The 57,671-nt window shown below is 53.8% G+C and carries 54 protein-coding genes (2 of these 54 cut by a window edge); 13 read left to right on the top strand and 41 right to left on the bottom strand.

The window, feature by feature from the left end:
• The 13 genes from tatD to udp form a co-directional block, all read right to left on the bottom strand.
• On the bottom strand, nt 1-411 hold the 5' portion of the coding sequence (gene tatD, locus BMI79_RS18645) for a 3'-5' ssDNA/RNA exonuclease TatD (protein ID WP_076943595.1). It extends 372 nt beyond the left edge of the window; 411 of the gene's 783 nt are visible here — the first part of the coding sequence; the start codon lies at nt 409-411; its stop codon lies beyond the left edge, outside the window.
• Between the two features lie 53 nt (nt 412-464).
• Nucleotides 465-1,235, bottom strand: coding sequence for a Sec-independent protein translocase subunit TatC (gene tatC / locus BMI79_RS18640; RefSeq protein ID WP_076943594.1), 771 nt, complete (start codon nt 1,233-1,235; stop codon nt 465-467).
• Between the two features lie 3 nt (nt 1,236-1,238).
• Nucleotides 1,239-1,766 (bottom strand): Sec-independent protein translocase protein TatB, encoded by a 528-nt coding sequence (tatB, locus tag BMI79_RS18635; RefSeq protein WP_076943593.1) that lies wholly within the window; start codon nt 1,764-1,766, stop codon nt 1,239-1,241.
• Between the two features lie 3 nt (nt 1,767-1,769).
• A complete protein-coding gene (tatA, locus tag BMI79_RS18630; RefSeq protein WP_076943592.1) occupies nt 1,770-2,033 on the bottom strand; it encodes a Sec-independent protein translocase subunit TatA in 264 nt (87 codons plus the stop codon).
• A gap of 103 nt (nt 2,034-2,136) precedes the next feature.
• Nucleotides 2,137-3,768, bottom strand: a complete 1,632-nt coding sequence (ubiB, locus tag BMI79_RS18625; RefSeq protein ID WP_076943591.1) for a ubiquinone biosynthesis regulatory protein kinase UbiB — start codon at nt 3,766-3,768, stop codon at nt 2,137-2,139.
• Nucleotides 3,765-4,373 carry a ubiquinone biosynthesis protein UbiJ gene (gene ubiJ, locus BMI79_RS18620; RefSeq protein ID WP_076943615.1) on the bottom strand — a complete coding sequence of 203 codons (609 nt, stop codon included), beginning with the start codon at nt 4,371-4,373 and terminating at the stop codon, nt 3,765-3,767. The genes ubiB and ubiJ overlap by 4 nt, the downstream gene beginning before the upstream one ends.
• A gap of 13 nt (nt 4,374-4,386) precedes the next feature.
• Nucleotides 4,387-5,142, bottom strand: coding sequence for a bifunctional demethylmenaquinone methyltransferase/2-methoxy-6-polyprenyl-1,4-benzoquinol methylase UbiE (gene ubiE / locus BMI79_RS18615; RefSeq protein ID WP_076943590.1), 756 nt, complete (start codon nt 5,140-5,142; stop codon nt 4,387-4,389).
• 79 nt (nt 5,143-5,221) lie between these two features.
• Nucleotides 5,222-6,757, bottom strand: coding sequence for a DNA recombination protein RmuC (gene rmuC / locus BMI79_RS18610; protein WP_076943589.1), 1,536 nt, complete (start codon nt 6,755-6,757; stop codon nt 5,222-5,224).
• 92 nt (nt 6,758-6,849) lie between these two features.
• Nucleotides 6,850-8,163 (bottom strand): OprD family outer membrane porin, encoded by a 1,314-nt coding sequence (locus tag BMI79_RS18605; RefSeq protein WP_076943588.1) that lies wholly within the window; start codon nt 8,161-8,163, stop codon nt 6,850-6,852.
• Between the two features lie 89 nt (nt 8,164-8,252).
• Nucleotides 8,253-9,035 (bottom strand): histidine phosphatase family protein, encoded by a 783-nt coding sequence (locus BMI79_RS18600; RefSeq protein ID WP_167370526.1) that lies wholly within the window; start codon nt 9,033-9,035, stop codon nt 8,253-8,255.
• A 663-nt stretch (nt 9,036-9,698) separates the two neighbouring features.
• Nucleotides 9,699-10,229: a DedA family protein gene (locus BMI79_RS18590; RefSeq protein ID WP_076943587.1), complete on the bottom strand. Its 531-nt coding sequence runs from the start codon at nt 10,227-10,229 to the stop codon at nt 9,699-9,701.
• Between the two features lie 86 nt (nt 10,230-10,315).
• Entirely contained in the window at nt 10,316-11,101 is a 786-nt protein-coding gene (locus BMI79_RS18585) for a tyrosine-protein phosphatase (RefSeq protein ID WP_076943586.1), read from the bottom strand.
• 149 nt (nt 11,102-11,250) lie between these two features.
• A complete protein-coding gene (gene udp / locus BMI79_RS18580) occupies nt 11,251-12,012 on the bottom strand; it encodes a uridine phosphorylase (protein WP_076943585.1) in 762 nt (253 codons plus the stop codon).
• Between the two features lie 432 nt (nt 12,013-12,444).
• Between udp and BMI79_RS18575 the strand changes: the two genes are divergently transcribed.
• Entirely contained in the window at nt 12,445-13,281 is an 837-nt protein-coding gene (locus tag BMI79_RS18575) for a dienelactone hydrolase family protein (protein WP_076943584.1), read from the top strand.
• A gap of 399 nt (nt 13,282-13,680) precedes the next feature.
• Here the strand turns inward: BMI79_RS18575 and metE are convergent, their stop codons facing one another.
• Entirely contained in the window at nt 13,681-15,957 is a 2,277-nt protein-coding gene (gene metE, locus BMI79_RS18565) for a 5-methyltetrahydropteroyltriglutamate--homocysteine S-methyltransferase (RefSeq protein WP_076943582.1), read from the bottom strand.
• Between the two features lie 105 nt (nt 15,958-16,062).
• On the opposite strand from metE, the gene metR reads away from it, so the two are divergent.
• Entirely contained in the window at nt 16,063-17,013 is a 951-nt protein-coding gene (gene metR / locus BMI79_RS18560; RefSeq protein WP_076943581.1) for an HTH-type transcriptional regulator MetR, read from the top strand.
• Between the two features lie 4 nt (nt 17,014-17,017).
• On the opposite strand, the gene BMI79_RS18555 is transcribed toward metR, so the two are convergent.
• The 6 genes from BMI79_RS18555 to BMI79_RS18530 form a co-directional block, all read right to left on the bottom strand.
• Nucleotides 17,018-17,878 carry a carboxylate/amino acid/amine transporter gene (locus BMI79_RS18555; RefSeq protein ID WP_076943580.1) on the bottom strand — a complete coding sequence of 287 codons (861 nt, stop codon included), beginning with the start codon at nt 17,876-17,878 and terminating at the stop codon, nt 17,018-17,020.
• A 149-nt stretch (nt 17,879-18,027) separates the two neighbouring features.
• Nucleotides 18,028-18,714 (bottom strand): hypothetical protein, encoded by a 687-nt coding sequence (locus BMI79_RS18550; RefSeq protein ID WP_076943579.1) that lies wholly within the window; start codon nt 18,712-18,714, stop codon nt 18,028-18,030.
• A 524-nt stretch (nt 18,715-19,238) separates the two neighbouring features.
• On the bottom strand, nt 19,239-21,806 hold the full coding sequence (locus tag BMI79_RS18545; RefSeq protein ID WP_083704486.1) for a fimbria/pilus outer membrane usher protein: 2,568 nt from the start codon (nt 21,804-21,806) through the stop codon (nt 19,239-19,241).
• A 51-nt stretch (nt 21,807-21,857) separates the two neighbouring features.
• Complete coding sequence (locus BMI79_RS18540; protein WP_076943577.1) at nt 21,858-22,601, bottom strand: fimbrial biogenesis chaperone; 744 nt, start codon at nt 22,599-22,601, stop codon at nt 21,858-21,860.
• Between the two features lie 44 nt (nt 22,602-22,645).
• Nucleotides 22,646-23,185: a fimbrial protein gene (locus BMI79_RS18535; RefSeq protein ID WP_076943576.1), complete on the bottom strand. Its 540-nt coding sequence runs from the start codon at nt 23,183-23,185 to the stop codon at nt 22,646-22,648.
• A gap of 421 nt (nt 23,186-23,606) precedes the next feature.
• Nucleotides 23,607-24,131: a hypothetical protein gene (locus BMI79_RS18530; protein WP_125828850.1), complete on the bottom strand. Its 525-nt coding sequence runs from the start codon at nt 24,129-24,131 to the stop codon at nt 23,607-23,609.
• Between the two features lie 759 nt (nt 24,132-24,890).
• On the opposite strand from BMI79_RS18530, the gene BMI79_RS18525 reads away from it, so the two are divergent.
• Together BMI79_RS18525 and BMI79_RS18520 are read left to right on the top strand one after the other, a co-directional pair.
• Complete coding sequence (locus BMI79_RS18525; protein WP_158069130.1) at nt 24,891-25,610, top strand: winged helix-turn-helix domain-containing protein; 720 nt, start codon at nt 24,891-24,893, stop codon at nt 25,608-25,610.
• Entirely contained in the window at nt 25,603-26,085 is a 483-nt protein-coding gene (locus BMI79_RS18520) for a hypothetical protein (RefSeq protein ID WP_076943573.1), read from the top strand. Before BMI79_RS18525 ends, BMI79_RS18520 begins: the two co-directional genes overlap by 8 nt.
• Nucleotides 26,086-26,346: 261 nt before the next feature.
• On the opposite strand, the gene BMI79_RS18515 is transcribed toward BMI79_RS18520, so the two are convergent.
• The 13 genes from BMI79_RS18515 to BMI79_RS18450 form a co-directional block, all read right to left on the bottom strand.
• Entirely contained in the window at nt 26,347-27,369 is a 1,023-nt protein-coding gene (locus BMI79_RS18515; protein WP_083704485.1) for a fimbrial protein, read from the bottom strand.
• A 45-nt stretch (nt 27,370-27,414) separates the two neighbouring features.
• Entirely contained in the window at nt 27,415-28,209 is a 795-nt protein-coding gene (locus BMI79_RS18510; RefSeq protein ID WP_083704484.1) for a fimbrial biogenesis chaperone, read from the bottom strand.
• 544 nt (nt 28,210-28,753) lie between these two features.
• On the bottom strand, nt 28,754-29,491 hold the full coding sequence (ugpQ, locus tag BMI79_RS18500) for a glycerophosphodiester phosphodiesterase (RefSeq protein ID WP_076943571.1): 738 nt from the start codon (nt 29,489-29,491) through the stop codon (nt 28,754-28,756).
• Nucleotides 29,491-30,564: a sn-glycerol-3-phosphate import ATP-binding protein UgpC gene (locus BMI79_RS18495; RefSeq protein WP_076943570.1), complete on the bottom strand. Its 1,074-nt coding sequence runs from the start codon at nt 30,562-30,564 to the stop codon at nt 29,491-29,493. Before BMI79_RS18495 ends, ugpQ begins: the two co-directional genes overlap by 1 nt.
• Nucleotides 30,565-31,410, bottom strand: a complete 846-nt coding sequence (ugpE, locus tag BMI79_RS18490; protein ID WP_076943569.1) for a sn-glycerol-3-phosphate ABC transporter permease UgpE — start codon at nt 31,408-31,410, stop codon at nt 30,565-30,567. It lies immediately after the preceding gene.
• Nucleotides 31,407-32,294: a sn-glycerol-3-phosphate ABC transporter permease UgpA gene (gene ugpA, locus BMI79_RS18485; RefSeq protein WP_076943568.1), complete on the bottom strand. Its 888-nt coding sequence runs from the start codon at nt 32,292-32,294 to the stop codon at nt 31,407-31,409. Before ugpA ends, ugpE begins: the two co-directional genes overlap by 4 nt.
• 114 nt (nt 32,295-32,408) lie before the next feature.
• A complete protein-coding gene (ugpB, locus tag BMI79_RS18480) occupies nt 32,409-33,722 on the bottom strand; it encodes a sn-glycerol-3-phosphate ABC transporter substrate-binding protein UgpB (RefSeq protein ID WP_076943567.1) in 1,314 nt (437 codons plus the stop codon).
• Between the two features lie 260 nt (nt 33,723-33,982).
• Nucleotides 33,983-35,170, bottom strand: coding sequence for an aminotransferase-like domain-containing protein (locus BMI79_RS18475; RefSeq protein WP_076943566.1), 1,188 nt, complete (start codon nt 35,168-35,170; stop codon nt 33,983-33,985).
• Between the two features lie 216 nt (nt 35,171-35,386).
• On the bottom strand, nt 35,387-36,088 hold the full coding sequence (livF, locus tag BMI79_RS18470) for a high-affinity branched-chain amino acid ABC transporter ATP-binding protein LivF (protein WP_076943565.1): 702 nt from the start codon (nt 36,086-36,088) through the stop codon (nt 35,387-35,389).
• Between the two features lie 4 nt (nt 36,089-36,092).
• On the bottom strand, nt 36,093-36,860 hold the full coding sequence (gene livG, locus BMI79_RS18465; RefSeq protein WP_076943564.1) for a high-affinity branched-chain amino acid ABC transporter ATP-binding protein LivG: 768 nt from the start codon (nt 36,858-36,860) through the stop codon (nt 36,093-36,095).
• Nucleotides 36,857-38,140: a high-affinity branched-chain amino acid ABC transporter permease LivM gene (locus BMI79_RS18460; protein ID WP_076943563.1), complete on the bottom strand. Its 1,284-nt coding sequence runs from the start codon at nt 38,138-38,140 to the stop codon at nt 36,857-36,859. Before BMI79_RS18460 ends, livG begins: the two co-directional genes overlap by 4 nt.
• Nucleotides 38,137-39,063, bottom strand: coding sequence for a high-affinity branched-chain amino acid ABC transporter permease LivH (livH, locus tag BMI79_RS18455; protein ID WP_076943562.1), 927 nt, complete (start codon nt 39,061-39,063; stop codon nt 38,137-38,139). The genes BMI79_RS18460 and livH overlap by 4 nt, the downstream gene beginning before the upstream one ends.
• A gap of 238 nt (nt 39,064-39,301) precedes the next feature.
• Nucleotides 39,302-40,417: a branched-chain amino acid ABC transporter substrate-binding protein gene (locus tag BMI79_RS18450; protein ID WP_076943561.1), complete on the bottom strand. Its 1,116-nt coding sequence runs from the start codon at nt 40,415-40,417 to the stop codon at nt 39,302-39,304.
• A 472-nt stretch (nt 40,418-40,889) separates the two neighbouring features.
• Here BMI79_RS18450 and panM point away from each other — a divergent pair, with 472 nt between their 5' ends.
• Genes panM through BMI79_RS18435 form a run of 3 tightly spaced genes read left to right on the top strand, consistent with a single transcriptional unit; the run spans nt 40,890 to nt 44,534 of the window.
• Nucleotides 40,890-41,282, top strand: coding sequence for an aspartate 1-decarboxylase autocleavage activator PanM (gene panM, locus BMI79_RS18445; protein ID WP_076943560.1), 393 nt, complete (start codon nt 40,890-40,892; stop codon nt 41,280-41,282).
• Nucleotides 41,279-42,487, top strand: a complete 1,209-nt coding sequence (locus tag BMI79_RS18440) for a DUF3142 domain-containing protein (protein WP_076943559.1) — start codon at nt 41,279-41,281, stop codon at nt 42,485-42,487. The genes panM and BMI79_RS18440 overlap by 4 nt, the downstream gene beginning before the upstream one ends.
• Complete coding sequence (locus BMI79_RS18435; RefSeq protein ID WP_076943558.1) at nt 42,474-44,534, top strand: hypothetical protein; 2,061 nt, start codon at nt 42,474-42,476, stop codon at nt 44,532-44,534. Before BMI79_RS18440 ends, BMI79_RS18435 begins: the two co-directional genes overlap by 14 nt.
• A gap of 65 nt (nt 44,535-44,599) precedes the next feature.
• Here BMI79_RS18435 and rpoH read toward each other — a convergent pair whose 3' ends face one another.
• The 4 genes from rpoH to ftsY all read right to left on the bottom strand — a co-directional run bounded on the left by rpoH (nt 44,600) and on the right by ftsY (nt 48,740).
• Nucleotides 44,600-45,457: an RNA polymerase sigma factor RpoH gene (rpoH, locus tag BMI79_RS18430; RefSeq protein WP_076943557.1), complete on the bottom strand. Its 858-nt coding sequence runs from the start codon at nt 45,455-45,457 to the stop codon at nt 44,600-44,602.
• A gap of 304 nt (nt 45,458-45,761) precedes the next feature.
• Complete coding sequence (gene ftsX, locus BMI79_RS18425) at nt 45,762-46,715, bottom strand: permease-like cell division protein FtsX (protein WP_076943556.1); 954 nt, start codon at nt 46,713-46,715, stop codon at nt 45,762-45,764.
• The gene (ftsE, locus tag BMI79_RS18420; protein ID WP_076943555.1) at nt 46,705-47,376 is read right to left on the bottom strand and encodes a cell division ATP-binding protein FtsE; all 672 of its coding nucleotides are present in this window, start codon (nt 47,374-47,376) and stop codon (nt 46,705-46,707) included. The genes ftsX and ftsE overlap by 11 nt, the downstream gene beginning before the upstream one ends.
• 5 nt (nt 47,377-47,381) lie before the next feature.
• Complete coding sequence (ftsY, locus tag BMI79_RS18415) at nt 47,382-48,740, bottom strand: signal recognition particle-docking protein FtsY (RefSeq protein WP_076943554.1); 1,359 nt, start codon at nt 48,738-48,740, stop codon at nt 47,382-47,384.
• 251 nt (nt 48,741-48,991) lie between these two features.
• Between ftsY and rsmD the strand changes: the two genes are divergently transcribed.
• From rsmD to BMI79_RS18400, 3 genes are all read left to right on the top strand, one after another.
• Complete coding sequence (gene rsmD, locus BMI79_RS18410) at nt 48,992-49,615, top strand: 16S rRNA (guanine(966)-N(2))-methyltransferase (RefSeq protein ID WP_076943553.1); 624 nt, start codon at nt 48,992-48,994, stop codon at nt 49,613-49,615.
• Nucleotides 49,605-49,877, top strand: coding sequence for a DUF1145 family protein (locus tag BMI79_RS18405; RefSeq protein WP_076943552.1), 273 nt, complete (start codon nt 49,605-49,607; stop codon nt 49,875-49,877). The genes rsmD and BMI79_RS18405 overlap by 11 nt, the downstream gene beginning before the upstream one ends.
• Before the next feature lie 125 nt (nt 49,878-50,002).
• Nucleotides 50,003-50,629: a lysoplasmalogenase gene (locus BMI79_RS18400; protein WP_076943551.1), complete on the top strand. Its 627-nt coding sequence runs from the start codon at nt 50,003-50,005 to the stop codon at nt 50,627-50,629.
• Nucleotides 50,630-50,669: 40 nt separating this feature from the next.
• Here the strand turns inward: BMI79_RS18400 and BMI79_RS18395 are convergent, their stop codons facing one another.
• Both BMI79_RS18395 and BMI79_RS18390 read right to left on the bottom strand, forming a co-directional pair.
• Nucleotides 50,670-51,029, bottom strand: coding sequence for an AprI/Inh family metalloprotease inhibitor (locus tag BMI79_RS18395; RefSeq protein ID WP_076943550.1), 360 nt, complete (start codon nt 51,027-51,029; stop codon nt 50,670-50,672).
• A 48-nt stretch (nt 51,030-51,077) separates the two neighbouring features.
• A complete protein-coding gene (locus BMI79_RS18390) occupies nt 51,078-52,646 on the bottom strand; it encodes a serralysin family metalloprotease (RefSeq protein WP_076943549.1) in 1,569 nt (522 codons plus the stop codon).
• 569 nt (nt 52,647-53,215) lie between these two features.
• On the opposite strand from BMI79_RS18390, the gene BMI79_RS18385 reads away from it, so the two are divergent.
• Nucleotides 53,216-55,528, top strand: a complete 2,313-nt coding sequence (locus BMI79_RS18385) for a zinc/cadmium/mercury/lead-transporting ATPase (protein ID WP_076943548.1) — start codon at nt 53,216-53,218, stop codon at nt 55,526-55,528.
• A 43-nt stretch (nt 55,529-55,571) separates the two neighbouring features.
• On the opposite strand, the gene tusA is transcribed toward BMI79_RS18385, so the two are convergent.
• Complete coding sequence (gene tusA, locus BMI79_RS18380) at nt 55,572-55,823, bottom strand: sulfurtransferase TusA (RefSeq protein WP_076943611.1); 252 nt, start codon at nt 55,821-55,823, stop codon at nt 55,572-55,574.
• A gap of 231 nt (nt 55,824-56,054) precedes the next feature.
• Between tusA and BMI79_RS18375 the strand changes: the two genes are divergently transcribed.
• A complete protein-coding gene (locus tag BMI79_RS18375; protein ID WP_076943547.1) occupies nt 56,055-56,720 on the top strand; it encodes a 7-cyano-7-deazaguanine/7-aminomethyl-7-deazaguanine transporter in 666 nt (221 codons plus the stop codon).
• 136 nt (nt 56,721-56,856) lie between these two features.
• Nucleotides 56,857-57,414 (top strand): DcrB family lipoprotein, encoded by a 558-nt coding sequence (locus BMI79_RS18370; protein ID WP_076943546.1) that lies wholly within the window; start codon nt 56,857-56,859, stop codon nt 57,412-57,414.
• 38 nt (nt 57,415-57,452) lie between these two features.
• Here the strand turns inward: BMI79_RS18370 and glpC are convergent, their stop codons facing one another.
• On the bottom strand, nt 57,453-57,671 hold the end of the coding sequence (gene glpC, locus BMI79_RS18365) for an anaerobic glycerol-3-phosphate dehydrogenase subunit GlpC (RefSeq protein WP_076943545.1). Its footprint extends 981 nt past the window's final position; only the last 219 of its 1,200 coding nucleotides appear in the window; its start codon lies beyond the right edge, outside the window; it ends in the stop codon at nt 57,453-57,455.

Genomic DNA, 57,671 nt, shown 5'->3' with positions numbered 1-57,671 from the left:
GGCAAAACGTGCGTGTGCTTCGCGGCAATGCAGGAACACCGGCATATTCAGTTCTGCCGCCAGCGCCAGTTGCGCGCTGAATGCCACCTCCTGCTCCGCCGGGGTAGAAAAGTTGCGGTTAAAATCCAAGCCACATTCGCCGATCGCCACCACCTCTGGCTGCAAGGCCAGTTGGCGGATCTGCTGCGCTACCTCAGCATTCCAACTGCTGGCATGATGCGGATGGACACCGGCCGTGGACCAGCAATAACCGTGCTGCTGCCGCGCCAACAAGCGGGCGGCGACGCTTTCCTGCACGCTGGTGCCGGTAATCAGCATGCCCGTAACGCCAGCCATTCGGGCGCGTTCAACCACCTGTGTAACGTCTTTGGCGAATTGTGAACTGGTAAGGTTAACGCCGATATCAAACATGGTTTTTCCAAAGCAAAAACCGCCCATCAGGGCGGTTCAGAGACTCACGGCAATCAGGGCGCGGGTGGCTCTTCTTCACCTTCATCTTCTTCTGTGGGTTTACGCCGTTTCCCAACGTAGAAGCGGGCGCAGAATACCCCCACCTCAAACAGCAGATACATCGGGATCGCCAGCAGGGTTTGCGAAAATACGTCCGGTGGCGTCAACAACATACCGACCACGAAAGCCCCAACCAGCACATACGGGCGCTTCTTACGCAGATCTTCCGGCGTTGTCACACCGCTCCAGCACAGCAGAACGATAGCCACCGGCACCTCGAACGCCACGCCGAACGCCATAAACAGCGCCATGACGAAATTGAGGTAGTTGTTGATATCGGTGGCAATCAACACGCCTGCTGGCGCAGTTTTAGCAAAGAAGCCAAAAGCCAGCGGGAACACCACAAAATAGGCAAACGCCATGCCGAGATAAAACAGCAGGCTGCTGGACACCAGCAACGGCATCATCAGGCGGCGCTCGTGTTTATACAGCGCAGGAGCGATAAACGCCCAAACCTGATAAAGAATAATTGGCGCGGCAACGATAACCGACACCATCATCGTCAGCTTGATCGGGGTAAAGAAAGGCGAAGCCACATCGGTGGCAATCATGCTCGCCCCGGCGGGCAGTTGTTTGATCAGCGGTGCGGACACCAACTGGTAAATGTCGTTGGCGAAAAATACCAACACGATAAAGATCACCAGCACGCTGATAATCGAATTCAACAGCCGCTTACGCAGTTCGATCAAATGACTGATAAGCGGTTGGGTATCTTCAACGGCCATGTTTTAACGTTCGCCACTAGGTTGTTGAGAAGCAGGGATTTTATCCGCCACAGGCTCTTGAATGGCCTGCGGTGCAGGGGCTGGCGTCACAGGTGCCGTTGCTTCCTCGGCGGGTGCAGACAGGGGCTGTGCCGGATGCGGCACAGCGGCACCCTCAGCCAAGGAGGCACCATCGTGAATCGCTTCGGGATCGGTCGCCACCGGGTTATGGATGGTGTGCGCTGGCTCACGCGGATCGCTATGGTAAGAACGCTTCAGCGATTCTGCCGCTTCTTTCAATTCATCCATCGATGCTTTGAGTTCCGGCGTCAGATTCTGCAAACCGGCACTCTCCACCTTCTTCAGGCTTTCCTGCAATTCCTGCAGTTTCAGCTCCTGCGAAAGCTCATTTTGCACTGAAGCTGCCAGAGAGCGCAGCGCCCGGATCCAGCCAGCAACTGTTCTGACCGCGACCGGCAAGCGTTCCGGCCCGAGTACCACCAGGCCGATCACCAATACCAGCAGCAGTTCACCAAACCCAATGTCAAACACGGTTTATACCTGCTCTTTGTTCTTCGACTCTTCGGTTTTCACTTCCGGCTGCTTATCGGTGATAGGCTTGGCCGTAAAGTCAGCGTCTTCAAGGTTACTTTTCTCAGCCGTGTTAGCCGGTGGCGTACTGTCATCACCGATGGCTTTTTTGAAGCCTTTGATTGATGCACCGAGATCGGATCCCAGCGTACGAAGTTTTTTGGTACCAAACAGCAGCACCACGATCACTGCGATGATCAACAATTGCGTAATACTAATACCGCCCATTCCAATCGCCTCTATATTAAAGGGTTATTCCATGTTGCCGCATTATACCCTTTCCATCTTCCAATAGGATATGCCGCAACCTGTAACCGGGTTTTGAATTCATTCAGATGGTGCGCTTCCAACCTACGCACCAGGCTACCACACCGGCAACCATCAACCATGCAGGAAGCACATCAACGCCTCCCAGCAGCAAAATCGTACCGCTGACCAGCAGTGTAGCGCCAACGCCAAACAAATACCGTGATTGACCTTGGCGAATACGCTGTGCCTGCATCTGATTGGTCAATTGATCCACACTCAACTGCAGCCGTTTATGTTGCTGCAGGCTATCGTAAAACAATTCGGGCAATTCAGGCAGTTTCTCGGCCCAGAACGGCGCTTTTTCTTTCAGCGCCCGGATCACGGCCGGGATCCCCACCTGATCGCGCAGCCAGCTTTCGAGGAACGGCTTCGCCGTGGTCCAGAGATCCAGCTGCGGATAAAGCTGACGGCCCAAGCCTTCAACATATAACAGGGTTTTCTGCAATAACACCAGTTGCGGCTGCACTTCCATATTAAAGCGGCGCGCCGTGTTGAACAGGTTGAGCAGCACATGACCAAACGAGATCTCCGCCAGCGGCTTTTCGAAAATCGGCTCACAGACGGTACGGATGGCAAACTCAAAATCTTCTACGTTGGTATCTCGCGGCACCCAGCCGGAGTCGACGTGCAGTTCCGCTACTTTGCGGTAGTCACGGTTAAAGAAAGCGATAAAGTTCTCTGCCAGATAGCGCTTATCATCCTTGTTCAGCGAGCCAACAATGCCGCAGTCAATACCGATATAACAGGGATCCTGCGGGTGCTCGTAGCTGACAAAAATATTGCCGGGGTGCATATCGGCATGGAAGAAGCTGTCACGGAACACCTGGGTAAAGAACACCTGCACTCCGCGCTCTGCCAGCAGCTTCATATTGGTGCCCTGCTTTTCCAAGGCTTCAATATCCGACACTGGAATGCCGTAAATCCGCTCCATCACCAGCACGCTTTCGCGGCAGTAATCGGAATAGACCTCGGGCACGTAAAGCATCGGGCTACCGTCGAAATTACGGCGTAGCTGGATCGCGTTAGCCGCCTCACGTAGCAGATTCAGCTCGTCCAGCAGGGTTTTCTCGTACTCGCGCACCACTTCACGCGGGCGCAGGCGGCGGCCATCCGGCAGCAGTTTCGGCACCCAGCCCGCCAGGCGGTACATCAAGCGCACATCTGCCTTGATAATCGGCCCAATGTCCGGGCGGATCACTTTCAGCACCACTTCCTGCCCGGAGCTTTTCAGCCGTGCGGTATGCACTTGGGCAATAGAGGCGGAAGCCAGTGCCTGCTGCTCGAAATCATCAAACCAGGTTTCCAGCGGGCCGCCCATTGCCAATTCAATATGCTGGCGGGCCAACGCACCGTCAAACGGTGCCACGCGATCCTGCAACAGCGTCAGTTGATCGGCAATATGCGGGGGAAATAAGTCACGGCGGGTCGACATCATCTGGCCGAACTTGATCCACACCGGCCCCAGTTCCTGCAACGCCAAACGCAAGCGTTCACCCAAGGGCTTGTCTTTATGGCGATTCGGCATCCAGAACAGCAGGCGGCGGCCAAAACGCAATGGCCATGTCAGGCGCATTTTAGGGATCAGTTCATCCAGCCCATAGCTGAGAAAAACGCTGATGATCAAATACAGGCGGCATAGTTCGCTAGGGGTCATCGTTTACCCTCCAACTTGTCCATACGGGCAATCAGTGCGTCAGCACTACGGGCAGCGGCGTCAACCTCTTCGTTAAACCACACCACTTCAAGCGGCCCAGGAGCCACACGCCACTCTTCCGTCAAGGTTTCTGCCACATAGTGCTGCTGGCGTTGTAAACCCGACTTAAACAGAGCGGCACCTTTACCCACAATCTGGCTGATCCCCTGCGCGGCGATATCACCGATATAGGGTGCCAACCATTCAGCCGGATCCCATTCCGCCAGATCGAGCAGCGCCACCAGTTGTTGCACCACCTGAATATCGCCTTCGACGATCAGCTCACCGCTGCGCATCAGCGGCGCAAGCTGCTGGCGATCGCGCAATTTCAGCAGCACCGATGCACGGGTTTGCACGGTGCAGTCCGCGTTGTCTTCAGATTGGCCAAGCACATCAACCCGTTGCTCGCTGAATACCAGCACCAGCGGCGCGCTGAGTTCCTGCAATTCGATGCGCAGCACTTTCCCCACCAGCCGCTGGCGCGCGGCCTTCATGCTGCGATCGCGGAAGAGCAGGCTATTGAGCGAAGTTTCCACTACGCCGGTCAGTAACGGGGTTAACAGCATCGGCATGTCCATATCAGAACTTGAAGCCCCGGTGCAGAGCAACAATACCCCCGGTCAGGTTGAAATAGCTGACGTTTTCAAAACCGGCAGCGTCCATCATTCCTTTCAGCGTATCCTGATCCGGGTGCATACGGATCGATTCCGCCAGATAGCGGTAGCTGTCCGGATCTTTCACTACCAGCTCACCGATTTTTGGCAACACGTGGAAAGAGTAAGCATCGTAAGCTTTGCTCAGCGGCTCCAGCAGCGGTTTGGAGAATTCCAGCACCAGCAGGCGGCCGCCCGGCTTCAGCACGCGGAACATTGAGCGCAGCGCTTTGTCTTTATCGGTAACGTTGCGCAGGCCAAATGAGATGGTGATGCAATCGAAATAGTTGTCTGGGAACGGCAGGGCTTCGGCATTGGCTTGCACATAATTGATGTTGCCGACGATGCCGAGATCGCGCAGCTTCTCGCGCCCCATTTTCAGCATGGAGTCGTTGATATCCGCCAGGATCACTTGCCCCTGATCCCCCACCATACGGGAGAACTTGGCCGCCAGATCGCCGGTGCCACCCGCCAGATCCAGCACGCGCTGCCCACGGCGCACGCCGCTGCAATCAATGGTAAAACGCTTCCAGATGCGGTGGATACCAAACGACATCAGGTCGTTCATCACGTCATACTTCGCGGCCACCGAGTGGAAAACATTGGCCACCATGGCCTGTTTTTCTTCTCTTGCCACGGTGCGAAAACCAAAATCGGTGGTTTCCTGTGCTTGATCTGCCATTGTCCTGCCTGCTATTCAGTCAATTTTGTGTGGTGGAGTGTACCAGAAACCCACGAAATACCCCACCTTACAGCGGCTTTCACCCCTGCGACGCGGAGTATGGTTCTTCGGTATTATCATCGTCGGCAACTTCGGGTAACGCGCTGCCCTCATCATCGGTATCGTCGTCATACTGGTCACTGGCCTGCTGCGCCAGCAGCGGCTGGATCGGCCGTTTGACCTCCACCCCCAGCGCGCGAAAGCCTTCGATCCTGCTGATAAGGTTACCACGCCCTTCGCTCAGTTTGCTCATCGCCTGGCGATAACTGCCCTGCGCTTTATCCAGGCTTTGCCCCAGCGCAGACATATCGTCAACAAACAGGCGCATCTTGTCATACAGCCGGGCTGCGCGATCGGCAATGCGCTGAGCATTCTGGCTCTGGTGCTCGTAACGCCATAGATTGCTGATGGTACGCAACGCGACCAGCAGCGTGGTGGGGCTCACCAGCATAATGTTGTGTTTCAAGGCTTCGCTAATCAGTTCCGGCTCGCGATCTATCGCCAGCAGGAACGCGGGCTCCACCGGGATAAACATCAGGACATAATCCAGCGAACGCAGGCCAGGCAGTTGTTGGTAGTCTTTACGGCCCAACAGGCGGATATGGCCACGCAGCGACGCAATATGCTCACTCAGCGCCGCTTCGCGCGCCAGTTCGTCTTCACCATTGAAGTAGCGCTCGTAAGCCACCAGCGACATTTTGGCATCAATCACCACGTCTTTGCCCTGGGGTAAACGCACGATCACGTCAGGCTGCATACGGCTTTGATGATCCAGCCGCACGTTAACCTGCGTTTCATATTCGTGCCCTTCGCGCAGCCCGGAAGCCTCCAGCACCCGGCTCAGCACCACTTCGCCCCAGTTGCCCTGGGTTTTATTGTCGCCTTTCAGTGCCTTGGTGAGGTTAAGCGCTTCACGCGCCATTTGCGCATTCAGTTGCTGCAGATTACGAATTTCGTGCGTCAACGTATGGCGTTCGCGGGCCTCCTGGCCAAAGCTGTCCTGCACCTGGCGGCGGAAACCGTCCAACTGCTCGCGCAGCGGCAACAGCAGGCGATCGAGACTTTGCCTGTTTTGCTCATCCACCTTGCGGCCACTGTGTTCAAAAATGCGATTTGCCAGGTTTTCGAATTGGCTGGTCAGCCGTTGTTCGCTGTTGATCAGCAGCCGCTGTTTCTCTTCGGCGGCCATGCGGGTTTCTTCCAGGCGAATGGTCACTTCACGCAGTTCTGCTTCCTGGGCGCTGTTCACTTCACGCTGGGCACGCAGTTCCTGATTCAACTGCTCACATTCATTGCGCCAGTGATTGAGCTGCTGCATACGTTCCTGCCCCGCGGCCACCTGGCTATGCAGTTGGCGCAGTTCCAGCTCGTTGTGCCGCAGTTGTTGTTCCTGGCGTTGCAACGCCTCCTGGCGGGTGGCGATTTCCTGCTGTGCCTGCTGCAAAGATTGTTCCAGCAAGCGCAACTCGGTCTCATGCTGAGCATGGTGCCGTTGCAGCCATAAGCAGGCGATCAGCCAGCCCAGTAGCATACCGAACGCCACACCGCCAATACCGTAAACTAAACTGGACTCCACCCTGCCCCCTAAAACCTATGTCATTGCGTTGCCTGCCACGTTAAAGGGAGCCTGTATGGATGTCCAGCGTGTTTTTATTTGAAAAAGCGGGGTTAAAACAGTTTGAAACGATACTCGGCGATAAACTCCGCCCCCAGCGAATGCGACGTGAGGTAATCTCCCTGAGATAATATCGGCGTTTTATTCACGTTCTTATAGGACCAGCCGGGGCCGACCATCGCAAATACCGTCAGATTCTTCAGCTTCGGATGAGATGGCGCCCAGCGGCCAAAAATATTCACCTCACCGGTACGCACCGTTGCACTCTGGTAGCCAAACTGGCTGTAAATGCCAGTCAATCCTGCGGTAAATTCAGGCGTAATATAATATTCGGCAATGGATGCCAGCATGGTTTCGCCATCGCGCATATAGTCTTCACCGGCATAAGCCATGGAGGTGAAGGTACCACGTGAGTTTTTCGCCATATGACGCGGGTACAAGCCAAGCTCACCGCCGCCCTTCGGGGCCCGCGTGTGAGCAATACCGAGTTTGAGGCTCCACAGCTTCTCCTGCCATTTGGCATCAAAAGCATAGTGGTTGGCATTACGATCGAAATTACGCCTGCTCAACGCCATGTCTTTGTAATCATCCAATGCCTGAGTGGTATAAATCTGGCTGCCCAAGCTGAGGTTGTTATTGGGTTTCAGCGCCACGCGCAGGATCTGGCGGCGCAGGTAATTCTGCGACTCACCATAAGCCAGTTGACCATTGAACTGGCTATTTTCATAACCCAATTCCCCGCTGGCAAGATGGTTGATCTCACGGCCATCGTTAGTTTGCAGGCGCAGGCTGTCTGGCGAGTTACGCTCCATGGAGCGATCGACGTAGGCCCCACGCAGTGATAAGCCGTCCCTCGCCACGCCCCCAGACCAACCCAGATATGTGGTGGGTGAAAGGCGGGTTGAATTGGAGATCACGCCATAATTACGCAGCGTCTGCCAGCCGAACTGAGCATTCAGTGCCGCATCACCAACCTCTCCCTTCAGTTTGAGATAGCGCTGGCCGAATTTGCTGAAACCGGTTGCATTATCTTTGCTGTTGCCAGGTCCATTGTTGTACAGCACTCCGCGCGAGTTGAAATAATCACTGGCCCCCAGTTTTACCGCGCTGTAGTAATCGACATTCACCCCGAGAGTGTCGGCCAGATAACCGGACTGATACCCCAACGCCACCCCTTGCCCCCAAGCGTTATGCACCGTGGTTGGGTTGGCAGCATCCTCTTTCAGGTATTTCCAATAATTCTTCAGCGATAATTCAGCCTTGCTGTCCGTAAAGAAAGGTGAGGAAAATACGCTGTCATCGGCGGCATGAGCCACTGCAGAAAATAAAGAAACGGTAATCAAACCCCATGAAGCATAATTTTTCATTATTGTTATCCCCTGGAATTGGCATAGGAAAACCTGCCAGGGGATTTAATATTATCACCCTGACATTTATTTTTAATATCTCTGAGGTATTAACGGCCTTTATTTAACGCCTCTTTTCCTTTGGCGACATAACTCATATCCCCCAAATCGGTTACCGTATATTTACCATCTTTATAAGTAATCTTGACTACCGCAGCATTAGCCAATGGCTTGTTCTTATTCGGGTTATCGGTCATATCTGAAACCATCATCAGCATCGATAACCCGGAAGAAACCGCCAACACGTTCTTGTCTCCGGCCTTTAATGCATCCTGCACAATGGAGTGTAATGCACGCTGCATGCGGGTTTTTACCTGTAGCGCGTTTTCTGCTTCCTTTTTCTCATCGCTTTGGCTGATGGCGTTGACCATCGTGATAAGATCGATCTTACCTTCCCCCGCCTGTTGGAACATCACCGCCCCAGAGGCCATGCCCATTTTCTTGGCGGCAGCATTCGCCATGTCTGGGTTCGGTAAGCCTTCAAACCCGCCAAAGAACATTTCGCGTAAATCCGGCAACTCCGTCACTTTAACGTCTGACTTGCCCATTTCCTTGAGGATCACCTGCATGGTTTCGCGCTGACGGCCAGCATCGCTGGTGTAATAGCGTTCGAACGGAATATCCTTTAAGCCTGCACCAAGATAGCGGGCGGTTTCGAGCCCCGATGCCGTCAGCGGAGAATCCGCCCAACCCTGAACGCGATCATAAGTATTGAGTATGGTTTTACCATGGCGCGCGAAGTAAATAGTCACGCTATCGTCCGCAGCCGCAAACGCATTAGATATGGTGGCAAAAGAAAGAGAAAGCAGAGAAGCCAATAACCATGTTTTTATTTTCATCTGAGACTCCATAAGATTTATATACTCTAAATAATTCGAGTTACAGCAAGACGGCAAGCTCATGCAACTTGAAGTATGCGAGCATAGGTTAATTTAATTAATCATTAGCGGAGTCATGCTAATAATCGGGGCAAAAAAAAACCCAAACCCCTGACATTTACGTCAAGAAGGTTTGGGTTTTGCCTGTTTATTAACAGTAACAATCCACTTGATGGAAAATTAACATCTCAGAAAAATAAGGGAAGTAAAAAAAGCAAATCAACGACAAATTCGTGATCGCATTCTCACTCTATCTGCAAGAGTTAATAAATAACGTAATGCGAACTCACAATATACCCAAAATAATTCGAATTGCTTGTAGGCGGCAACTGAATGACAAATCGGTCTTTGACCGATTTGAACAGCGCTTGCGCTGGCCCGCAGGGTGAGCCTCGAAGAGGCTCATCATCCCTAGGAGCTTACTCAAGTAAGTGACTAGGGTGAGTGACGAATCTGCGCAAGCAGATTTGAACGCTGCTTGCAGCGGCCCCGAAGGGGCGAGGCCCAATATGGGCCGAGTAACGCAGCCAACACCCAAGCAACTTGAAGTATGAAGGGTATAGATGCCGAAATATTGTCATTCCCCTGCAACAGCAGGGGATCACTCACTTAACGCGCCTACCCCATCCACTGGCTAAGCCATTTTATGCCGTAGACGCCCGGCGCGAGGATACCGAATGCCCAAATCATCGCCGAAGTAATATTGGCAATCTGGAATGACGTTTGCGGCATCCCGCAGATCCCCCCCACCAGCGGCACCACCGCGCGCAATGGGCCGAAGAAACGGCCAAAAAAGATGCCCAACACACCCCAACGTTCAAAAAACGCATGGCCACGCACCAGCAGTTGTGGATTACGTGACAGTGGCCACATATGGGCAACGCGATCCTGATAGTGATAGCCCACCCAGTAGGAGAGCCAGTCACCAAAGAATGCCCCCGCGGCGGCGGCGGCCCAAATCGGCCAGAAGGCAATGCCGCTCTCACCGATCAAAGCCCCCAACGCCAGCAGAATGACCGTGGCAGGCAATAAGAGCGAGATGAAAGCCAGTGATTCACCGAAGGCCAGAAAGAAGATAATCGGAATGGCCCAGCCTTCGTGCTGTCGCACAACGTCGCTGACCCAATAGACAATATCATTGAGGCTCAATAGCAGGCTCCTGTAGAGAAAAAATACAGCCCAAGGATACGCAATGCCAGCCCGTCTTGGTTAAACCCTGGCTAAACATACCGTTATTACTGTTCCAGATAGAATGCTTGCAGTTGTTCACGCTGGTGTTGCCCCAGCCCATATTCACTTTCCAACCAACGATCGGCAGAACCATACTGCTCGCGAATGCAGCCCAGCGCCGTCATCAGAAACTCTTCGCGCGCACTCAGTACCTGAGCAAACTGCGCCAACGCGGCCGTATTCAAACGCCGAGAGAGTTGCTCCAGCATATGTTCACGGAAAGCCGCCAGCGTGGTTTCAGTCAACAAATAATCCTCAACCACCGTCGCCTCATCCGCCCCCAGCGCCAGCAGCACCAACGCTGAGCCTACCCCGGTACGATCTTTGCCCACCGCACAGTGCTGCACAATCGCCCCTGGCTGCGGCGTGATCAGTAATTGTGTCAATTGGCGATACGCCGCATTGTTAAACGGCAGGCGACGGTACAGTTCCAACATAAACGCTTGGGCATTAAATCCGGCCAGCGTTTCGCTGGTGAGTTTTTCCAGGTTGGCATTCACTTCATTGCTGAGCGGGTTCGCCGGGAAGTTGTGGTAATCCGCCCCCAGCCACAGCACGTCCGGCTTAGCCTGCACTTCATCGGCATCACGGTAATCAAGCACCGAACGTACCGGTACGCCAGCCAGAAAGGCGCAGTCGCTTTCGGTCAGGCGTTCCAGTGAGCCGGAACGGAACAGCAACCCACGTTTGATACGGCGGCCATCGGCCACGCGGTTGCCGCCGAGATCGCGGAAGTTGATGCCGCCGTCAAGCGGGGCCAGTGAAGGATGAAGCGGGGTCTGAGCGATCATAGGCATCCTTATAGCGATTATCTTGGGAAAATATCATCACAGGTACCAGCCCAAAAAAACAGCCGGGTTCGAGACGCAAGTGAACCCTACCGTAACAGATTACTGCGGGATGGAAAAACGGGCCGTACAACGGCCCGAAAAGGCAAGGATTACAGCAGATGACGGGCGGCCTCGACCACAATCTGTACGGCCTGGCTTTCGATTTTTTTCATGGTTTCCGCGTCAGGGATCTCCTGCTGGGTGCGGTTGACGATCACTCCCGCCACCATCCCGGCACGCAGGCCCTGGCTGGCACACATGGTCAGCAGGGTGGCGGACTCCATTTCATAGTTCATCACGCCCATGGCCTGCCACTCCGCCATCGAACCTTGGAAACGGCTGACCACCCGGCCGGAATAGGTGTCGTAACGCTCCTGGCCTGGGTAGAAGGTGTCGGAAGAGGCGGTAACGCCAATATGGGTCGTAGCACCGCTGGCCTTGGCAGCGGCTACCAGCGCCGTGGTGCAGTCAAAGTCGGCCACCGCCGGGAACTCCAGCGGTGCAAAGTGCAGGCTGGCACCGTCGAGGCGCACTGCCGCCGTGGTCACCAGCACATCGCCCACGTTGATATGGGCCTGAATGGCACCGGTGGTGCCGATACGTAAGAAAGTGCGAATACCAAGCTGCGCCAGTTCTTCAACCGCGATCGACGTCGATGGGCCACCGATACCGGTAGAACAGACGATGATCGCTTTGCCATCCAACTCTGCACGCCATGAAGTAAATTCGCGATGTGTTGCCAGGTGCACCGGGTTTTCCATCAGCTTGGCAATTTTCTCTACGCGCTGTGGATCACCAGGGACGATGGCAAGCGTAGCCCCTTGTAAATCGTTTTTAGTGAGGCCGAGGTGGAAAACGTCAGATTGAGACATAGAAGACTCCTCTTGGATCCTGTTGATTGGGAGGAACAAAAAAATACTCTACTGAAAATCTCCGGCTATTTTTGTGAATTAATTCACTATTAAATAAGAAACGAAAATTAAATTACAATTTTTTAGTGATAAAAATCACATATTAATCATGACACATTGAGCGATCGGCTCAGTTTAGCGAATGAACCCTCAGTTGGCATTGCAACCGATCACCGATAAAACACCTCAACACGTCTAGCATCTTGATGACCAAAACACAGGCGAAAACCCGACATAGCATGATAAAGAAACAGTGAAAATGTGATAACGCCGGATAATTTGCCGTTTTTTATCGCCTTGACTGAAAATGCTCCACAAGGTGCCAATAAGCGGTAATCTTTCCTATAGTTAACCCTTCCCGAGCTTTTCTCTATTGATTGCATGGAGACCGCAATGAAAACCGAACAAGAGATGATACTAAAGCAGGCTCAGGGGGGATTTGCCCCGGCGGTTACACCGCCAGCCGCATCGACGATGCAAACCGACCATCAGGGCATCCATACCGGGGAAACCACCATTCCTTCACAAGGCGACGATCTCCCGGCGTATATCGCCAAACCCGCCGATCATCCCGGGCCACTTCCGGTGATTTTGGTGGTGCAGGAGATTTTCGGCGTGCATGAACATATTCAGGATCTGTGCCGCCGCTTGGCGAAGCAGGGCTATCTGGCGATTGCCCCGGAACTCTATTTCCGCCAAGGGGATGCCAGGGATTACAGCGAAATCAGCGATCTTCTGCAAAATCTGGTCAGCAAAGTGCCAGACAAGCAAGTGCTGGCCGATCTGGATCATGCCGCCCACTGGGCAACGCGACACGGCGGCGATGCCAACAAACTGGCGATCACCGGTTTCTGCTGGGGCGGGCGCATCACCTGGCTGTATGCCGCACATAATCCGCAGTTGAAAGCCGCCGTAGCTTGGTATGGCAAACTGGTAGGGGAGAAAACCCTGAACTCACCGAAGCACCCGGTAGATATCGCAACGCATCTTTCCGCACCGGTGCTCGGCCTGTATGGCGGCCAGGATGGCAGTATTCCGCTGGAAACGGTAGAGAGCATGCGGCAGGCGATCCGCGCAGCCAACGCCGATGCCGAGATCGTGGTTTACCCCGAGGCAGGGCATGCGTTCCATGCCGATTACCGCCCAAGCTATCACTCCGAAGCCTCTGCCGACGGCTGGCAGCGCATGCTCAGTTGGTTTATCCAGCACGGCGTGGTGGGGGTGAAATAATTGTCAGGGGCACCTTCGCCCCTGATTTACTTTGTGGTGCTACCTCACATGCGCTTGATATGACACCTGCACTCAGTAACGCTATTGCACTTTGAGCACCGGCTGTTGCACGATTAATGTCCCACTTTTATACACCAGCAGCACACCCGGCGGACTATCACGGATACCTAACACCGTTACCTGGCATTCATATAGGTAGGGGCCGCTTTGAAATTGAAACGTGTGATTGCCACCACTGCCATTGAATTTTACCTCGCCATTTTTCAGCACCAATTGCCGTTTTTGTAACGCAACCTTGGGGAACGCGCCTTCCGGGGAGTTTTCGCGCGTATTGCCGTTCTAAACAGCAAAAGGGCACCGAAGCGCCCTTGGAAAAACTCTCTAGTACATCATTGAGGATTAGGCTTGCGGTTCACGCAGCCGCTGGGCCGCCAGCACCATGTTGGCCAGCGACTGCCGGGTTTCCGGCCAGCCACGGGTTTTCAGGCCGCAGTCCGGGTTAACCCACAGGCGCTCTGCCGGGATGTTCTGCGCCGCTTTGCGCAGCAGCGCCTCGATCCACTCCACGCTCGGCACGTTCGGTGAATGGATGTCGTACACCCCCGGCCCGATTTCGTTCGGATATTCGAACTCTTTGAAAGCTTCCAGCAGATCCATATCGGAACGTGAGGTTTCGATAGTGATCACATCCGCATCCAACGCCGCGATCGAATCCATGATGTCGTTGAACTCGCAGTAACACATGTGGGTGTGGATCTGGGTATCATCCTGCGCCACGGCGGCGTTCAGTTTAAAGGCATCCACCGCCCAGTTCAGGTAGGCAGCCCAATCCGAGCGGCGCAGCGGCAAGCCTTCACGTAATGCCGGTTCGTCGATCTGGATGATGCCGATGCCGGCTTGCTGCAAATCCGCCACTTCGTCACGCAGCGCCAGCGCGATCTGCTTGGCAATCACTTCGCGCGTTACGTCTTCACGTGGGAACGACCAGCAAAGAATCGTCACCGGGCCGGTCAACATGCCTTTTACCGGTTTGCTGGTCAGCGACTGGGCAAACTTGGCCCACTCAACGGTAATCGCCTGCGGGCGGCTGATATCACCGATAATTACCGGCGGTTTCACACAGCGCGAACCGTAGCTCTGCACCCAGCCGTTTTGCGTGAATACAAAGCCGTCGAGGTTTTCGCCGAAGTATTCCACCATGTCGTTACGCTCGGCTTCGCCGTGCACCAGCACGTCCAACCCTAACCGTTCCTGTTCAGCGATCGCCTGCTTGATGTGCTCACCGATGCTGGTGCGGTAATTTTTACCGTCCAGGCGGCCCTGTTTGAAATCGAGACGCAGGCCGCGGATCTCGGTGGTTTGCGGGAAGGAACCAATGGTGGTGGTGGGCCAGGCGGGCAGGTTGAAGCGGTCGCGCTGGGCCTGAGCACGCTGTTGATAAGGGCTCTGGCGCTCGCTGTCTTTGGCGCTGATGGCGGCAAGGCGCTGTTCCACCTGCGCATTATGCACACGGCTGGACTGGCGGCGAGCGCGGATCGGCGCGCTGTAGGTATCCAGTTCGGCCTGCTTGCTGGCTCCTGGTGCATTCAAGGCCGCACTCAGCAACGCCAGTTCCGCACATTTTTGCAAAGCAAAGGCAAACCAGCTTTTCACCTCTTCATCCAGGCGAGTTTCCACACTCAGATCGATCGGGCTGTGCAGCAGCGAACAAGAGCTGGCAATCCACAGTGGGCGGCTGTTCACCAGCGGTTGCAGGCGGGTGAACCAACTGCTCAGATCGGCACGCCACACGTTGCGGCCGTTGATCACCCCCAGCGAAAGCAGCCACTCTTTTGGCAGCGCGTTGTTCAGTACGGCAATATCATCCTGGCCTGCCACCAGATCCACATGCAGCCCCTGCACCGGTAAAGCACGAATGGTGTCGAGGTTGTGGCCCACACTGTCAAAATAGGTGGTCAGCAGCAGCTTAACCTGGCCTTGCAGCGCCGCGTAAGCCGGTTTAAAAGCATCCAGCCAGGCCTGCGGCAATTCCAGCACCAACGCGGGTTCATCGATCTGCACCCACTCAATACCGCGCTTAGCCAGTTCCGCCAGCACTTGCTGATACACCGGCAGAATATCGTTCAGCAGTGACAGGCGATCGAACGCTTCGCCTTTCACTTTGCCCAGCCACAGATAGGTTACCGGCCCCAGCAGCACCGGTTTTACCTGGTGGCCCAGCGCCAGCGCTTCGTCAACTTCATCCAGCAGTTGGGTCCAGCCCAGTGTGAACTGCTGGCCTTGAGTAAACTCAGGCACCATGTAGTGATAGTTGGTGTTAAACCATTTGGTCATTTCTGCCGCTGCCGCCGGCTCACCGGTCGGTGCACGGCCACGGCCGATACGGAACAGCGTATCCAAGTCGATGGAACCATCTTTATTCTGGTGACGTGCCGGGACGTTGCCCAGCAGCAGGCTGGTGGTCAGCACGTGATCGTACCAGGCGAAATCGCCAACCGGCACCAAATCCACCCCGGCTTGCTGTTGTTGTTGCCAGTGGCGAGCCCGCAGCTCGCGGCCAACCGCCAGCAGTTCTTCCTGCGTTGAATTGCCTGCCCAGTAACTTTCCTGCGCTTTTTTCAGTTCGCGACGCAGACCAACGCGTGGAAAACCCAGTGTGTGATTCAGAACTGTCATCGTCGTATTCCCCATTTAGCCATCCAGATGTTTACACATCCATAATCCGCAGGTACTGTATCAACCACAAGCGCAATTTGTTCACTGTCACTGTGAAGGACTCTCATGATCGAACTGAAACACCTAAGGACGTTGCAGGCATTGCGCAATACCGGCTCGCTGGCCGCCGCTGCCGCGCAACTTCATCAGACACAATCGGCCCTTTCGCATCAGTTCAGCGATCTGGAACAGCGTTTGGGCTTTAAGCTGTTCGTTCGTAAAAGCCAGCCACTGCGCTTTAGCGCACAGGGCGAGATCCTGCTGCAGTTGGCTGAGCGGGTGTTGCCACAGGTCCAGCAGGCGCTGCAAGCCTGCCACGAACCGCATCAGGCCACGCTGCGTATTGCCATTGAGTGCCACAGTTGCATTCAGTGGCTCACCCCGGCACTGGACAGCTTCCATCAGAGCTGGCCGCAGGTGGTGATGGATTTCAAATCAGGCGTCACCTTTGATCCACAGCCCGCTCTACAACAGGGTGAACTGGATGTGGTGCTAACCTCAGATATCCTGCCGCGCAGCGGGCTGCACTATTCACCGATGTTCGATTTTGAGGTGCGGCTGGTGCTGGCCCCCGATCATCCTCAGGCCAACAAACCGCGCATTGAACCAGAAGATTTGTGCGATGAAACGCTGATGATTTACCCGGTACAGCGCCAGCGGCTGGATATCTGGCGGCATTTTCTGCAACCGGCAGGCGTCAGCCCAACGTTGAAAAGTGTCGATAACACGCTGCTGTTGATTCAGATGGTGTCGGCACGCATGGGGATTGCCGCGTTGCCGCACTGGGTGGTGGAAAGTTTTGAACGCCAGGGCCTGGTGGTGACCAAAACCCTGGGCGACGGCCTGTGGAGCCGGTTATATGCCGCCGTGCGTGACGGCGAACAGCGCCAGGCGGTGATTGAAGCCTTTATCCGCTCCGCTCGTCAGCACGCCTGCGAACATCTGCCGTTCGTGCGCGATGCCGCCCGCCCCGGTGCGGGCTTTATCAACGTCAAACCGCTGGCTCCCCAGCTTTAAGCCATCACTGGGTGGCCTGCGGAGCCACCCAGCGGCGATGCACCCACAGCGAAGCCACAATCACCGCGCCGCCGATGATAAAGCTGGTCCAGTGCGGCTGCTGCTGCCAGATCGCCAGATTAACCAGCAGCCCGGCGGGCACATGCATGTTGTTCATAATGCCGAGCGTGCCGGCATCCACCTGCGTTGCGCCGTAGTTCCACATAAAGTAACCCAACCCAGAAGCCACCACGCCCAGCCACACCAGGATCCCCCATTGCAGGTGGGTCGTTGGCAGTTGGTTCGGGTTGCCCCACAGGTACCAGGCGATTACCGCCACCGCCAGCGCTCCCAGGTAGAACCAGGAAAATGCGGTGTGCTGCGGCAACGGGTGCACTTCCATCAGCCGCTTGTACCCCACCATGCCGATAGCAAAACTGATATTCGCCGCCTGCACCAACAACAGCCCAAACCAGAAATGCTCGCTCAACTGATGGTAACGGATGATTGCCGCTCCCAGCACCGCCAGCAGCGCGCTGAACAGATACCCCCAGCGCAGACGGCGGCCGCTGATCAGATCATAAATCAGCGTGATATACAGCGGCGTCAGCACGGTGAACAGCAGGAATTCCTGCACCGTCAGGTACAAAAAAGCGCGGAAGCTAAGCAGGTACATAATGCCGAGCTGGCACGCCCCCACCAGCATATATAGCAGGATCACTTTCAGTGGGATATTGCGCCAGCGCAGGAACGGCAGGAACACCAATGCCGCCAACCCGACGCGCATTAGCACCGAAAACCAGCTATCGACGTGGCCTGCCAGATATTCGCCGATCAGGCTGAAAGAAAAAGCCCACAAAATGGTGGTAATAATCAGAAGCCACACGTTAAATTCACCTAAAAGATCTGAAAAGGCGATTGTAACGGAACGTAGGAAGCTAGGTGACAGAAAAATGGTTTACCAGTGAACAACGAATGCCCAGACAGAACCTTGAACGCTGTTATCCCCCTACACGCCCTGTTTCTCCCTCGTTTTCATTCAGACAGTTCACCAATAATTTTCGAAATATAGAGGTAATACTGTTTGACACTTTTAAAACCTATTTTGGCGATTGTATTGTATCTTCTTGAATAAAATGTTTTATATTTACTGCCAATTCTGCGCGAGCTCTGTATCAACCGATGTTCGCCGATCTCAGAGAAATATCCCTGAAGTTCATTATAGGATACATTAGGTACACGATAATCCAGTAATAAACCACTGACCCTCTCACTTAATACCACTCGGCTATCATGATTCAAAGAGCAAAGCACTCGCTTCATTGACAAAATGGATTCACTCTTAAGAACAATACCGCCGAATATAGACTTCGCCATTGCAGAGATAAAAAAACGATCTTCAATAGAAGTATATATCAGCACTTTTAAATTACGATGCCGGTTATGTGAAAAATAGGCACTCATCGCACTAAAGAAAAATAATGGTGAATTCTTATCACCGGAAAAATCGACAATAATCAATGAGGATACCTTAAGATCGCACTCCTGCATGGTGAAATCCAATGCCTCAATGATACAGTCAAAGCATAGAATATTACTCACAGGATGAATTTCGCTTACCGTATCGACAATCGCACCCCTTGAAAATACATTTTTGTCAAAAATAACGATATTATTAGGACACCATGTTTTAAAAGCAGAAAGCTCCATCTCAATATTCAACCCAATCCCCTTTGATAATTCTCACCTATAGCCTCCGTTTTAAAAAAAGGCAAACACTGCAGCCCCAAAAAAATTTAACCAACACGCCCCCTCCCCACGTGCATTTAAAATAGACTTGATGTTATAACTTTCATACTTCAAGTTGCTTGGGTGTTGGCTGCGTTACTCGGCCCATATTGGGCCTCGCCCCTTCGGGGCCGCTGCAAGCAGCGTTCAAATCTGCTTGCGCAGATTTGTCACTCACCCCAGTCACTTAATTGAGTAAGCTCCTGGGGATCCATTCAATTGCTACCTACACGCAACTCGAATTATTTTTGGCATGCCCAATAAGAGACTTCTGCACCATCAGGAGATAGCCTCTGGATTGTCATGATCAATGCCAAGTTAATTTATTTACTGACGCTGATATTCAGTTGTAAGGTGATTTGTTTGGCACTTTCTCGATAGCATAGGCTGGTCAGCGCCTGCGCCATTCCGCCAATAAAACCTCTGCCAGCGTAAGAACAAAGTCATCAGCCTCGTTGTTAACCTAGGCGTTTGCAGATGGCCGTCAAGTGCACCATATTGGTTTTTTCCTTCGCAACCCCTTCTGGCAAAACATAATCCGCCAGACATTGACGATCGGCACTTTGCCCCCATTGGATACGTACACGCCCATGCGACTCGGTAGCACGCAGGAATACCCGACTTCCTTGGCCAACAAATGTTGTGCTATTACCCTGTTGGTCGAAAACTTCGGCCCCTAAAGGAAGGTGATTCCCCGTCTCATCACGCACAACCAATAACAACGGGTAGCCTTTCACCGTCGGGTAATCAAGCATAACGACCGCCCCGTACTGGGGAGCCGTTTTCTGCTCTGTGACTTTCAGTTCCACCTGGTCTGCAATATTTTTGGAATCAAGTGCGACCGTATTTTCTCTGTAAGGTGTTAAACCAGCAGCAATTGCATAGCCATGGGTGTCAATGTAAACACCTTTATTGTTAAGTAACGCAGCACCACTGGCACCACGTGCTGAAATGACGGCTTTGGTTTCACCCTGTACCTGGCTCAGCGTAACACCACCAGGATGTATCACCATGCTCCCACTGGTACCCAACCCATATTGCGAGTATCCGCTACCGTTGCTGACGCTGCCTGTCAGTATTGCCTTATCCGTACGGTATTGTGTGTTTCCACCATAGCTATTAACATTGCCGTTATAATATCGGCTGGCGTAGGCCGCGTAACTGACCTGATTTTCTTCACCTAATGAACCAGAAATGCCGCTTTGCGCACTCCATCCTCCCTGAGTGCTGCGCGTCAGCGACGTATTCAAATGAGGGGAACTTGCGCTACGCCCCAGAGGTAGCGAGAAATTCAGCATGTACTGCGTTTCACTTGCGCCGTATGCAGAGCGACTACGTCCTGCAGATAGGTTAAAACCGCCCCAACCAAAGGCGTTGGAGTACCCCAACTGATACGTCATATCCCTGCCCTGATCGGCGTTCCAGTAGTTCTGAATCGATCCGCTCAAGTAAAAGCTACCAAAATCTTCCCCTAAGTTCTGGCTGACGTTCGCCTGTACGCGGCTGCGCTGGCGAGAAGGCGCGGGCATACCATTATCCGCTCTGCCTGCACTCTGTGCATAGTCGCTAAAGCTGTAGTAGTTCTTGCTTGAGAAACGATAACTCGCCACCGTAAAGTTGGTTTGGGTCGTTTCCAGCAGCTTACTGTAGGTGAAACGATAACTCTGCCCGCGCGCCTGTTGAGAACCTTCGGTTGTCAACGCAGGGATAACGGCATGGGATTGCGTTGCATCTACGGCAAAGGCACCCAACGTGGTACTCAATGCCAGACCGGCCTGCATAGCCTGATAGTCTTGAGATACAATAGCTCCGCTGTACGCCGTCAGCAGGTTAGATATCCCACGCTGATAAGTTCCTTGAAAGAATTCTGGTGTCTTATTCAAGCGATCGTCACGATATTTCCCTAGCACGACATTGAAACGCGCGACGCTTGGCCGTAATAACTGCGGCACTGTGGCAAACGGCACAACAAAAGTACGCTTACGTCCATCAGCCTCGGTGACAGTCACTTCCATATCACCGGCGTAACCACTGCCATACAGCTTGTCGATCATGAACGGTCCCGGTGATACGCTGGTTTCATAAAGAACATTGCCACCTTGGCGTATGGTGACCTTCGCATTGCTCTCTGCAGTGCCACGTATTGTTGGCGCAAAACCTCGTTGGGAGTCAGGTAACATGCGCTCATCGGAAGCCAATTGGATCCCACTGTAAGACACACTGTCGAACAAATCGGGGGCGGTATAATACTGTCCAAGCGTCAACTGAGCTCTCAGCACAGCGCTATCACGCTGCAAGTAACTGCTGATCGCTGTATATTTCCGCTGATCGCCCATAGAACCGATGGTATGGTTGTAATACCCATTATGGCGCAAGCGCCAATTTGCCAGATTAAAGCCAGTATTAATCCCTAAATAATATTGTGTGTGGATATTCCCCTGAGTTAATGCACGCCAAGCATTAGCGTTATAATCGATAAATGCCGCAGTCACACCGGAATCTGCTTTCTCTGGGGGAATATAATTATTATCAAACTGCTGCATATAGGCTTGTGGAATGCTGACATTCAGCTTCAGCTTAGACTGCTCAAAATCAATGCTACTGTCAGGAATCAATTTCTTAATATCCACACACTCTTTCCCTTGCGGATCATAGTGCTCTCTATTAGGCAACTTATCAAAATCAATGCCTAATCGCTCAATGCCAGCCATTTGGAAACAATAGTGTGTTTCATTATGTTCATCTTTACCAATGGTGATTTGCTGTATTCCGATAGATTTTGTATTGATATAAATATCTAACCGATAGTTACCGGAATTAACAGGATTACCGCGTTCAAAAGCAGACAAGTCTAACGGAACACCGTTACTATTAACCAAAAAATCCGTATTGAAACGTGTAGAAAGATCATCATCAGCAATAGCAGAAACAGTTGTCACTGCATAGGTTAAGCATGATGAGCAAAGCGTAAGCCAAACGATAAGAGGCGATATTCTTGTAAAAGAAATTTTATTACCACGATCCATCGAAGTCTCTCTTACCTGACCACACATACCTGATATACCTATCTTCAATTATCAATGAACAGTTGTTTTGTTTTCAGCGCCAACGCCATAGTCACTCATAGGACGATAAATAAGCTGAGCACCTTTAGAATAACTCTGCATACCTTTAATGCTGAATTCCTCACTTGATAAAGGAGCAATCATTCCATTACCTAGATCGTAATGTTGTCCACTAGTCTGTAAATTCAATTTGCTGTAGGTCACGTAATACGGCGTCGGATTTTGCCCTCGTAGTACATACCCACCTTTCGCCGTGGGGACAATATGCCATTTCACTAGGTTTGGCGCACTCGCCGCATCACCCGCTAATCCGGCTGGACGATAGAATAATTTTAAACGAGACCGTACGGCAATCTGCAACGAACTTTTATCCTGATCGGCACTCACTGGCGGAATTTCCAATGCGTTAAACCAAAACAGGGTTTCACGATCCTGTGGTAATTTTTCACCGGTGAACATCAGACGTACACTTTGCCCATTCTTAGGGTCTATACGGACGATCGGTGGTGTAATGACAAAAGCAACATCACTATCATAAGGCTGAGTTTCCGGGTTACCGCGATCTATCCAAATTTGCATTAATGAGGGCGTATTTCCCTTGTTGACCATTTTTATTGTTATTTCGCTTGCTTTAGCAGGATAAACAATTCGGGTGCCATCAATCGATACGGCAGCATTGGCCATACTGGGAAAAAACAAATAGGTAGCAACACTCAGTAGCAGTGTGCTACAAAGAAAAAAAAGAGACTTCATCATTTAACCTTTATGAAAACCCCGGGAATGACCCCGGGGTACAGGGATTACAGATACTGCATGCTGTACTGGATGCTGGTTTTCAGCACACCTGCAGTAGGTTTAGCATTTTTACTAAAATAGTTGGCATAGAAATCAATAGTCGTGTTACCGCTCACGATATTACCTTTATTGCTTGCAGATTCACCGTAGTTAGCCAGGTTAATTGGTGTAGTACCATCGGCCTTGTAAATACGAATTTGTGCGTCAGTACCACCCGCAAAGCTATTATTCAGGTTACCGTTGGTGCTATCAACATTACCGCCGGTAGCAAACAATACAGAAGCGCTCACCGCACCAACATCGCAACCTGTAGCACTCAGGGTGAATTTAACGGCAGATGAACTAGCCGCAGTATTCGCCCCAGTGAAATCTGTTGAAGTAATCGATGGCAGGAGTACTGACATATTTTGGCTATTGGTATCCAAAGTACAGGTTGTATCGTTAACCACACCTTCAAAAGTAATAGTGCCATCAACCGCTGAAGCATTTGTTGCCAAGCCTAAAGCCATTACTGTCATAACGCTAACATAGAAACTATTTTTCATACTAAAACTCCAAATTTTTTATTTACCAAGTCATAAACTGCGTCTACCGAATACAAAAAACCACCCCATGCTAAAATGAGGCTTACAAAATTTATGAAGTTTTATGTTGTATATCGGAAACAATGTGATACGAGCAGAGTTAACATTCAACAATAAACGTCGTTACCTTATTTATTGCTTTTCTACTGCGCTCATTTGATACGCCACTACCCTAAGCTCGCTGCATAATATACCCTCAAAAAAGCTATATTCATAGATTATTCTTAAAGAATATTCCTATCAAAAGCGCATAAAACCAAAGAATATTCCTAAAGAATGGATAAAAAACAAAGAAAAATCCTAAAACATAAAACAAGTGTTAATATATGCACTTTTATTTAACAACCACAGAGAAACTTAAGATTGACATAATCAAAAATGATTATCTGCACAACATGCCGCTTACTTTAGAAATATACAGATAATATTGCTTCACATTTTTAAATCCTAACTTATCTATTGTGTTATAACGCCTGCTATAGAAAGTTTTATACTTACTTGCCGTTTTTAGTGAGCTTAATACCAACCGATGCTCGGCGAGCTCAGCAAAGTAACCTTGTAACTCCTTATCGGTCAACAAGGGGAAACTATATTCACCAACTAACTTGCGCACCGCATCACTCAATACAACTTGGCTAGGCTGGCTGAAGGTATTCAGCATTTTTGGCATGGAGAGCAGCGATTCTGACTTCAAGAGTATTCCACCGGAGATAAAGCTCGCCATTGCTGAAATAAAGAAACAATCCTCCACTGAGGTATATAGCAATACCTTTAACTGAGAGTCAGGATTCTCAGCAAACCATCCCCTAAAATGATTAAAGAAGAATAATGGAGCTTCTATGTCGCCAGAAAAATCGATCACCAATAGAGTAGGCTGCTGTAACAAAGCCTCATCGGTAACCGACACCAATATCTCACTCAACCGATTACTCTTACTCATCCTACTTGTCGGATAAGCCTCTCTCAAGGTAGCTATAATGGCTCTTCTCGAGAGTAAGTTCTTATCAAACACCATGATATTCTCAGGATACCAAGTGGTACTAACAGTAAAGTGGTTGTTGTTCACCCAAGCCCTCGCGTTTTCATTCAAAAATCATCATTACGTTTTAGAAATCCCCGTGTTTCGACAAGTGAAGCCAGTACATTCAATACGCCTACTGAGCGAGGCTGCGACTTCCAGTTTGCCGGATAACGGGTTGGCGAAGTGAATGATAGGGAAGTGGGCGGTTAATTCGTAATCAATTTCACTCTGAATAAGGCTTTTTTAGATCCCAGCGGATGAAAAAATAAAAACATTTAAAATCAATAGCATAATCGATGTTGTTTTTCTTAATTAAGAAAAAAATTCCGTTATGGAATTTTCTTAATCTGGCAATTTAAGATATAGTTACACTGACTAAAGCCAAAATCATGCGAATTGCTTGCCGACAGCAACAACATACAAAGCGCTCACAGCGCTTTTTATGTAGCACTTGCGTTAGCCTGCAATAGTGAGGCCCTTTCGAGCCAAGCAATACACTCAATCTCAAAGTAACGTGAAGCATGACTGGTTAATCGAGTCATCTATAAAAAACTGCACATGATCGGGGTAGCGATGAGCAAAGTTTACCTTATTGATAACAGCGTTATCTTCAATCCCGAGTTGCACTACCTAAGGCGGCATCTTATGACAAGCCCACAAGACATTGTGCAATTAAATGCTCCCACCAGCCGATGTTTTGAAATTTTACTCGCCAACCGTTACAGTGTGATAAGTCAGAAGGTGCTATTTGAATCTGTCTGGGGGAAACAGGGGGCTTATGTTAGTGCCAACACGCTGTATCAAAATATTTCATTACTGCGTAAGGCACTGAAAAGTTTGGATCTGGATGGCATTGTGAAGACAATCTCAAAACAAGGCATTGTTATTGCGGATACGGTCAGCGTGCAAGAAATAGAAAATGATAACGTTGACTTAAGCCTGCCTTCCGCCACATTGGCCACCGTCTCCCCTACCGCAGAGATCGCTCAAAGCACGGGAATACAAAAGTGGCTCACGTCAAACCTATTTCTGGGCATTCTTGTCACGTTGGCTCTAGGGCTAGTTACGCTTTTCATCTTGGAGAATCATCAACATCAGTCACATATGGGATATTTTAATCATTACTCGCAGTTTACCGAGATAAACGGCTGCGCGATCTTCAAACCGGAAATGGATAATTCAGAAGAACGATACCTTTCTTTTGTCAAAAATTATCCTATACCTTGCGCAGCACAGAGTAAGGTTTACTTAACCATGCCACGAGCTAAACCGCAGGTCTCTATGTTGATATGCGATAAAGACATACTCACACCCGGTGTAAGATGCCACTCTTATAATTTATTAAGAGAGGTAAACTATGACTAAAGTAAAATTAGCAAAATGGTTACTGATCTTCGTTGCATTCGTCGCCGTGGCTAACATCGCCATTGATTATTATCGAAACTACCCAATGGAGCATTTCTCTTGTGAAAGTAATTTTGAAACAAAGTTAGATGACAAGACGATTTCCGGCATAATATCTTTTATGTTTAACAATGGTAAAGGCCAAGTCAAAGGTTCATTTAATCTGATAGAGAACGGCAACAAAGTTGCCAAGGTAAATCGCATTTTTGATTTTAACTACACTCGTTCAGGAAACAGTTACCTATTGGTTTCTAAAGATCCCTACAACACAAAATACACGGCATTTATCAGGGCGTTACTCCCCGACTTTTACCTACTTGAAAATAGCGGCTTGCAACTAGAGATTTATAGACAAAATGCCTCGGGTTATGTTTTTGTAAGAGCAGATACCACAATAATCTATTGTGACCAAGATACACCCATAGCACCACGATAACAGAGTATTGTCTTTTTTACTTTTCTCAACGTGCAAGTTATTACGAGCACACAAAGTGCTCTTAATCGATTAAAGTCTTACTCATTCATAGACTTTATACCCAAAATAATTCGAGTTGCAGGGTAGGAGCGACACATCTGCCAGGAGCAGATTTGAACGCTGCTGGCAGCGGCCCCGAAGGGGCGAGGCCCACGACTGGGCCGAGTAACAAAGCCAACGCACATGCAACTTGAAGTATGAAGGGTATATTGGGATAGGCTCTTATTCGTAAGTGAGCGTATAGGTGGTAGAAACCCGGATCTGACCAGGAACAATATCCCCGAACTTATAATAGCGGGCAGTAAGCGGGATAGTCACAGGCTGGTTATTACCGGAAGACGCCGTGGTCGTTATATCTCTTTTGACATCTAGCGGCACCACAGTTTGGCTACCCACTCCGCCTTGAAAAAGTTGAATACCTACACCAGTTGCCATATTTCCACCGATACTATTGGCAAGTACGTTTTGCACTGGACTGCCGTTCGAAGCAATACTCAACTTCACATTAAGTGAAGGATCGCATGCCAGCGTAATATCAAAAGCGCGCTCCTTACCTGCAAGCAGTGGCGTTCCCGTTTTGCCAAATTCATTTTTTGCTATCGTAGGCAGTTCAAGCCTGATGGCAGAGGGGCTAGTTTGCACGCAAGAACGGCTGGAAACATTCGTTGTGCCAGCAAAAGTGATTCTACTGGTGGCCAATCCATCGTATTGAGCCAGACTTGACCCGGCGATTGAAAGTACACCAGGTTCAATTTTGCCCGTTTTGATCAGGTAGACCCAAACCTGAGTAAAAGGATCATATTTGCCTGCCGTAAATTGCCAGTCCAGTGCTGATAGCTCAGACCACCCGCTACTTACCCCGCCACCAACAGCGCCGCTTCCCCAAGGATCTGTGGGACATGACGTGACGTTTTTATTACACCAGAAGATAGCAACACCAATGCCTGGTACATTGGTCGCACGAACTCGAGGAATAGGAGAGGGCGTACTGATTTCACTGGAAAGTATCCCCATAACTTTACCATTGGTGGTACAATTTATCTGGCCTGTTGTAAACCATTTCCACCCTGTGCTCCATAACACCGTACCATTCGCTGTATCATCTGGAATCGAAATTGGTGTTGAGGGTAAATCTATTATCGCATTACCAGCCCCACCACCCGTAAATGAGCAGGCAGCTAAAGTTGGCTTGACTATGGCTAACACCGAACATAGCAATAGAAATTGCCACCCTATCTTTCGCATTACAACCCTCAAAAACAATTAAAGATAACTATAACCCTTCATACTTCAAGGACTGGTACTATTCACCGATACCTTTTTCACAACAGCCTGTTGCTCTGGCAAAATACCGTAGTCACCCACCCCACGATAGCGAATTCTTCCATTTTTTTCCTCAGCAGAAATTTCACCTAGCGTGTACTCCCGCTGTGCGAAAGGATTAATCATTCCCACATCAATATCATAATCTTTACCGCCATAGGATAGTTTTAGCCATCGATAGGTAATATGGTATGGCGTGGGATTTTCACCTTTGAGCGCATAGCGACCTGCATCTTGTTCAATGATGCGCCATCTTACCTGTGTAATCGCTTCAGATGGATTGCCAGGCAGACCTACCGGCCGATAAAACAACTTAAACCGAGAACGCAATGCAAACTGAATAAAATCAACGCCATTCTCTTTTGGAATAGCTGGGATCTCAAGAAAGTTAAGCCAGTAGAGTGATTCCCGATCCTGAGGTAATTTTTCCCCTGCAAATATTATACGTACGCTTTGTGCTTCTTTAGGATCTAAACGAAATATCGGAGGCATAACGAGAAACGGTGCATCAGCATTATCTGGTTGTATATCGGGATTACCCTTATCAACCCAAGCCTGCATCAATGCTGACTCATTTCCCTTGTTTATCAATCTTATGCTAACTTCACGCTCTTTAGCGGAAAAAAAAATACGCGTATTATCAAATTGCACTGCCGCATGCATTGAAGATGGAAATATTAGGCTCAATAAAATACCGACCAAAAATAAAGCCAACATAAAATCTTTACGATATATCACAACACCTGAGCCTTTACTTTGCATAATGAAAACCACTTGGGCTATATAGCCTAAATAATTCGAGTTGCAAAGAAGGTGGTGACGCAGCGAATCCCCGAGAGCTTACATTAATAATGTGACTGGGGGAGCGAATAAAGCCAACGCTCATGCAACCTGAAGTATGACGGGTATAGTAGCATATTCTTAGAGCGGTCAATAGTAATAGGGAAAAAGAATAATCCTAGGCAGTGGCTATACCCAAAATAATTCGAGTTGCTTGGTGACTCGGCCCATCCTTGGAACTCGCCTCTTCGAGACCGCTGCCAGCAGCGTTCAAATCTGCTTACGCAGATTGAGGTTGATAACAAAATGGCTTCTAAACCCGAGATACCCGGGTCTAGCGCACCGAGGGGCTATGATGGGACACATCCTTGTGTCCCACCCTACGGGCCGACTTAACGTCGTTCAAATTTGCTCCCGGCAAATTTGTCGGGGCTTGCGCCGCTACGCCCCCTTCGGCACGCTTCCCCTAATAACGGACTTTTTCATCAGTCTGAAATCTGCTGACGCAGATTTGTTCTTCGAGGGTTTAAAAGTTAGGTCCGATTAAATCTATCCGATCGGTACAAATGCAGTCCACGCCCCAGTTCAACAATAAGCGCGCGCGCTCAGGGCTGTTGACGGTGTACACCAGAATACGCAGCCCAGCCGCCTTCAGCATGTTTATCCGCTCGGCGGTCAGAACATTATGGTTGAGATGTATCGAAACGCATTCCAGCCTGCGGGTCAGTTCACGCCAATTGTCATCCCACTCATCCAGCAGCAGGCCGCGTGGCAGTTCCGGCACCGCATGCTGCGCCGCCGCCAGCGCTTCAACGGAAAATGAAGACAGCAGCGGGTCAGTTTGCCCCTGCCATAGCAGACGTGCCGCCAAGGCTACCTCGCGACCGGTTTCTTCCTCAACGCCCAGAGTCGGTTTGATTTCAATATTGGCCATCAGCCCATGTCGCTTGCAGCGCTCGGCCACTTCAGCCAGCAGCGGCAGACGCTCGTCTTTAAATGCCGCGCTGTACCAGTTACCGGCGTCTAACTGCTCCAACTTCTCCCACGGCAGATCGCCCGCCACGCCCCAACCGTTGCTGGTGCGATCGAGCGTGTCGTCATGAAGCAGGAAGATCTGCCCGTCCTGCGCCAACTTGGCGTCAAACTCGATCATCTTGTGACCGTAGCGCGCGCCAACATCGATCGCCGCCAGGGTATTTTCCGGTGCCAAAGAACCACCGCCGCGATGAGCAGCAATATGAGGGTAAGGCCAGGCCGTGGTCATCATTCCATCCTTAATCCGCTATGGGTATCAAAAAAGTGCAGTGCCTGTGTAGGCAGTTGTAAATATAACCTGCTGCCCGCTGGCGGCAAGGTTTCGTGGCTCAGGCGTGCGATCACGCTCGTACCGCCCCATTGGCCATGCGCCAGATTATCTGCGCCGAGCAGCTCCAGCGTTTGCAGCTCCAGTGGAATACCGCCCTGCTCACGCGTGGTCAGTTGCAGATGCTCCGGGCGAATACCCAGCGTCAATTCACGCCCACCCCAGCGCGGCTGCGCCTCAGGCAAGCGCAGCGCCATACCGCTGGCCAGTTGCAGTTGGCTGCCATCGGCATTCAATACGCCGGGCAGCAGGTTCATTGCCGGGGAACCGATAAAGCTGGCGACAAACAGCGAAGCCGGGCGCTGATAAACCTGGCTCGGCGTGCCGATCTGCTCCGCTACGCCTTTGTTCATCACGATCACCCGCTGCGCCAGCGTCATCGCCTCCACCTGATCGTGCGTCACGTACAGGCTGGTGGTTTTCAGGCGGCGGTGCAGTTGCTGCAGTTCCAGACGCATCTGCACGCGCAGTTTGGCATCCAGGTTAGACAGCGGCTCATCAAACAGGAATACCGCCGGTTCGCGCACAATCGCTCGGCCCATCGCCACCCGCTGCCGCTGCCCGCCGGAAAGCTCACGCGGTTTGCGCTGCAGCAACGGCTCCAGTTCCAGAATGCGCGCCGCTTCCTCCACGCGCTGGCGAATCTGCTGTTTGCCAAATCCACGGATTTTCAGGCCGTAGGCCATGTTGTCGTACACGCTCATATGCGGGTACAGCGCATAGTTCTGGAACACCATCGCGATACCGCGATCTTTCGGCTCCAGCTCGGTAACCCGCTGGGTGTCGATATAAATATCGCCGCTGGTGGTGCGTTCCAGGCCAGCCACCATACGCAGCAGCGTCGATTTGCCGCAACCGGAAGGGCCAACCAGCACGATAAACTCACCGTCCGCTACGTCGAGATCGAAAGGCTTAATCACCGCTGTTTTGCCGTCGTAAGACTTGGTGACCGCCTGTAGTTTTAAACCTGCCATTTATTTCTCACTGTCTACAAGACCGCGCACAAACCAGCGCTGCATCAGAAGAACCACCGCCAAGGGTGGAATTAAGGTCAATATCATTGCCGCCATCACCTGGTTCCACTGGGTTGGCGCACCGGAGGTGGAAATCATGCTTCGGATCCCCGCCACGGCGGTGCCCATCGAGGCATCACTGGTGATCAGCAGCGGCCACAGATACTGGTTCCAGCCGTAGATAAAGGTGATGACAAACAGCGCTGCCAGATTGGTTTTCGACAGCGGCAGCACGATGTCCCAGAAGAAACGCATGGGCCCGGCGCCGTCGATGCGTGCCGCTTCCAGCAGCTCATCCGGCAAGGTCATAAAGAACTGGCGCAGCAGGAAGGTGGCGGTTGCCGAGGCCATCAGCGGCAGCGTGAGGCCGGTGTAGCTGTCCAGCAGATTGAGGTTGGAGATCACCTCCACCGTCGGGAAAATACGCACCTCCACCGGCAGCATCAACGTCATGAAGATCAGCCAGAAAAACAGGCTGCGCAGCGGGAAACGGAAATAGACAATGGCATAGGCAGAAAGCACCGAAACCACCATTTTACCGGCGGTGATCGCCAGCGCCACGATCGCGCTGTTGAGCAACAACTGTGAAAACGGCACCTTGAGGGAACCCACGCCGCTCTGCCAGATATGGCTCAGGTTGCTCCACAGATGATCCCCTGGGATAAGCTGCATTGGCACCTCAAACACCTGCCGATCGTCCAGCGTGGCGGCAACGAACGCCACATACAGCGGGAACAGCACCACCAGCACGCCGATAATCAGCATCGTATGGCTGAAAATGTCCAGCCCGCGTCGATTCTCAATCATTGATAACGCACCTTACGTTCAACAAAGCGGAACTGAATCACCGTCAGGCCAATCACCAACAGCATCAGGATCACCGACTGCGCCGCAGAGCTGGACAGATCCAGGCCAGCAAAGCCTTCACGGTAAACCTTGTAGATCAGCGTGGTGGTGGATTGCCCCGGGCCGCCGCCGGTGGCGGCGTCGATCACCGGGAAGGTATTGAAAAAGGCGTACACCAGGTTCACCACCAGCAGGAAGAAGCTGACCGGAGCGATCAGCGGCAGCACCAGATTGAAGAAGCGCCGCACCGGGCCTGCGCCGTCGATCGCCGCCGCTTCCACCAGCGAGCGTGGGATTGACTGCAATGCCGCCAGGAAAAACAGAAAGTTATAGCTGATCTGCTGCCATACAGACGCCAGCACCACCAGGAACATCGCCTGGCCGCTGTTTTGCGCATGATTCCATTCGTAGCCGAAACCGGCGAGAAAGCGGGTGATCAACCCCATGCCGGGGCTGAACAGGAAGATCCACAGCACCGCCGCCACGGCGGGCGCTACCGCATAGGGCAGGATCATCAGCGTTTGGTAGACGCGGCTGGCACGCAACACATAATCCACCAGCGCCGCAAACAGCAACGACACCAGCAGGCCGACCCCGGCCACCAAGGAGCTGAACACCAGCGTGGTATAGAACGACTCCAGATAATAGGGATCCTGGAACAGTTGGCTAAAGTTATCCAGGCCGACAAACTGGCTGGAGAGGCCAAAGGGATCGACACTCTGTACCGAATACCACAGAGCCTGACCGGCGGGCCACAGGAAGAAAATAACGGTGATCAGCAGTTGAGGCAGCACCAGAGCATAGGGCAGCCAGCTAGGGCCGAAACCGGGACGATGTGATGACATTGAGGTTAACCGTTTATGTGGATGAGAGACTGCATCAGCCCCTCACCTCGGCCCTCTCTCACTGGGAGAGGGAGTAAATCGATGCCGCTTGGCGGAACACGGCCAAACTGACGCTTACTGAGTTGAGGACGCGAAGCGGCGCAACAGTGCATCCCCACGTTCAACGGCGGCATCCATCGCCTGCTGCGGGGTTTTCTTGCCCGCCCAGACGCTTTCGAACTCTTCATCCACCAGGGTACGGATCTGCGGCATATTGCCCAGGCGCAGGCCTTTGGTGAAAGGTAACGGCGGCTTGTTCAGCATCTGGCGGGTTGGGATATCGGCCCCTGGGAACTTGTCGTAAAAGCCCTGCTGTTTGGTCAGCTCAAAAGCGGCGGTAGTGATCGGCAAATAACCGGTTTTCTGGTGCCATTCGGCGGCAATCTCCGGCTGCGCCAGAAACTGTAGGAACTGCGCCACGCCTTTGTAGGTGGCGGCATCTTTACCGTTCATCACCCATAGGCTGGCCCCGCCGATAATGGCGTTCTGTGGGGCATCTTTCGCCTCGGCGTCGTAAGGCATCATGCCGACGCCGAAGTCGAATTTGGCATATTTCCGGACGGTGGCCATCGCGCCGGAAGAGGCGGTGATAATGGCGCAGTCGCCGCTGTAGAACTTCTCGGTGGGTTCGTCTTTACGCCCGTAGTAGGTAAAGTCGCCTTTCTTACTCATGTCCTGCAGCAATTGGACATGCTTGACCTGCAGCGGCTGGTTAAACTCCAGCTTGGCGTTAGTGCCGCCAAAGCCGTTGTTTTCGCTGGCAAACGGCACTGCGTGCCAGGCGCTGAAGTTCTCCAGTTGGATCCACCCCAGCCAGCCGCTGGTGTAGCCGCACTTCATGCCGGCCTGGCGCAGCTTGGCGCTATCGGCCGCCAGTTCCTGCCAGGTTTTTGGCGGTTGATCCGGGTTGAGGCCGGCTTTTTTGAAGGCGTCTTTGTTGTAATACAGCACCGGGGTAGAGCTGTTGAACGGTTGGGAAATCAGGTGCCCGCTGTTATTGTCGCTGTAGTAACCGGCCACGGTCGGGACAAAAACCGACTCATCAAACGGCACGCCGCTTTCCTGAAAGATCTGGTAAACCGGCTTCACGGCCTTGCTGGCCATCATGGTGGCAGTGCCAACTTCGTAAACCTGCAGGATCGCCGGTGCTTTGCCTGAACGGTAAGCGGCAATGCCCGCCGCCAGGCTCTGTTCGTAGTTGCCTTTAAAAACCGGAACAATTCGTACGTCGCTGTGGGCCTGGTTGAAGCGGCTCACCAAAGAATCCACCTCTTTACCCAACTCACCTTCCATTGAGTGCCAAAACGGGATGTCGGTCGCAGCCTGAGCGCCGATCGCCAGAGTTAACGCCACGCACAGCGTCGTTATTTTAATTGTTTGGGTCAGCATGCCTAACTCCTGAGAAAAACGGGTATAAACCGAGGTTGATGACAAAGTAGGTTTTGAACCCGAGATACTCGGGCCTAGCGCACCGAGGGGCGCTCTCCCTAATAACGGGCTTTGTCAGCAGTCTGAAACGTCTCATTTTGTTCGGGAGCTAACATGCCATGCAGGAATGACAGAAAAATAACGATTGGATTACAGCAGCGTGACGGAAAGGTGAAGCACAGATGGCGGCGGCATGGAGGCTCCACGCCGCCGTAAAGGGATTATAAGGCGCGGCGCAGGCGGGCGACCGCTTCCTGCATTTGCTGTTCGGTCGCGGTAGCAAACGACAGGCGGAACGTGGAGTGATCTGGCTTATCAGAGAAGAAATACTCCCCTGGCACAAATACCACACCTTCATTCAGGGTAGTTTTCAACCATTCGGTGGCGTTGAACGGCTGGCGGAAGCGCGCCCACAGGAACATGCCGCCTTTTGGCATATCAAAGCTGATCACATCGCCCAGCTCTTTTTCCACCAATCCGGCCAGAATGTCGCATTTCTGCTTATAGGCAGCGCGGATCTTCTCGATCTGTGCCGGTAAACGGTTCAGGCCCAGATAGCATTCGGCGATACTCTGCGACAGCGAACTGGCATGCAGATCGGCCGCCTGCTTGATGATGGCGATCTTGTGCAGCAGGAACGGCGGCAGGATCGCCCAGCCTAGGCGCAGGCCTGGAGCCAGGATCTTGGAGAACGTTGAGGTGTAGATAACGTTATCGGTATGGCCCAAAATCTGCTGGGAAACCTGATACAGCGTGGCATTGCGCTCTTCGGTGAAACGCAGTTCGCCGTACGGATCGTCTTCCATAATCAGGAAGTTATGCTCGGCAGCCAGCTTCACCAGTTGTTCACGGCGTGCGGTGCTCAGCGTCAGGCCGGTCGGGTTACCGAAGTTCGGTACCACGTATACCCCTTTGATTTTCTGGGTCTTCAGCAATTCCGCCAGTTCATCAACCACCATGCCATCGCTGTCGGAAGAGACCGACATGACGTTGGCTTCCGCCAGTTCCAGCGTCTGCAGCGCGGCCAGGTAGGTCGGGCGCTCCACCACAAACACATCGCCGGGGTTAACCACCGCACGCATCACCAGATCCAGCGCCTGCTGGGAACCGGCGGTAACCAGCACATCTTCCGGTTTGGCGATGACGCCACGTTCGCTACACAGGGCGCAGATGCGTTCACGCAGCAGGTAACTCCCTTCGGTCAAACCATACTGAAAAGCACTTTTTGCCTGCTCGGTAATCGCCTGCTGTGTGGCAATGCTCAATCCTTCGAAATCGAACAGCGCATCAGAGGGAATGCCACCCGCCAGCGAAATGACATTTTCCATTTTACTGTGCTTGAGCAATTCACGGATTGCCGAGCTCTTTACCTTCAGCATGCGCTGCGCGAGTAATCCTTCTGTCTTCATTGGTTATTCTCGTAATCGTTAAAAATATGAGCGCAATCTGTTGTTTGATAACGCTTAAATCAAGGCTGCCCTTTCCCTCTCCTGCGGGGAAAGGGTTAGCATGAGAGGGATAAGCTGTTGCCAAAGCCCCTCACCCCGGCCCACTCCCGCAGGGAGAGGGGGCGTCATCGCAATCTGTTGGCCACCCTGTGTGAAGTTCAACCTGTGTTTGGCGCATTAACCGCCCAGATACGCCGATCTGACCGCTTCGTTTGCTAACAATGCAGCTCCCGTATCTTCTAACACCACGCGGCCGTTTTCCAGCACATAACCACGATCCGCCAGCTTTAACGCCTGATTGGCATTTTGCTCCACCAGGAAAATGGTCATGCCCTCTTCGCGCAGTTGTTGGATGATGTCGAAAATCTGCTGGATGATGATCGGTGCCAACCCGAGCGAAGGCTCGTCGAGCAGCAGCAGTTTCGGCTGGCTCATCAACGCCCGGCCAATCGCCAGCATCTGCTGTTCACCGCCGGACATGGTGCCGGAACGCTGGTTGCGGCGCTCCAGCAGGCGTGGGAACAGGTTGAATACCCGCTCAATACGCTGCTGGTACTGCTCACGGCTCGCAAAAAAACCGCCCATCGCCAGATTCTCTTCCACCGTCATGCGCGAGAACACCCGCCGCCCTTCCGGCACGATCGCCACCGCCTCACGCATAATGCGCGCGGTCTGCCACTGGGTAATGTCCTGATCCAGCAGTTGGATGGTGCCTTCGCTGGCACGCGGTTCACCACAGAGTGTACCAAGCAGCGTAGTTTTACCGGCACCGTTGGCACCGATCAGGGTGACGATCTCACCCTGCTGAATATTCAGGCTGACCTGATGCAGCGCCTGGATTTTGCCGTAATGGGCGGAAACCTGATTAAATGACAACATATGCTTATTCGCCCAGATAGGCCCGGATCACGTCCGGGTTATTGCGGATTTCTGCCGGAGTGCCCTGCGCCAGCGGGGTTCCCTGATTGACCACATAGATGCGATCGGAAATCCCCATCACCAGTTTCATATCGTGCTCAATCAGCAACACCGAAACCTTATGCTGATTGCGCAGTTCCATAATCAGGTGATCCAGCTCGTCGGTTTCTTTCGGGTTCAAGCCTGCTGCCGGTTCATCCAGCATCAGCAGTTCCGGGCGCGTCACCATGCAGCGGGCAATTTCCAGCCGCCGCTGCTGGCCATAGGCCAGGTTACCCGCCGAACGGTTGGCCATTTCCAGCAGGCCGACGCGCTCAAGCCATACCGTTGCCCGTTCCAGCGCATCGGCTTCGGCGCGGCGGAACGCCGGGGTTTTCAGCAAACCGGCAAACACGCCGCTCTTCAAGTGCTGATGCTGAGCCACCAGCAGGTTTTCCACCACCGTCATTTCGCGGAATAGCCGCACGTGCTGGAAGGTGCGCACCACGCCCATACGCGCGATCGTCTGGCCTGGCAGCCCTTCCAGATGGCGCTCGCGCAGTTTGATGGTGCCGCTGGTGGGGCGATAGAAACCGGTCAGGCAGTTGAACACCGTGGTTTTTCCCGCACCGTTCGGGCCGATCAACGAAACGATCTCACCCTCATGCAGCGCCAAGGCGACGTTGTTGACCGCCAGCAGGCCGCCAAAACGCATCGACAGCCCGTCGACTGCCAGTAAAGGTTGAGTACTCATGCCTGCTCCCCCTTCACTGCCTTGATCTCTGCCGCTTTCAGCTTCAGCTGTGGCCGCTTCATCGGCAACAAGCCTTGTGGCCGCCAAATCATCATCAATACCATCAGTGCGCCCAGCAGCAACATGCTGTATTCATTCAAGTCACGCATTAATTCACGGGAAACCACCAGCAGGATCGCCGCCAGGATCACCGCAAACTGCGAGCCCATTCCACCCAACACCACGATCGCCAGCACAAAGGCCGACTCGACAAAGGTGAACGATTCCGGGCTGACAAAGCCTTGGCGCGCGGCAAACAGCGTTCCAGCAAAACCGGCAAACGCGGCGCTGATGGTGAAGGCGGTCAGCTTGATTTTGGTCGGGCTGAGGCCCAATGACCGGCAGGCGATCTCATCTTCACGCAGCGCTTCCCAGGCCCGCCCGAGCGGCATGCGCAGCAAGCGGTTAATCACGAACAGCGTCAGGATCACCAGCAGCAGCGCCACCAGATACAGGAACACGATGCGATCGCCGGGATCGTACTGCAGACCAAAGAAATTGTGGAACGTATCCCAGCCACCATCGCGTGCGCTGCGGTTGAATTCCAAGCCGAAGAAGGTCGGTTTCGGGATCTGGCTGATACCGTTCGGGCCGCCGGTGATTTCGGTGTTGTTCAACAGCAGGATACGCACGATCTCACCAAAACCGAGCGTGACGATCGCCAGATAGTCGCCGCGCAGGCGCAATACCGGAAAGCCGAGAATAAAACCGAAGGCCGCCGTGACAATCCCCGCCAGCGGCAGGCTCTCCCAGAATCCCAGGCCATAATAGTGGTTCAGCAGCGCGTAGGTATAAGCGCCGATGGCATAAAAACCGCCGTAACCCAGCACCAGCAGGCCGGAAAGGCCGACCACCACGTTCAGGCCCAGGCCGAGCATCACGTAGATCAGCGTCAGGGTAGCAATATCCACCGTGCCGCGTGAAACCAGGAACGGCCAGATCACCGCAGCGATGATGATCGCCGCCGCCAGCAGTTTCTGGCGCATGGTGGTGCCATCAAAACTGGGCAACACGAACGACGGGCCGGAGACTTTTTTCAGCCCCTGCTGCATCAGCGGGCGCAACAGTTGGAAGAAGAACACCACCACGCAGCCGATGCCAATCCACATCCAGCGCACTTCGGCAGCGCCGTGCACCACCAGTTTGGTGCCATCAAGGCTCAGTTGCATCCCCATCAGGAAGGACGCCATGACAAACAGCACCACCGTGGCAATGATGGCGTTAAGCAGATCGAGTTTCATACTTTCTCCACCTCCGGACGCCCGAGGATGCCAGTCGGCATCACCAGCAACACCACGATCAGCAGTGCGAAAGACACCACATCTTTGTATTCAGTGCTCAAATAAGCCGAGGTCAGCGCTTCGGCCACGCCCAGCACCAGCCCACCGATCATCGCACCCGGAATACTGCCGATCCCGCCCAGCACGGCGGCGGTGAAGGCTTTCATCCCGGCCATAAAGCCGATGTACGGGTTAATCACGCCATAGAACTGGCCGAGCAGCACGCCAGCGACCGCCGCCATAATGGCACCGATGACGAACGTCAGCGAAATCACCCGATCGGTGTTGATGCCCAGCAGGCTGGCCATCTTTAAATCTTCAGCACAGGCGCGGCAGGCACGGCCCATGCGCGAATAGCGGATGAACAGGGTCAGCGCCAGCATGGCGAGGAAAGTCACCACCCAGATCGTGATCTGCATGGTACTGATGGTGGCGGCAAAGCCATTGCTTTCGCCGAGCACCCACTGGCCGGTGACCAGGCTCGGTAACGCCACATCGCGCGAGCCCTGCGTCAGGCTGACGTAGTTTTGCAGGAAGATCGACATCCCGATGGCGGAGATCAACGCGATCAGGCGCTTGGAGCTGCGCACCGGCTTATAGGCCACGCGCTCAATGCTCCAGCCATAAGCGCTGGCGATCACGATCGACACCAGGAAGGCGCTGCCGATCAACAGCCAACCGACGTCGATCCCCATCATCATCAGGGCGGCGATCACGATAAATGAGACATAACTGCCGATCATATACACTTCGCCATGAGCGAAGTTGATCATGCCGATAATGCCGTAGACCATGGTGTAACCGATGGCAATCAATGCATAGGTGCTGCCCAACGTGACGCCGTTGAACATCTGCTGCAGGAAATAGAGAAACTGCTCTGACATACTCTGGCCTTCTAAGGTGTTGTCGTGGCCGGAAAATATCGGCCCAACGGCCTGCTAACGTTGCAGGCACCGGTAATACCGGGTTTATAGATACTTAAGTCAAGGTTGACCCTCTCCCGCTAGAGAGAGGGTCAGGATGAGGAGGAATCAACTAAGCCATTGCCCCTCACCCCGGCCCTCTCCCGCAGGAAGAGGGGGCGCCACCTTAAGCATTGGCATTACTGAATATTATTATGGCTTATTTAATTGGCGTCGATGAACCATCAGCATGCCATTCGAACACGCCAAATTCGAAACCTTTCAGGTCGCCCTTCTCATCCCAGCTCAGTGGCCCCATCACGGTTTCCACCGGTTTGCCCGCTTTCAGATCTTTGACGATATCCGCAGGCTCCTGGCTGCCGCTGCGCTCCATGCCGGCAACCAGCGATTGCAGCGCGGCGTAGGTGGTCCAGACGAACGGCCCGGTTGGATCCAGCTTTTTGGCCTTCAGCGCATCAACAATCGGTTGGTTGGCAGGAACCTGATCGTAGCGTTTCGGCAAAGTCACCAGCATGCCTTCAGACGCGGCACCGGCGATGTTAGAGAGCGAAGAGTTACCCACGCCTTCCGGCCCCATAAAACGGGTAGTCAGGCCGGCCTGCTTGGCCTGGCGCAGGATCTGCCCCATTTCCGGGTAGTAGCCGCCAAAGTAAACGAAATCGACGTTCTCTTTCTTCAGGCGCGCCACCAGGGTGGAGAAATCTTTGTCACCTGCGGTGATACCTTCGAACATCACCACGTCAGTGCCCTGCTGTTTCAGGCTGTCACGTACCGAACGTGCCAAGCCTTCACCGTACTGCTGTTTATCGTGCACCACGGCAATGCGCTTCGGTTTGATATCATTGAGGATGTATTTCGCCGCGGTCGGACCCTGATCGGAATCCAGGCCGGTGGTACGCATGATCATTTTATAACCACGAGTGGTCAGATCGGCGTTGGTGGCCGCCGGGGTAATCATGATCACCCCTTCGTCTTCATAGATATCTGACGCTGGCTGGGTAGAAGAGGAGCACAGATGGCCGATCACGTAACGGATACCGTCGTTGATCACTTTGTTGGCCACCGCAACGGCCTGTTTCGGGTCGCAGGCGTCATCATATTCCACGCCTACCAGTTTATCCCCGTTGATGCCGCCTTTGGCGTTGATATCAGCGATCGCCTGGCGCGCACCGGTGAACTCCATATCACCGTACTGCGCCACTGGGCCTGACATTGCCCCCACGATCGCCACTTTGATATCTTTCGCCATCGCCACATGGCCCATAGCCATAGCGATACAGCCAGCCAGCAGCGCTTTACCCTTTGTTAATTTCATCCGCATAATCCCCGTCTATCGTTGTGAGTTTGCCCGTGGTGTTTGCCGCACCTATTCACTGTATACCCTTTATGGCTTGAAACTGCAGCCAGGCAGCAAACGCGCGAGCCGTTTGAAATACGCCGGGTATACGGCTTTTATCTATAAGTAATAATGATTTAGGTGTATTTTCGACAACATTTTCTAATAAGACTTTACTTTTCATGCCATTAAACAGGAATTTTCTTCTGCAAATCAACTCTTATGCTCAGAAACAAGCGGTGTAAACAGAATAAAATCCGGATTAATTCTACGCTAGATCGGACATGGCGCAGCGCATTGTGCTAGTTAACAAGCCAGTAACTAATTTTTTACTCGGAAAATGCCGGATGCAAAAAACATTTTGCGCAGTCGTCGTACAGAAAAACTTACACAACGCTCTGAACAAGATCTATTACACTGTCCAGACTCTTCATCCTAGTGGATATTTTGCATGAAACTAACCATTGAGCGATTGACCACGTTATCCGCACAAGACCTGATTGACCTTGGCAAAATCTGGCCACACCAGTCATTGACACAGTGGCAGGCCTGGCTGCAAGGCAGCAAGGCGCTGTTCGCAGCACGGTTTAATGAGCGGCTGCTGGGGGCGGTCAAAATTGAGCTGCAGGGTGATACCGCGCAACTGCACGATCTGATGGTGCGCGAAGTGACACGCCGCCGCGGCGTCGGGCTGTATCTGGTACAGGATGCCCAGCGCCAACTGCCGCAGGCGTTGCGCTGGCAGCTCTCTACCGCCGGATTACCCCCGCGTGAGCGCGGCGAAGTAGAGAACTTTATGCGCGCCTGCGGCTTTTCCGCCCTGGACGATCTCTGGCAGAAATGAAACCTTGGGCCGCCGCCGCCGTATTGTTGCTGGCGCTGACCGCAGTGCTGGCTGGCCGCTATCAGGCATTGCGCTTGCATACTGCCTGGGATCAGCAGGTATATCTCTGGCAGCGGGTCTGGACGCCACAACACGCCAACGCGTTGGCCGCCAGCCGTGACCTGTTTTCCACCCTACGCATTCTGGGCCTGCAGGTGCACCCGCGTGAGGGCTACCGCGAGATCCAGGTCAATACGCCACTGCTGAAGCAGGATGGCCGCCCGCTGTGGCTGGTGGTGCGCCTGGATGGGCAACTGAAACAGTTGGATGAACCGGCAATCCGCCAGCGCCTGTTGCAACTGTTGCAACGCTGGCAGGCGGCCGGGTTGCCGGTCATCGGGGTGGAGATCGATCACGATGCCGCCACCGCCCGCCTGCCGGAGTATCAGCATTTTCTGCAGCAACTGCGCCAGCAACTCCCCGCCTCGTTGCAACTGGGTATCACCGCTCTGCCTGCCTGGATCGGCTCACCGGCGTTACCCGGCGTGTTGCAACAGGCCGACAGCTCAGTGCTGCAAGTGCATGCGGTGTTATCACCGCAGCAAGGCTTGTTCGATGGCCGGTTGGCATTACGCTGGGCGAGCCAATATGCCCACCTCAGCCCTAATCCCTTTCGCGTGGCATTGCCTGCTTACGGTATGGGCCTGGTGAGTTTTGATGCCCAGGGCGCCCAGGTGGAAAGCGAGGCTTCTGTGCGCGTAGCGGGCAGCACGCAGGAGCTCAGCGTGGCACCACAGCAGGTGGCCGACTTTCTGCGCCAGCTTGCCACGCTCAATTTGCCACGCCTGCACGGCATTATCTGGTTTCGCCTGCCGCTGGAAAGCGATCGCCGCGCCTGGTCACTCGCCACACTGCGGGCGGTGATCGATCATCAGCCGCTCACGGCCGATTGGCAGGTAAAATTTCTGCCGCAGCCAAATGGGCTGTATGATCTGCTGATTCAGAATAACGGACCGGTGGATGCCCCGCTCCCACGCGAGATCGGCATTAACGCCAGCCGCTGTCTGGCTGCCGACGCGGTGGGCCATTACCGGTTGGAAACCACAGCAGAACAAGCACGTTTTATCCGCATCAGCGGCGATCAGCTACGCGCAGGGCAATCACGCCCGTTGGGCTGGCTGCGCTGCCAACAGATCACGCCAGGAGGCACTTATGTCGTCCCATGATTTGCGCTTAGCGGGCATGCGTAACCGCACTCTCCCGCTCGTCCCCCTGATTGCCGCCGCGTTGCTTATTCCATTGAGCAGCCAGGCCTGCGGGCCGGATTTCCCCAACCGCTTGTTGCTCAATCGCGACGGTACTCTGTTGTATATGCCAGAAGGTAACTTTGCGTTCGAAGCCCGCCGCCTGGTCGCAGTAGATAAGCAATTGCCGCTGTGGAAGGCTGCGGCTCCGGAGACACCGGCAAAACCGATGCCGCAGTCCCCTCAGGAGGTGGCGATCAACCAGATGCGCGCCAGCAAAACCGTTGAACAAGCGGATGCCGTTGACGCACAAGCGCTCTCCAACGCGGCACGCCTGTACACCCTGGGCGCGGTAGCTTTTGCGGCGGAAGATCCCCGTGCGGCGGATTACTTCCAGCAAGTGCTGGCGCTGCCGGCGGCCGATCGGGGCGACTGGGGATTACGGGCACAATACTCGCTCGGGCGACTGTGGATGAATGATCGCGGCACGCCGGAAAACGCCGACGGTTCAACCGCACCGGCAGTGCAACATCCAGAAAAAGCACAGCTTGCTAAGGCTAGCGCGGCTTTCCAGCAGGTGATCGATCAAGTGAAAAACGGTGTGGCCGATCCCGATCAACTGGCGTTAAGCAGCCTGGGCCAGCAGGCGCGCATTCACCTGTGGCAGGGCGAGATTGCCCCTGCGGTGCAGCTGTATGCCCAGCAGGCGGCACAGGGGGACAGTGATGGCGGCTTATCGTTGCAATATGTCTCCAGCTATCTGATTAACCCAGCTCATCTGGATAGCTTAAAACAGGTGATTCACGATCCGCTGATTCAGCAACTGGTGACCATCGAACTGTTCGCCCGCAGCGGTAACCTGCAGCCATACGACAATACCAAGCAGATAATTACACCAATCCTGGCGCTGCTGAATGAGTCGGTGCAAAGCGGCTTTGCAGGCAGCGATCGGCTGGCGGCACTCGCTTATCGTTCTGGGCAGTACCCGATGGCCGCCAGCCTGCTGAAAAACGCCGGAGACAGCGGTTTGGCCTGGTGGTTGCGCGCCAAGATGGCGCTGCGTGACGGCAACCTGAAGGCCGCCACCGCCGCCTATGCCAAAGCGGCCGCAGCCTTCCCCTCTGACGAAAGCTGGGGGCCGCAGTATGGTGAAGATTTCGCTAATGAAATGATCATTCCCGAATGCCGGGTAGCCGGTGAGCAAGCCATTTTGGCGCTGAACCGCGGCGATTACCTGCAAGCGATGGAACTGATGTACCGCGGTAAAGAAAATTACTGGGCAGACGTCGCCGATATCGCCGAGCGGGTGCTGACCATTGATGAGTTGAAAGGCTTTGTCGATAAACATGCCCCTGCGCCCACCACGCCGCTGAAACCGGTCAAGCCGGATGAGTACAACGGCCAGGTACTCACGCCAGAAATCCATCTGCGCGAACTGTTGGCGCGGCGGATGATGCGCGCCGGGCGTTATCAGGAAGCGCTCAATTACTTCGCCATTCCTAACTATGGCCAAGCCGCGCAGGAATTTGCCGCCCGCTTGAAAGTGGCACAGGATAAAGCCAGCGATAAAACCACGCGCGCCGAAGCCTACTATCAGGCCGCGGCCTTGCTGCGCTCACAGGGGCTGGAGTTCAGCGGTTACGAAATGACGCCAGACTACGCCATTTACGGCGCAGGTTATTCCTACCTGGGAGATGCCTTTAATACCAGCGAGTTGAAGCACAAGAGCTGGATCAGTGCCGCTGAAGCGGTGCGGGCTGCCAAATCTCTGCCAGAGGCAGATAACCGCTTCCTGCACTATCGCTGGCAGGCGGTGGCTCTGGCGCAGAAAGCCGCCGATCTCTTGCCGCCAAAAAGCCATGCCTACGCCGCCGTGCTGTGCAACGCTGCAAGTTGGGTTATCGCACGCGATGCCAAAACCGGGCGGGCGCTCTATCAGCGCTACGTCAAAACAGGCACTCCATACGGCTGGTCAAGCCATTTTGGCTATAATTGCCCGGCACCGGAATTTGCTGGCATCGCTAAATAAACGCCCAACAATAGAAAAGCCCGGAGGTTAACACCAGCCGGGCTTTTTCAATGCATTGAGCAGAATTACGCTTCGATCGCCATCTTCAGCTTCTTCATGGCGTTCTTTTCAAGCTGGCGCACACGTTCAGCAGAAACACCGTATTGATCGGCCAGTTCCTGCAAGGTGGATTTGTTGTCATCGTCCAGCCAGCGGGCGCGGATGATATGCTGGCTGCGCTCGTCCAGGCCTTCCAGCGCATAGGCCAGTTTGTCTGCGGCGCTGCTTTCCCAGTTATCTTCCTCGATGCCTTCGGCAAAGTCAGAGCTTTTGTCCTGCAGATACAGCACCGGAGCCATTGCCTGACCATCACGCCCTTCATCTTCCGGCGTTGGGTCAAAGGTCATGTCCTGTGCGGCCATGCGGGATTCCATTTCACGCACGTCTTTACTGGTCACACCCAGTTCGCGAGCGACCAGCTCCACTTCGTCCTGATTGAACCAGCCCAGACGCTGCTTGGTTTTACGCAGGTTAAAGAACAGTTTGCGCTGTGCCTTGGTGGTCGCCACTTTGACGATACGCCAGTTGCGCAGCACGTATTCGTGAATTTCTGCCTTGATCCAGTGCACGGCAAAAGAAACCAGGCGCACACCCACTTCTGGATTGAAGCGGCGCACCGCTTTCATCAGGCCGATATTCCCTTCCTGGATCAGGTCTGCCTGTGGCAACCCGTACCCTGAATAGTTACGGGCAATATGAGCGACAAAGCGCAGGTGAGACAGGATGAGCAGCTTGGCTGCTTCCAGATCGCCCTGGTAATGCAGCCGTTCAGCCAATTCCCGCTCTTCCTCTGCCGTCAGCATCGGATAGGCGTTGGCTGCCCGCAGGTAGGCTTCCAAGCTGCCCTGTGGGACTAAGGCTAAAGTTTGCATTTCTTTGGTCATTCAAAACCCTCTCTTGATAAAACAGATCATGCAGATGATTTTACGGCGGGGAGTTATTGATCTTATGGCTATTGCTGTTGCAAAAGCGTTTCCACACGCCGGGCACCTTAACATTTGCTGCCATTTACGACCCTGTTCTACCCTATAAGTTCCACATTTTTTCGTTCGCCGCGCTCACGACAATACGTGACGGATGCTCAGAATCATAGGGAATTTGTGCGGTCATGAAAAGAGGTGGGATAGGCGCCCTCTTCCCCCGCAACCAGGTAAGACGCAGCAGGAGAAGAGTATACCAAAAAAACCTTTATTGTGGTGTAAATCGGCGTAAATGTTGCACTGTGGCCAACCAGGCGGCAACCCAGCCAATCATCGCGGCAATCAGCAATAACAGCAGGGCTTCGTCCCACCCCAGACCGTGCAGGGTAAAGGTGGTGCCGAACACTTTTGCCACGCTGGTCACCACCGATTCCAGCGTCCATACCAGCACACCGGAGAGGATCAGCGAGAATAATGCGCCAAAGAAGCCAAGCATGGCGCCGCCGTTGAGGAACGGGCGCAGAATAAAGCCATCGGTGGCACCGATCAGCTTCATCACGTTGATGGTATCGCGACGGCTGAAGATACTTAGGCGTACGCTGTTACCAATCACCAGGAATACCGCCACAATCATCAAGATGCCGATCATCAAAGCCACCTGGCCCACCAGCCCGGTCAGCGCCGCCAGGCGGGCAAACCAGCTGTCGTCCATCCGCACGTCGTCCACGCCGTGAATCGCCGCCACGCGATCGCGCAGGGTGTTGAGCGTATCGGAGCTCTGAAAACTCATCTTCGGCGTGATTATCGCCACCGCTGGCAGCGGATTCTCTTCCAGCATATCCAGCGCGCCGCCAAAACCAGACCAGTTGCGGAACTCACCGCGCGCTTCCTCACGCGACAGGTAGTTCACCTTTTCCACGCCCGCTTCCGCCTTGATGGCGTCCAGCACTTTCACCGCCGCGTCGTCGTCGAGGGATTTATCCAGGTAGACCGTCAACTGCGGCGTCGGGTACCACTGGGTGGCCGCGGTGCTGACGTTTTTCCACACGATATAACAGACGCTGGGCAGCGTCAGGGAGATAGCGATCACCATCACCGTCAGCAGCGTGGCCAGCGGTTGGCGCAGCATATCCGCGATAGCGTTCATCCAGGCGTAGCGCCACTGTTCACGCCAGCCGCCGCGCAGTGCCTTGCTCTTGGCCGTTTTCTCGTTATTCGCCATGATGCGCTCCTCCGGCCATGCGGCCCTGGCTCAGCGTCAGGATACGGTAGTTGCGGCGCGCAATCAGCCCGGTATCGTGGGTGGCCATCAGCACCGTCACCCCTACGCGGTTAAATTCTTCAAACAGGCGCAGAATACCTTCCGACAGCGCATCATCCAGGTTACCGGTTGGCTCATCCGCCAGCAGAACCGCAGGCTTGTTCACCACCGCGCGGGCGATGCCGACGCGCTGCTGCTCACCGCCAGAAAGCTGGATCGGGAAGTTCTTCGCTTTATCCAGCAGCCCGACCTTGTCCAGCGCGGCCGACACGCGGCGGCGAATATCTTCGCTACTGGCCCCGGCGATCACCAGCGGCATGGCCACATTGTCGTACACCGTGCGATCCAGCAACAGATGGTGATCCTGAAAGATCATGCCGATCTGGCGGCGCAAGAAAGGCACCTCGCGGCTCTTCAAGCGGCTGATATCGTGCCCGCTGAACCAGATATGCCCCGCGCTTGGCCGTTCGATACCACAAATCAGTTTCAGCAGGGTACTTTTCCCTGCCCCGGAATGGCCGGTCAGAAACGCCATCTCCGCCGGGCGCAGATGGAAATCAACCCCCTGCAGCGCCTGCCGTCCGCCCAGATAAGCTTTACTGACCTGTTCAAAGCGAATCATCCGTATTAATCCTCTCGGGCAAAAAGTGCCTCAATAAAATCGTCGGCCTTAAACGGCCGCAAATCTTCAATGCCTTCACCTACGCCGATATAGCGAATCGGGATAGTAAACTGATCGGCGATAGAGAAAATCACCCCGCCTTTGGCGGTACCATCCAGTTTAGTCAGCGTGATGCCGGTTAAGCCCACGGCTTCATTAAACAACTTCGCCTGGCTGACCGCATTCTGCCCGGTGCTGGCATCCAGAGTCAGCATAACCTCATGGGGGGCCTGCTCGTCCAGTTTTTTCATGACGCGCACGATCTTCTTCAGCTCTTCCATCAGGTGCGCTTTGTTCTGCAAACGGCCAGCGGTATCGGCGATCAGGACGTCGATATTACGCGCCTTAGCGGCCTGGACGGCGTCGAAGATCACCGAGGCAGAATCAGCCCCGGTATGCTGGGCCACCACCGGAATACGGTTACGCTCCCCCCACACCTGCAGCTGCTCGACCGCGGCGGCGCGGAAGGTATCCCCAGCCGCCAGCATCACCGACTTCCCTTCAGCCTGGAACTGGCGCGCCAGTTTACCGATAGTCGTGGTTTTACCCACGCCGTTAACCCCCACCATCAGGATCACAAACGGCGTTTTGCCACTGACATCCAGCGGCTGATCCACCTTCGCCAGAATGCCCGACATCTCTTCTTTCAGCTTGCCGTACAGCGCCTCGGCATCTTTCAACTGCTTGCGGCTGGCATGCTGGGTGAGGGATTCAATGATTTTACGCGTGGTTTCCACGCCGACGTCGGCAATCAGCAGTTGTTCTTCCAACTCTTCGAACAGATCGTCATCAATCTTTTTGCCACGGAACAGGCCGATAAAACCAGAGCCCAAATTCTGTTTGGTTTTTAGCAGGCTGCGTTTCAGACGAGCGAAGAAGCCTTCCTTGCTCGGCCGTTCCTGCTCCTGTGTCACCGCAGGGGCCTGCAGTTCGGGGATATCTGCCGGGGTTTCAATCTCTACCGTTGTGGCCAGCGGCTCGGGTGCAGGCTGTGGCTCAGGTTCAACCACCTCAGCCACCGGTTCAATCAGGGGGTCGATCTCTTCAGCTGGTTGTTCCACCACCACACTGTGCTCAACCAGCACCGGGATGTTTTCAGCGATTGGCTCGCCGTTCAGGCTGGCATCCCACTCCCCTGGGGTATCTTTGGATTCGGCGGGTGCGAATTCCTGAGCGGGGAGTTTGTCGTCCAGTTTAGGGGCAACCACTGTGTCTGTCGCCTGATGTTCCCCTTGTTCTGCCGCTGGCTCAGGTTGCTGCTGATTCTCTTCCTGTTGGCCGAAGCCCAGCCAGGAGAAAAAACCACGTTTCTTATCTTTTGCCATCTATTGCCCCTACTCCATACCCATATACCCTGATGACTTGAAACCGCAGCGTTGCTGGCCGTACCAAGCACATTGGGTAGTTAACTTGCCAATGCGAAAATTAATCCGCCGAGTCTATCACTTTCCCTCACACAGCAACACGCATCGGGCACGCTTTCCAACGCAACCGTGTTTTAGCGTTTCCCCCGGCGCGCCGCACCGGTAGAATGGTGGTCACTTTTCGTTAACTCCGAAGCGTATCAATACTCTTTATGGCAAAACTATCTTCACGCAGCCCAGCTAAAAAAACGCCATCGGCCCCTGCCGGCCAGATCCGCATTATCGGCGGCCAGTGGCGCGGGCGTAAGCTGCCGGTCCCCAACAGCCAAGGGCTGCGGCCAACCACCGATCGCGTGCGTGAAACGCTGTTCAACTGGCTGGCACCGGTGATCCGCGGCGCTCGTTGCCTGGATTGCTTCGCCGGCAGCGGTGCGTTAGGGCTGGAAGCACTGTCACGCTACGCCGCCAGCGCCACGCTGCTGGAATATGAGCGGCCAGTGGCACAACAGTTGGAGAAAAACCTGGCGTTGCTGCAGGGCGCAGGGCAGGTGATCAATACCAACGCACTGCACTGGCTTGCGGGCAATGGGCAACCTTTTGACGTGGTGTTTCTCGATCCGCCATTTCGCCAAGGGTTGCTGGCTGAAACCGTTATACTATTAGAACAAGGTGGTTGGCTGGCGGATGAGGCGTGGATCTATGTCGAAGCCGAAGCCGAAAGCGCCGCCGCTGACGTTCCCGCCACCTGGACGCTGCACCGCGAGAAAGTCGCCGGTCAGGTGGCTTACCGTCTTTATATCCGTTCCACTGATGAGAAAACCGAACATGCTGATTAATCTGGGCCGCTTGCTGATGCTGTGCGTATGGGGCTTTCTGCTCACCAACCTGTTCGCACCGTACCCCAAACCGCTGAAGTACTTTATCGATGTGGCGCTGTTTTTTATGGTGGTCATGCACGGGCTGCAACTGGTATTACTGAAATCCACCCAGCCGAAAGACCAGCCCATCAGCCGTGGGCAGCAGGCCAAAATCTTTATTTTTGGCGTCTTTGAACTGCTGGCCTGGCAGAAAAAACAGCCGCCGATCAAGAAGAAGTAACCCGATACCCTGCATGATGAAGAAAGCGTTGTTTAACTTACGCGCGCTGCCTAAACTGAAGAAGTGACATGAGTGACAACCCGGAGTTGGTTACTGCAGCTCCCATAATAAATAAGGAAGACAAAATGAGTTGGCCGTTCCTTGCCGTATTTTTCTCCGGTTGGCTGTTCGTCGACGCCTCCTACCGCGGTCTGCGCTGGCAACGCTGGGTATTTAAACCGGTCACGCTGCTGCTGATGCTGCTGTTGGCCTGGCAGGCACCGGTGCTGGGTGCTACCGGCTATCTGATCGTCCTGGGCCTGTTAGCCACGCTGGTGGGTGACGCCCTGCTGCTGCTGCCGCGCGAACGCGTGCTGTATGCCATCGGTGCGTTCTTCCTCTCGCACTTACTTTATACCCTGAGCTTTGCCAGCCAGATGACCTTCAGCCTTTTCTGGCCGTTGCCTCTGGCGCTGCTCATCATCGGGGCAGCACTGCTGGCAACCATTTGGAGCCGGCTGGAAGAGATGCGCTGGCCGATCGCCACACTGGTGGCCATGGCGCTGCTGATGGTATGGCTGGCCGGTGAACAGTATTTCCTGCGCAGTACCGATTTAAGCTTCTCGCTGCTGGCGGGGGCATCGCTGCTGCTGCTGGCTAACATCGTGTGGCTTCTCAACCGCTACCGTTTTACTTTTCATGCCGCAGACGGGATTGTGGCCTTCTGTTACTTCGTCGGCCATTTCCTGATCGTCCGTTCGCTGTATCTGTAATGCCTGCAACGGGTTCGGTTCGCCGAACCCGTTCTGCCCATTACAGTGCCTTTAACGTCACCCCCGCCCCCGTATAAACCTCCCCCTCGCGTGAGAAAAACACCCAGGTGCTGCCATCAGCCTGCAACAGTGCGATGCCATCGGGCGCTGGCCGCCAGCCAACCACCTCAGCGGCAAACAGGTTTTTCAAACACTGCTCGCGATCCCGCAGCTCATAACCATTGGTACCCTGTTGCTCGCTGACGAGAAACTCCACCCGACATTGCTGCTGGCCGTCGGCAACCTGCCACTGGCCCGCCAATGACTGCGCGGTAGGAAGAACTAAACTGCTGGCCATCGCTGCTCCCATCACTGTGATGCCCACCGCGATCATCGCGGCACGCGTTAACCTGCTACTCATCTGATTCTCCTGCAAGTAGGGGCTGCACAGGCGGCCCCTACCTTCCTGCTAAACGATAAAGTCTGCCGTCATATCCACCTGGCCAACGATCTTCAACAAGAAATCGGGGGTCTGATAGCCGCCAAGGTTCAGCGCCAACTGACTCTGATTACTGGCGGCATCATAAGTCAGCAATGCTTCACCCGCATTACCGCTCAAGCGATCGACAAAGTGGATGAAATCCTTGCCCTGCGCGCCCTGATTAAAGAACGACAGGTCGATCTTATCGCTGCCGCTCTCAAAATCGTAGATGCAATCGGCAAAATCAGGCGTTGAATCGCTGGCGGCATTGAACACAAAGATATCCTTACCTTCGCCGCCAAACAGCTGATCGGCACCCGCGCCGCCGTACAAAATGTCATCTCCTGCGCCACCGAGCAGTTGATCGTGCCCATTGCCGCCAAACAGGATGTCGTTACCGTCATCCCCCCACAGGCGATCGTTACCATCGCCACCGGCCAGTATGTCGTTTCCAGCGCCACCAAACAGCACGTTATTGACCGCATTGCCCACGATCACATCGTCGCCTGAGCCCCCAATGGCGTTTTCAATGGTGACACCGGCGGCTATCGCCACGTTGCCCTTGAGCCCGCCGACATCAGAAAAAGATTTTTCATTCAGATTGATGCGCTGATCAGCGGTATACCCTGAAAAATCAAAGGTATCGTTACCACCCGCATCCCAGGCGGCGAAGATCACTTTCTGTTCGTTGCTGCTGGTGCTGAGGAAATCACGATCGGTGTTGGAATTAAAACCATACACGGTATCCCCGGTACGGGTGGTCATATTGGCCCCATACAGATGCTGGATCGCGGAAATATCGTCGATCAGCGGTGCCGCCGCGTAGTGGCCGCCGTTATCTCCCCCCGTCTTGGTTTCGCTCCAGTAGCTCATCAAGCTGAATTGACGGGTATCTTCGGCATAGGTGGCGTTTTGGTAGGTTGGGTTACCCTGACCGGCGTTGTAGTCACCCGGATGGCTCAAGCCCAACGCGTGGCCGATTTCATGGGTCAACGTCTGGCGGCCGTACTCTTCACTGGCCGGATGTTTCACATCGTACTGGTTGATGTTGTACCAAGTCTGGCCGGAGAGATCCTTTCCCTGATAAATCGAGCCCGGCAGGAAGGCGTAGGCCTGGGTTGCGTAATCATCATGCCCGGGTTGGTCCTGGCTGTAGTTACCGAAGGTGATATTGGCTTTCTGCGTAGCGGCCACTTCGCTAAAGGTAATATTGGCAACATCGGCCCAGGATTGCAGCGACAGCTTCGCCTGCTGTTGCTGCTCAACGTTGAACTTGCTGAGCCCGGTATCCCCCGCTGCGTTGGTGCTGGAGAATTTATAATCTGGGAATGAGAAGGTTAATTTAACCGGTTGGTCAAAAACCCCTTTACCATTCCAGGTTTGATTAGTACGAGTAATGAATAGCCCCGCTTGCTCGGTAGAAAATGAATCCTTGCCATTAATCTGGATCCCGTTACCTCGCTCATGATAATGCAGTAAAGCCTCAACGGCGCCATAACCGGTGATAGCCGACAAACTGGATCCAGAGACTTCAATTATTTCTTTCGTCGATTGCATTGGTTCGATTCCACTTATTATCTGAATTATTAAAAATCAGACAGATAGACATAACCAACCCACCAGTCAGGTGCACGCACCATGAACTGGTGAGAGGGAGTTTATGCGCCATTGCTGGCAGTGACTCAGGTAGAATTACGCGGATAGATCGGTAAATAAGATCGCCATCTCAAATAGCAATCGTTTCCAAGTATAGGCAGGGGTCTCGCGTGCAGTTAAAAATAATTAACTATTTATATAATAAATATAAGTTAATAATTCTGATTTTTTCAAATAAAAACACAGTTAAGGCAGTTTAATGACGTAATACTGGCTGTAAACTTCAATCCTGATGCGGCATGCAGAGACAAGAGAGTTATGCTGGCACCTTACTCAAAAATAATAAATTTTATTGAATATATTTTCTTTAATGATCATTAATTAACACGCATTTATATTTTTTATCCATCAAGAGCGGCGCAGCGTCCCTTTCAATTAGCAATAATTCTCATATGAGGCTTGACTCTGGAGTCAGCTCCAAGGTGTAGAGTTAATAGTGTGAACACCGTTAATTGCCTGAAGGGGGCGTTATGCATACTCATAAAGAACATCATCAGGAACATAGCCATACCGAGAGCGGCTGCGGTTGCGGCAATCGTCACGCGCAAACCCAGCACGGTTGCAGCAGTGTAAAAACCACCGGGGCAGAAAATCACACCCATTCCCACCAACATGCCCATGAGCACGGTGCCAGCGGTTGCAGCAGCGGGCACGAAGACCCGGATGAGGAAAGCGACAGGCTAGCTGCCGCTCCCCCTTCCGGCAGCCAGCGTTTCAGTTGGAAAGTCACCGGCATGGACTGCCCAAGCTGTGCCAAAAAGATTGAAAATGCCGTCATTACCATTCCCGGTGTCGCAAGCGCACGCGTGCTGTTTGCCACAGAAAAACTGGTGGTGGATGCCCAGGCCGATATCAGCCGGCACGTGCAGGATGCGGTAAAACAGGCCGGTTTTACCCTGCTGGATGTGGCGGTCAAAACCGACGAACCCAACCCCTCCCGCCTGGGCGAGTTCGGCCCGTTGCTGCTGCTCTCACTGCTGATGGCGAGCAGTTGGATTTTAGATCTCATCAACCCGCAATTCGGCCAGATCGCCTTTATCATTACCACGCTGGTCGGCCTGGCACCGATTGGGCAGAAAGCCATACGCCTGATCCGTTCTGGCACCCCGTTCGCCATCGAAACCCTGATGAGCGTCGCCGCCATCGGTGCGCTGTTTATCGGCGCTACGGCCGAGGCCGCCATGGTGCTGCTGTTGTTTATGGTGGGCGAACTGCTGGAATCCTATGCCGCCAACCGCGCCCGCAAAGGGGTGAAAGCCCTGATGGCGCTGGTCCCGGAGGATGCTCTGCTGATCCAGGGTGACGCGCGCAAAAAGGTGCCGGTCGCCAGCCTGCGCCCCGGCGATGTGATTGAAATCGCGCCGGGTGGCCGTCTCCCCGCCGACGCTGAATTAATCAGCCCGTTCGCCAGCTTTGACGAAAGCGCGTTAACCGGTGAATCCGTGCCGGTTGAACGCCAACAAGGGGAAAAAGTGGCAGCTGGCAGCTTGTCGGTCGATCAGGCGGCGCAGATGAAAGTGACCTCTGAACCGGGCAAAAATGCCATCGACCGTATTTTGCAGTTGATTGAAGAAGCCGAAGAGCGCCGTGCGCCGATCGAACGCTTCCTCGATCGCTTTAGCCGTTACTACACCCCGGCGATCATGCTGCTGGCGGTTGCCGTGATCCTGGTGCCACCGCTGATGTTCGCCGAACCTTGGCAGATGTGGATCTACCGTGGCCTGACCCTGCTGCTGATCGGTTGCCCTTGTGCGCTGGTGATCTCGACCCCGGCTGCGATCACTTCCGGCCTGGCCGCAGCCACCCGCCGTGGGGCGTTGATTAAAGGCGGCGCGGCGCTGGAACAATTGGGCCGGGTACAAACCATTGCGTTCGATAAAACAGGCACGCTGACCGAGGGCAAACCCACCGTCACCGACGTGCTGCCAGCCGATGGCATCAGCGAACAGCAATTGCTGGCTCTGGCAGCGGCGGTGGAAGCTGGCTCGCATCACCCACTGGCGCAGGCCATTATCAACCGCGCGGGGGAAAACGGCGCGGCACTGCCGCTGGCAGAAAACCGCCGGGCGCTGGCGGGGATTGGCGTAGAGGGCGTGATTAACGGTAAAACTATTTTGATCAGCGCGCCGGGCAAGCTGGCGGAAAACCAGCTCAGCCCTACATGGCGTAACCAGGTGGAAACGCTGGAAACGGCAGGGAAAACCGCCGTGGTGGTGCTGGAAGAGGGAGTTCCCGTCGGCCTGCTGGCACTGCGTGATACTTTGCGCAACGACGCCAGACAGGCGATTGCCGAGCTGGCAGAGTTAGGTATTCGCGGTGTGATGCTTACCGGGGATAACCCACGCGCGGCGGCAGCCATCGCCAACGAACTGGGGATTGATTACCGCGCCGGGCTGATGCCGGAAGACAAGGTGCAGGCCATCACCGCGCTGAATCAGCAGCAGCAGACGGCCATGATTGGCGACGGCATCAACGATGCGCCCGCAATGAAAGCCGCCAGTATCGGCATTGCCATGGGCAGCGGCACCGATGTGGCGCTGGAAACGGCCGACGCTGCACTGACGCACAACCGCCTGGTTGGGGTAGCCGAGATGATTCACATTGCACGCGCCACGCACGCGAACATCCGCCAGAACATCGCCATCGCGCTCGGGCTGAAAGGGATTTTCCTGGTTACCACCCTGCTGGGGATGACCGGTTTGTGGCTGGCGGTGCTGGCAGACTCCGGTGCCACCGCGCTGGTGACCGCCAACGCGCTGCGCTTGCTGAAAAAACGCCCGTAAGCGTTATTTACAGCACGTCAGGCTCACCAAAGTGGGCCTGACGTTACTCCACCAGCCCTTTGCGCAGCAGATAGCGGTAAGGAGCCCGGTCGGTTTCCTGTGCCACCAAGGTGTGTTCCATAAAGCGGCAAAAACCCGGAATATCGCGGGTAGTGGCCGGATCGTCGGCAATAATCAGCAACGTTTTACCGTTGTCCATATGGCGCACGGTTTTACGCACCATCATTACCGGTTCCGGACAGCGCAACCCTAACGCGTCGAGCGTCTGGTCTGCCTGGGTAAAGATATCAGTCATGCATTGTTCTCGATCAAAAACGATCGGCGAAGGCTCGCCGGATCTCACTGGCATATAGTTTACGCCAGTGGTTTTTCTGTGCAACACAGGTTATCGTTTGCGTGAAATTTAACCACAACTTAAGTTGCATTGATTGCGCAAACGCGTATTATGCGCCGCGCAGGTAGAAATGTGCTCTATCTTCACCGGTTAAATATGGGTTCCCTCACCCCAACTTAAAAAGGTCACATCATGTATTCGTTTACCGCTCAGCAGCGCGCCACCGCGTTGGTTTGGCTATCGTTGTTCCATATTGCCATCATTACCTCCAGTAACTATCTGGTGCAGTTGCCGATCAGCATTTTCGGTTTCCAAACCACCTGGGGGGCGTTCACTTTCCCATTCATCTTCCTGGCGACCGATCTGACGGTGCGGATCTTCGGTGCCCCGCTGGCGCGCAGAATCATCCTCGCCGTGATGATCCCCGCGCTGTTTATCTCTTATGTGATCTCTACCGTCACTTTTCAGGGGGAATGGCAGGGCCTGGGCGCGCTGGCCAGCTTTAACCTATTTGTGGCACGCATCGCCGTCGCCAGCTTTATGGCCTACGTACTGGGCCAGATCCTGGACGTGTACGTCTTCAACCGCCTGCGTCAGCGCCGCACCTGGTGGCTCGCCCCGGCAGCAGCGATGTTCCTTGGCAACATCAGCGATACGCTGGCGTTCTTCTTCATCGCCTTCTACCGCAGCAGCGACGCCTTTATGGCCGCCAACTGGGTGGAAATTGCGCTGGTGGATTACAGCTTCAAAGTGCTGATCTGCATGCTGTTCTTCCTGCCAATGTACGGCGTGCTGTTGAACATGCTGCTCAAACGCCTGGCATCACGCCAGCAAGACGGCCAGTTACAGCTGGGTTAATCCGCCGCCAAGGGGGTAGCCTGGCTGCCCCGCTCCCGTTCAAAAAAACCTTGTGACAACATCCGCCTTGCATTTCAGCCTGGAATACGGTGCCATACGCTACAACCCCCTACCTGTGAAGGAATAAGGAAGCCCAATGCGTAAAGTAGCAAAATTGATGGGTATCAGCCTGTTAGTGCTTGGCCTCGCGGCCTGTGACGGTGCCAAAGACAACAAAGAGCTGGTCAACGGTAGCGCGAGTACCGCAACCAACCAGACGGTGAGCTTGCTGAATGGCAAACTGACCTTTACCCTGCCAAACGGCATGGCGGATCAGAGCAGCAAACTGAGCCAACAGTCCAATAACCGCCACGTCTTTGCCGACAGCACCGGCCAGCGCGCGTTGATCATCATCCTCGGCGAGAAACCAGCAGACAGCCTGGAAACCCTGGCCCAGAACATGGAGCAGCAACAACGCTCACGCGATGCCAACCTGCAGGTGATCACCAATAAAGCCATCGACATCAACGGGGTCTCATTGCACCAACTGGATAGCATTATTACCAGCAGCGGCCAAAAGGCTTACTCGTCGATCCTGCTTGGTGAGCTGGATAACCAGCTGCTGACAATTCAGGTCACGCTGCCAGCGGATAACCAACAGCAGGCGCAAAGCGAAGCCGCAGGCATTATCAGTTCGTTGAAGTTACAACCTTAATCTTGCAGGGCCAGTTTCTGTACTGGCCCCTTTAATTTCTACCCCAACGCCTGCGCCAGCAGCGTGATTGGGTGCTCGCAGCGCTTGCTGGTCGACATCTCAATCTGCCATTTGCAGGTTTCACAGTCGGTAATCACCAGGTCCACCCCGCTCTCTTCAATTTGGCGGAACAACGAAGCGCCAATGCCCTGCGAAGTTTCATAGTTCTCTGACTTGAAACCGTAAGTGCCGGCGATCCCGCAGCATTGCGACTCCAA

Source organism: Serratia oryzae, from assembly GCF_001976145.1.
GTDB classification, from domain to species: Bacteria; Pseudomonadota; Gammaproteobacteria; order Enterobacterales; family Enterobacteriaceae; genus Chania; species Chania oryzae.
This window is presented reverse-complemented; position numbering and strand designations above follow the sequence as displayed.

Bases quoted from the DNA above. Each gene is read 5' to 3' on its own strand.
- BMI79_RS18435 (WP_076943558.1), top strand. From the start codon at position 42,474: ATGTCGTCCCATGATTTGCGCTTAGCGGGCATGCGTAACCGCACTCTC.
- BMI79_RS18400 (WP_076943551.1), top strand. From the start codon at position 50,003: ATGAGTTGGCCGTTCCTTGCCGTATTTTTCTCCGGTTGGCTGTTCGTC.
- ugpE (WP_076943569.1), bottom strand. From the start codon at position 31,410: ATGATTGAGAATCGACGCGGGCTGGACATTTTCAGCCATACGATGCTG.
- BMI79_RS18495 (WP_076943570.1), bottom strand. From the start codon at position 30,564: ATGGCAGGTTTAAAACTACAGGCGGTCACCAAGTCTTACGACGGCAAA.
- BMI79_RS18440 (WP_076943559.1), top strand. From the start codon at position 41,279: ATGAAACCTTGGGCCGCCGCCGCCGTATTGTTGCTGGCGCTGACCGCA.
- ubiJ (WP_076943615.1), bottom strand. From the start codon at position 4,373: ATGCTGTTAACCCCGTTACTGACCGGCGTAGTGGAAACTTCGCTCAAT.
- BMI79_RS18515 (WP_083704485.1), bottom strand. From the start codon at position 27,369: ATGCGAAAGATAGGGTGGCAATTTCTATTGCTATGTTCGGTGTTAGCC.
- BMI79_RS18575 (WP_076943584.1), top strand. From the start codon at position 12,445: ATGAAAACCGAACAAGAGATGATACTAAAGCAGGCTCAGGGGGGATTT.
- BMI79_RS18405 (WP_076943552.1), top strand. From the start codon at position 49,605: ATGCTGATTAATCTGGGCCGCTTGCTGATGCTGTGCGTATGGGGCTTT.
- BMI79_RS18540 (WP_076943577.1), bottom strand. From the start codon at position 22,601: ATGATGAAGTCTCTTTTTTTTCTTTGTAGCACACTGCTACTGAGTGTT.
- tusA (WP_076943611.1), bottom strand. From the start codon at position 55,823: ATGACTGATATCTTTACCCAGGCAGACCAGACGCTCGACGCGTTAGGG.
- tatA (WP_076943592.1), bottom strand. From the start codon at position 2,033: ATGGGCGGTATTAGTATTACGCAATTGTTGATCATCGCAGTGATCGTG.
- BMI79_RS18520 (WP_076943573.1), top strand. From the start codon at position 25,603: ATGACTAAAGTAAAATTAGCAAAATGGTTACTGATCTTCGTTGCATTC.
- BMI79_RS18475 (WP_076943566.1), bottom strand. From the start codon at position 35,170: ATGAAGACAGAAGGATTACTCGCGCAGCGCATGCTGAAGGTAAAGAGC.
- livG (WP_076943564.1), bottom strand. From the start codon at position 36,860: ATGAGTACTCAACCTTTACTGGCAGTCGACGGGCTGTCGATGCGTTTT.
- BMI79_RS18535 (WP_076943576.1), bottom strand. From the start codon at position 23,185: ATGAAAAATAGTTTCTATGTTAGCGTTATGACAGTAATGGCTTTAGGC.
- rpoH (WP_076943557.1), bottom strand. From the start codon at position 45,457: ATGACCAAAGAAATGCAAACTTTAGCCTTAGTCCCACAGGGCAGCTTG.
- BMI79_RS18395 (WP_076943550.1), bottom strand. From the start codon at position 51,029: ATGAGTAGCAGGTTAACGCGTGCCGCGATGATCGCGGTGGGCATCACA.
- livH (WP_076943562.1), bottom strand. From the start codon at position 39,063: ATGTCAGAGCAGTTTCTCTATTTCCTGCAGCAGATGTTCAACGGCGTC.
- BMI79_RS18385 (WP_076943548.1), top strand. From the start codon at position 53,216: ATGCATACTCATAAAGAACATCATCAGGAACATAGCCATACCGAGAGC.
- BMI79_RS18450 (WP_076943561.1), bottom strand. From the start codon at position 40,417: ATGAAATTAACAAAGGGTAAAGCGCTGCTGGCTGGCTGTATCGCTATG.
- BMI79_RS18525 (WP_158069130.1), top strand. From the start codon at position 24,891: ATGACAAGCCCACAAGACATTGTGCAATTAAATGCTCCCACCAGCCGA.
- BMI79_RS18390 (WP_076943549.1), bottom strand. From the start codon at position 52,646: ATGCAATCGACGAAAGAAATAATTGAAGTCTCTGGATCCAGTTTGTCG.
- ubiB (WP_076943591.1), bottom strand. From the start codon at position 3,768: ATGACCCCTAGCGAACTATGCCGCCTGTATTTGATCATCAGCGTTTTT.
- BMI79_RS18370 (WP_076943546.1), top strand. From the start codon at position 56,857: ATGCGTAAAGTAGCAAAATTGATGGGTATCAGCCTGTTAGTGCTTGGC.
- BMI79_RS18375 (WP_076943547.1), top strand. From the start codon at position 56,055: ATGTATTCGTTTACCGCTCAGCAGCGCGCCACCGCGTTGGTTTGGCTA.
- BMI79_RS18510 (WP_083704484.1), bottom strand. From the start codon at position 28,209: ATGCAAAGTAAAGGCTCAGGTGTTGTGATATATCGTAAAGATTTTATG.
- metR (WP_076943581.1), top strand. From the start codon at position 16,063: ATGATCGAACTGAAACACCTAAGGACGTTGCAGGCATTGCGCAATACC.
- BMI79_RS18605 (WP_076943588.1), bottom strand. From the start codon at position 8,163: ATGAAAAATTATGCTTCATGGGGTTTGATTACCGTTTCTTTATTTTCT.
- ftsE (WP_076943555.1), bottom strand. From the start codon at position 47,376: ATGATTCGCTTTGAACAGGTCAGTAAAGCTTATCTGGGCGGACGGCAG.
- BMI79_RS18545 (WP_083704486.1), bottom strand. From the start codon at position 21,806: ATGGATCGTGGTAATAAAATTTCTTTTACAAGAATATCGCCTCTTATC.
- ugpB (WP_076943567.1), bottom strand. From the start codon at position 33,722: ATGCTGACCCAAACAATTAAAATAACGACGCTGTGCGTGGCGTTAACT.
- ftsY (WP_076943554.1), bottom strand. From the start codon at position 48,740: ATGGCAAAAGATAAGAAACGTGGTTTTTTCTCCTGGCTGGGCTTCGGC.
- ugpA (WP_076943568.1), bottom strand. From the start codon at position 32,294: ATGTCATCACATCGTCCCGGTTTCGGCCCTAGCTGGCTGCCCTATGCT.
- udp (WP_076943585.1), bottom strand. From the start codon at position 12,012: ATGTCTCAATCTGACGTTTTCCACCTCGGCCTCACTAAAAACGATTTA.
- tatC (WP_076943594.1), bottom strand. From the start codon at position 1,235: ATGGCCGTTGAAGATACCCAACCGCTTATCAGTCATTTGATCGAACTG.
- ubiE (WP_076943590.1), bottom strand. From the start codon at position 5,142: ATGGCAGATCAAGCACAGGAAACCACCGATTTTGGTTTTCGCACCGTG.
- ftsX (WP_076943556.1), bottom strand. From the start codon at position 46,715: ATGGCGAATAACGAGAAAACGGCCAAGAGCAAGGCACTGCGCGGCGGC.
- ugpQ (WP_076943571.1), bottom strand. From the start codon at position 29,491: ATGACCACGGCCTGGCCTTACCCTCATATTGCTGCTCATCGCGGCGGT.
- BMI79_RS18460 (WP_076943563.1), bottom strand. From the start codon at position 38,140: ATGAAACTCGATCTGCTTAACGCCATCATTGCCACGGTGGTGCTGTTT.
- rsmD (WP_076943553.1), top strand. From the start codon at position 48,992: ATGGCAAAACTATCTTCACGCAGCCCAGCTAAAAAAACGCCATCGGCC.
- metE (WP_076943582.1), bottom strand. From the start codon at position 15,957: ATGACAGTTCTGAATCACACACTGGGTTTTCCACGCGTTGGTCTGCGT.
- livF (WP_076943565.1), bottom strand. From the start codon at position 36,088: ATGTTGTCATTTAATCAGGTTTCCGCCCATTACGGCAAAATCCAGGCG.
- panM (WP_076943560.1), top strand. From the start codon at position 40,890: ATGAAACTAACCATTGAGCGATTGACCACGTTATCCGCACAAGACCTG.
- BMI79_RS18585 (WP_076943586.1), bottom strand. From the start codon at position 11,101: ATGATCGCTCAGACCCCGCTTCATCCTTCACTGGCCCCGCTTGACGGC.